The following is a 55,674-nucleotide window of genomic DNA, read 5'->3' on the forward strand; positions in this document are numbered from 1 at the left end:
TTCCTCGAGAATTGCCTTCGTCGCTTCATCGTTGCGAGCCCGGCGTTCAGGCGACATTCTGTTGCGCAAGTCGTTAAAGGAGCGATGTCCCGTCATATCAACCCTTCCTTCCCGATCTCGATCAGGTAATTGTCATATAGTCGATCAGCGACCGGAATCATGATTTCGTAAAAGCGGTCGTCGCCGGTTTTATTTCCACCAATCAGCAAAATAGCAGTGCGACGCGGATCGAAAGCGTAGAATACCCGGTAGGGTTCGCCGCCGCTCTGAATCCGCAGCTCCCGCATATGTTCGTGCTTTGAACCTTCGATGCCGGATGAGTAAGGGAAGGGAAGTTGCGGTCCTTTGGCTTCGAGAAGCCCCACAACCCTTACAACATCGTCTTGAACGGCCTCGATCAGCGTCGTGTACCACTCACCAAACTCATCGGTATATTCAACGCTCCAACTCATCGCTGCTCCGAATGTATTCCATCTATGGAATATTTCAAGCGATATTCCGCAGATGGAATAACTTGGCCCCTCAGAGTTGACAAGGGTAGATGGCGCTGACCTGTTGGCGCCCGCGACGATCATTCCAGCAAACTTGTGATCTGGAGCCTGCTTGAGAACGACGTCAGACCTCGATGCAGCTTCCGCAACCGTTCGAAATGATCAGCTTCGAGCTGCATGCGAGGCGTCTCCAGCAGTTGTATGCGTCGACGCCGACCCGACGTCGGAGTGAGGAAACAACCGGCAACGCGATCGGGGAAGGCAAGGATCCGCATCATCACGATTATTGTGGATCCAAGGCAAAGTCTATGAGGCGTCCCAATCCCGCTCTTGATGGATGGCTTCCTGGTCCAGCCCCGGATCTCCGTCGATCAACCCGCTGACGGGGTCCGCTAGCAAGCTGCGGCCGCTTCGGCTCACGCCTTTGCGGTGATCGCGACCGGTTCCGGACACTGATGGGAGCCATCGAGCGGGGAATGGCCCGCTCCAAAGATGGAGCCTCAGATGAACACCGATCTTTCCCTCGCGCAGAACCACGCATTCCAGCTCGCCCGCACCCTGATGGTTCCGGTCACGCTGTTCAGGTCCGGCAACGAGTTCGGCGTTCTGCCGAGCGACGACCCTGACGACGAAGACGATCTGGAGATCGTGCATGAATATGAGCCGTGGTGACTTATCGTCACCTCGGGCTCGATCGCCTTGCTTTGCAAGGGCATCCTCGACTTTCAGCTGCACATAATCCGCCCCGGCTTGGAAGCGGTTGACTTCTCCGATATATCCATTATTCTGGATATATGGAAAGTAACAACGCAATAGCGGCCCTTGCGGCCTTGGCCCAGAACACCCGGCTTGAGACGTTCCGTCTGCTCGTGAGGCACGAACCGGATGGAATTCCGGCAGGCGAGCTCGCCCGGCTGCTTGATGTCCCGCAGAACACGATGTCGGCGCATCTTGCGACGCTGTCTCGTGCAGGGTTGGTGAAGAGCGAGCGCCAGAGCCGATCAATCATCTACCGGGCCGACCTGGACGGCCTGCGCGACCTGACACTATTCCTGCTGAAGGACTGCTGCGGCGGATCGACGGAGCTTTGCGCTCCCCTGATCGCAGAACTGACGCCATGCTGCGCGCCGGGGGCGAAGCCATGTTGAGCGCGATCGCATTGCACGAAGTGGCCGGTAGCGACGCTCGTCTCCGCGAAGCGCTCCGTGCGGCGGATCTCCCGACCGATGACATTGAAGACGAAGGCCGCGCCTTCCTCGAAGCCGTCTTCGGCGACGGCCAAACGATCGGATATGCCGGCCTCGAACGCTGCGGCGGCGATTATCTGCTGCGGTCTGTTGTCGTTCTGCCGGAACATCGGGGGCATGGGTTCGGCCGGGCAATCGTCGAGGCAACGCTTCGAGGCGTAGGTGGCGATATCTTCCTCGCGACGACGAGTGCCGCGCCGTTTTTCTCGAGCATCGGGTCTTCAGAGGTGCCGCGGGCCGAAGTGCCGGCCGCGGTGCTTGCGACCCGCCAACTGTCCTCAATTTGCCCTCGTCGGCGACCATCATGAAGCTCAACAGGCCTCCGACCTAACCACGGACCACGACCATGACTGACAAGACCTACAACGTGCTGTTCCTCTGCACGGGCAATTCCGCTCGCTCTATTCTCGCCGAGTCCATCCTCAACAAAGAGGGCGGCGGCCGGTTCAAGGCCTATTCCGCCGGCAGCCAGCCGAAGGGCGAAGTCAATCCGCACGCGCTGAAGGAACTGGATGCGCTCGGCTACCCATCGACGGGTTTCTCATCGAAGAGTTGGGACGTGTTCGCCGATGCAGGGAGCCCAGAGATGGATTTCATCTTCACCGTCTGCGACAGCGCAGCCGGTGAAGCCTGCCCTGTATGGATTGGCCATCCGATGACCGCCCATTGGGGCGTCGAGGATCCCGCGGCCGTCGTCGGAACTGAAGTTGAGATCCAGCGTGCTTTCGCCCAAGCTGCACGGTTTCTGAAGAACCGGATCACCGCCTTCATCAACCTGCCCATAGCTTCGATCGATCGCCTGGCCCTCGAACAGCACGTTCGCCAGATCGGTTCGCTGGAAGGCGCATCGGTCAAATCAGCGAAGGCCGAGTAAGATGTCGGCATTCGAGCGATACCTGACTGTTTGGGTCTTCCTCTGCATCGCCGTCGGCGTTGCCCTCGGTCACCTGATGCCCGGCGTCTTCCATATCATCGGCGGCGCTGAGATCGCCGAGGTCAACATCCCCGTCGCGATCCTGATCTGGCTGATGATCATTCCGATGCTGCTGAAGATCGATTTCCGGTCGCTGACGGAGGTCGGATCCTACTGGCGCGGGATCGGCGTGACGCTGATCATCAACTGGGCGATCAAACCATTCTCCATGGCTTTGCTGGGATGGCTGTTCGTCGGCTGGCTGTTCCGACCCTATCTGCCGGCCGACCAGATCGACTCTTATATCGCAGGCCTGATCATCCTTGCCGCAGCACCTTGCACGGCCATGGTCTTCGTCTGGTCCAACCTTACGCGGGGCGAACCGCTGTTCACCCTATCGCAGGTTGCCTTGAACGACGCGATCATGGTCGTTGCATTCGCACCGATCGTCGGCCTACTGCTCGGCCTCTCGGCTATCACCGTGCCCTGGGCGACACTTGCCCTGTCGGTCGCGCTCTACATCTTCGTTCCCGTCATCATCGCCCAGATGCTGCGGAGTTACCTGATGGCCGACGGCACGACGGGCGCGCTCGATCGCTTGCTTGCGAAGCTTCAACCGATGTCGCTTGTCGCGCTGCTCGCCACGCTCGTACTTCTCTTCGCTTTCCAGGGCGAGCAGATCATCGCCCAGCCGACCATCATCGCACTGCTCGCGGTTCCGATCCTGATCCAGGTCTATTTCAACTCGGGTCTCGCCTACCTCCTGAACCGCATGTCGGGCGAGCGCCATTGCGTCGCCGGGCCGTCAGCGCTCATCGGTGCCAGCAATTTCTTCGAGCTCGCGGTTGCCGCTGCCGTCAGCCTGTTCGGGTTTCAGTCGGGCGCGGCACTCGCCACCGTCGTCGGTGTCCTGATTGAGGTGCCTGTGATGCTCTCGGTCGTCTGGATCGTGAACCGCTCGAAGGGCTGGTACGAGGCATCACCGGCCGTCTCCCGCAACACTATCACCGAAATGACCTGACCATGGACGCCACCATCTATCACAATCCGGCCTGCGGCACGTCTCGCAACACGTTGGCGCTGATCCGCGCCACCGGGATCGAACCCACCGTCATCGAATACCTGCAGAACCCGCCATCGCGCGAGCAGCTCTCCAGGATGATCGCAGATGCCGGCCTGACGGTCCGCGAAGCAATTCGTGAGAAGGGCACGCCTTATGCGGAACTCGGCCTCGACAATCCTGATCTGACGGATGAACAGTTGCTGGACGCGATGATCGCCACCCCGATCCTGATCAACCGGCCACTCGTCGTCACGCCGCTGGGTACAAGACTTGCTCGCCCCTCGGAGGTCGTGATCGACATCCTCCCGGCCGACGCCTTCAAGGGACCACTCACCAAGGAAGACGGCGAACAGGTCCTCGATCAGGAAGGAAAGCGCAGTGTCTGAGACATTTCCCGCACTGCACGACGACCATCTTCAGCCGATCTCGCCAGAATCCCTTCGCCCGGCGTCTTCCACCCACAAGCCGCGGATCCTGATCCTCTATGGTTCGCTCCGGGAAGTGTCGTATAGCCGTCTGCTTGCCTTCGAAGTCCGTCGGTTGCTCGAGCGACTCGGATGCGAGGTGCGCATATTCGATCCGGCCGGATTGCCGCTCCCGGACGAGGCGCCTGTCTCCCATCCCAAGGTTCAGGAACTCCGCAACCTCTCTCAATGGTCGGAAGGCCATGTCTGGATCAGCCCAGAACGCCACGGCGCCATGACCGGGATTATGAAGGCGCAGATCGACTGGATCCCGCTGTCGCTCGGCTCAGTCCGTCCGACGCAGGGCAAGACGCTGGCGGTGATGGAGGTCTCCGGCGGCAGTCAGTCCTTCAACGCCCTCAATCAATTGCGTATTCTCGGCCGCTGGATGCGGATGATCACCATCCCCAACCAGTCGTCCATTGCTAAGGCGTTTCAGCAATTCGATGCCGACGGCCGGATGAAGCCGTCTTCCTACTATGACCGCGTCGTCGACGTCTGCGAGGAACTGGTGAAGTTCACCATCATGACCCGCGATGCCGCGACCTACCTGACCGACCGCTACAGTGAGCGGAAGGAAGAAGCGGCCGAGCTGGAGAAGCGGGTTTCGCTGCAGTCCATCTGACAACCTAGATCGTCGCGATGGCTGGCCGCCGACAGGATGCCGCCACCGCAACGAATGCCGCGATGCTGATCGCCCCAAGGCATGCGTTTGCGAGCAGGGCGAAGCTCAGCCCGATATTCTCCATGGGCGCCGCGAACACGAAGGGCGCGCCGGCGCCGACCGCCAGACGGGCGGCCGCCATCTTGCCGGTGATCGCTCCATATCCGTCCGAGCCGAACAGATAGAGCGGCAGGCTGCCCTGCGCGATGCTGTTGATGCCGGAACCGAGCCCGAGGCAGATGGCGAAGGCGACCGCACCCGGAAGCCAGTTGCCTGTCATCAGCAGGATCAGGACGCCGAAGACGATGAGCACGGCCGACAGGACCGCAAGCCCAGGCGGCGACAGGTTCTTGCCGAAGATCATATTGATCAGACGGCTCAGAACCTGCGCTGGGCCTAACAGCGAGCCGATCACGACGGCTGCGGCGCCCAACCCGATCGATCCCAGCATCGGCACCATATGTGCAAGGATCGCGGCGAGCGTGAAGCCAAGAAGCGCGAAAGCAAAGGAGACGATCACGATCGCGCGGCGCCGGGCAAGGTAGCAGACCATGTGCAGCTCGAGCCAACGGCAAAGCTGACGTTCGAGGTCAGTGACGGAGAGCGGCCGATGGCCCTCTACTGCGCGGCCGCGCCACGGCTCGTAGCCGGCTCCTTCGAGGTTTCCCTTCCTGCTCGGCCAGCGAGTTGCAAGCCGCGGGACCGGTGGCTGGCGGAGGAACAGGCCAAATCATCTTGCTGCGGGCCGCCGCCCGTCGATGAGTCAGCTTGGTGCACGTAACTTTGCTCGTTGAGTGATGACGTGATCTTCTTGTTGATCCGCAGCGGATTAAGCTGCTGTGTTTTATCAGATTTCACTCTTCACAATAACGGGTCGACGGTTCGATACCGCTCAAGAGCTTAGATGAGCTGATGTCGCGAACAACGAACGTGATCACAGCGTAACGACAATGTCTTTACGGCGATCTTATCGTCGTTACGCTGGGGCTTATTTTTGGCGTCTGGAAGGCTCACCGAAGTTTCGTCCTTCGTCCAGCAGGATTGCCGGCCTATCCCACCCGATCGATATAATCGGGAGCAAAGCCCGGCCAATAATAGGCGTTGCCAGTCGAGCGTGCGCCAAAAATGGCCTGTCCGACACGCACGACGGTCGCGCCTTCCTCAATGGCGATTTCAAAATCTCCCGACATGCCCATGGAAAGCTGCTTCAGGTCGGAGCGGATGGTGGCGGCGCGATCCCGCAGCTCACGTAGTGAACGAAAGCAGGCGCGCACACGCTCCATATCTGAGCTAAAGACTGCCAGCGTCATGAGGCCGACCGGCCTGAGCCGGGGAAAGTTCGGGAGGCGCTCGATGAACGGCATCAGATCGTTAGGATGCAGTCCGTATTTGCTCTCCTCTCCCGACGTATTAACCTGCACGAATACATCTAGGTCGCGGTCTATGGCATCGAGGCGACGGTTCAATTCCTCCGCCAGCCGAACGCTGTCGAGCGCGTGGAACTCCGACGCCAGCCGGACCAGATACTTAACCTTGTTGGTCTGGAGGTGGCCGACGATACTCCAGCGGATCGTCAGATCGCTGAGGAGAGCCTGCTTGTCTCGGGCCTCCTGGAGCTTGTTTTCTCCGAAGTCGGCAATCCCGGCGGCGTAGGCGAGCCGCAGGATATCCGCCGGGACCGTTTTGGTTATGGGCAGCAGACGCACGTTGTCAGGGTTACGCCCACAGCGTTGGCATGCCGCTTTGATGCGCGCCTGCACGGTTATCAGGTTCGCCGCGAACATGGCGGTGGGATCGTTGCCAAATCGGATGATGTCCTCGGGCGATAGCTCGATTGTTGAAGGCGTGCTCATGTCGCCCCCGATTAGTAAGGCAACGGGAAGCGCGAGACGAGCTGACGCACGTGGGCATTGATCTCCTTCCGGTGGGAATCGAGTGTGCCGCGACGGACCGCCTCAAGCGTGTCGAGCATGAGCGCGGCTATTTCGCGATAGTCGTCGGCGCCGAAGCCACGCGATGTTCCGGCGGCACTCCCGACACGGATGCCCGATGTGATCATCGGCTTTTCCGGGTCGTTTGGGATGGCATTCTTATTGAGCGTGATGCCGACCGACTCCAACGCCTTCTCGGCGATATTGCCGGTCACGCCGAAGGGACGCAGATCGACGACGGCAAGATGGCAATCCGTGCCGCCACTGGTGATCGTAAGGCCGCCATCGGTGAGGGCCTGTGCCAACGCCCGGCAATTCTCGACGACTGAGCGCGCGTAGGTCGTAAAGGACGGTTGCAGCGCTTCGCCGAAGGCCACGGCCTTTGCCGCAATGACGTGCATCAGCGGGCCGCCCTGAAGGCCGGGGAACGTCGCCGAATTGATCTTCGTCGCGATCTCCGCATGATTGGTCAGCACGAAGCCACCGCGCGGCCCGCGCAGGGTTTTGTGCGTGGTCGAGGTAACGACGTCGGCAAAAGGAACCGGCGATGGATAGACCCCACCAGCCACCAGCCCGGCGAAATGCGCCATATCCACCAGCAGGATTGCGCCCACCTCATCGGCGATTTCACGAAAGCGCGCGAAATTCATTATGCGCGGATAGGCTGAGCCACCGGCAATCAGCAATTTTGGGCGGTGGTGCCGCGCAAGTTCAGCGACCTGATCCATGTCGATCAGATGGTTGTCCGGGTCGACGCCGTAGCTGGCAACGTTGAACCAGCGGCCGGACATATTCACCGGCGCGCCATGGGTGAGATGCCCACCCGCCCTGAGATCAAGCCCGAGGATCGTATCGCCGGGGTTGAGCAGGGCCAGGAACACCGACTGGTTGGCCTGACTGCCTGAATGCGATTGCACATTTGCGTATGTGCTGCCGAAGAGCCGGTTCACGCGTTCAATCGCGAGATCCTCGACCACATCGACATTCGCGCATCCGCCATAGTAGCGACGATGCGAATAACCCTCGGCATATTTATTGGTGAGCACTGATCCCTGCGTGTCGAGCACGGCCTGGCTCACGAAATTCTCCGACGCGATCAGCTCAATAGAGTCGCGTTGGCGCACAGCTTCGTTGTCGATCGCATCGGCAACGGCTGTATCGGCAATGGACAACCTGGCAGCACTCACACCTGAAGATCGATCGTTTTGACGTGTGTGCGGGGCGTCCAAAGTGTGCATTGTTATCTCCATCAAGCTGCTGAGAAATTGGATCTCTGCCACGCTGGTTCATCGTTGCGATGTCCGTCTGCACCTAGCACTCATGCGGCCTGCTATGCCCCGCCACTTCTCGCATATCATTCAGACCATTTAACTCCCGGATGTCATCTACGGCTTCGACACCGCCCGAAACGCATTTGCCAGCTTTTTGACGGAATGTTCGATCTCGGCCGGCGTGTAAGCGGCAAAGCCCATCAGGAAACCGGCCCTAGTATCGCTGGTGGCGTGCAGCGCCGAAAATCCCAAAAGCTCGATTCCGACACGGCGCCCGGCATCGATCGCAGTGCGCTCCGACAGATTGCCGGTAAGCAGACACGGCATTTGCAGCCCGCCGATTGGAACGCGCGGTTCGGCGAAATCCGACAGATGCTTTTGAACGAGATCGACCAGCACATCGCGGCGTTCAGCATAGATGCTCCGCATGGTGCGCACATAGGCACCGAAATGACCGCCTTCCATGAACCGGGCGAGCGTCAGCTGCGGCATCGGAGCCGAATGTCCATCGAGTAGAGTGCGTGCCACTGTCATCGGCTTCACGAGCTGGGGCGGCAACACGACATAGCCGATCCGCAAACCTGGAAAGAGTGATTTGGTGAAGGTGCCGATATAGACTGTCCGGTCGTGGGGATCGAGACCCTGCATGCAGGCGGTCGGCTTGCCAGCATAGTGGAACTCGCTGTCGTAGTCGTCCTCGATGATCCACGCCTGATGCTTGGACGCCCAGTCGATAAGTGCGAGTCGGCGGTCCAGCGACAGTGTCGCGCCGGTCGGAAACTGATGCGACGGCGTCAGCGAAACGGCCTTTGCCTTGCGTTGCTCGGCGATGATCTGATCAACGACTATTCCCTGTCGGTCCACGCGAACGGGCAGACATTCGAGCCCCGCCGCATCGAACGCTTTCCGTGCCCCGTAATAGGCGGGGTCTTCGATGAAGATGCGGTCGCCAGGATCAAGCAGTATGTTGGCGCAAAGCGACATAGCCTGCTGCGAGCTGGTGAGGATGAGCACCCGGTCGGCTGTAGCGCGGGCTCCCCGTTCAAGGTTCACGTAGTCGGCGATAGCACGGCGCAGCGGTTCAGTCCCCTGCGGATCGCCATGAAAAAGAGTCGGCGCGCTGGCCTCCTTGCGTACCTGTCGCTCGAGCCTTTCCCAGAGCCGAAGCGGGAAAGTACGGATCTCCGGCACACCATGCGCGAACGGTTGCGGCACCATCATCTCGCGCACCCCGCCGCTGCGGAAGATCGCAGCCCCGCGTTTGCTGAGTTTTGGGGGCTGATTGCGTGCGACCGCGTCCCGTCGTGAAAGCCGTTGCCCCGGCGCGAATTCCATCATTTCGGCGATGAAGGTGCCGCTGCCAACTCGGCGATCAATGAAGCCTTCGGCATGAAGCTGGGCGTAGGCGGCTTCAACCGTGTCGCGCGAGACGCCAAGCGATTTGGCGAGCGTGCGTGAGGCTGGTAGCGGCTTCCCCGGCCCTAGCGCGCCATCGACGATCAACTGCCGTATTGCCCGCTGAATGCGCGCATGAAGCGGCATCGCGGCATGGGAGGGATGAGAAATCCAAGCCTTCACGGATTCCAATTGGGCGTGCTTGAACAATGGTCTGACTTTCTCGGGTAAACTGGACGGACCAATCGGGCCATTGTTCGCCTAGTTGTCAATGCAGTTTTTTGGCCGGTGCGCCCCGAACTTCAGGAGACCTTTCAGGATCATGTCCTCACTTGCTTCACCGTTGTCGATCCGCTTGAGCGACCTAACCCATCCTGTCGTGGCGGGGTTCATCTCCGTTATCGTCAACTATGGAGGCACATTCATCCTGGTGTTTCAGGCCGCCAAGGTTGCCGGGCTAAGCCCCGAACTCACGGCCTCCTGGGTCTGGTCGGTATCCATAGGCGTTGGGCTGACGGGACTGTTCCTGAGCTGGCGCTATCGCGAACCGATCATCACCGCCTGGTCTACGCCTGCGGCAGCCTTCCTCGTCACGGCTCTGGCAACGACGCCCTATGCGGACGCGGTCGGCGCTTACATGATCTCGGCGGCGGCCTTCGTCACGCTCGGTCTTTCGGGCTATTTCGAGAAGGTCATCCGGCTGATCCCGCCAGGTATCGCCTCCGGGCTGCTGGCCGGCATCCTGCTGCAGTTCGGTATCGGTGCATTCGGTTGCGCAAGCGTCGATCCGCTGCTCGTCGGACTGCTGACTGTCGCCTATGTCGTCCTAAAGCGCTTGTCCGCCCGCTACGCGGTGGTCGGCATACTCGTTCTCGGGTTGGGGTTCCTTCTGACGCAGGGTCGGATCGATCTGTCGGGGCTGAAGCTGGAGTTCGCCGCGCCCGTCCTCACAATGCCGGCGTTCTCCTCGAACGCGCTTCTGTCTGTTGCGCTGCCGCTATTTCTCATCACGCTGACCGGCCAATACATGCTGGGCATGCTGGTGCTGCGCAGTGACGGCTTCAAGACCAGCGCCAATCCCATCGTCACCATGACCGGTCTCGGCTCCTTCATCATGGCCCCATTCGGCTCGCACGCCTTCAACATCGCGGCTATTACGGCGGCGATCGCCACCGGCAAGGAAGCACATGAAGATATACGAAAGCGCTGGATCGCGGGGATTGCTGCAGGCTGCTTTTACGTGCTGGTCGGCGTATTCGGGGTGACGCTCGCCGCCGTCTTCATGGCTTTTCCAGCAACCTTCATCACCACACTTGCCGGTCTGGCGCTGCTCGGCACGATAGGTGGCAGCCTTGCCGGGGCAATGGCCGATCCGACATCGCGTGAGGCTGCGTTGATTACTTTTCTGGCATCCGCAGCGAACATCAAGCTGCTCGGTGTCGGTGGAGCCTTCTGGGGGCTGGTAATCGGTCTTGTCGCCTATCTCGTCCTGAACTGTCGCCTATGCCGTCGAGAACAGGCCAGCCCCACTACAATCGAAAGGATCGCGCAGTGACGACGATGACCACTTTCGTCACCGGGATGCGGCAGCCGTCCTGCGTATGCACGTCGTCGGCGTCGCTGTTCCGCCGCTGATCGACCACGAGATGGCTGAGAAATCCAATTGAGTGCGATAGGGTTGGGGATCAAAGTTCACCGGAAACTTCTCGTCGGCTCCGGTCGAGCTCTTCGCTGTAACGACGCAGGGTGTGGCTTTCCGTCAGGAGGCCGATAACCTTTTGGCTTATGAGGTCGCTCACGACCGCAAGAGCCTCACTTTCGCACTGGTCGAACAATGCCACCGCCTGCCGGGCGTTCATGGTTGGTAGGAGGACATCGTTCCCATGTTCCGCCAGGTGGCGCACAGGAACGGTTGCCTCTTTATTTTCGATGAGATTACCATGCACAGCGGGGACAAGAACGATACCGGCATATCTTCCGTTCGGTTCGGTGAGCACGACGCGCTGGGTTGACCCGATGGGAAACGCATTTCGGAAGTCCGCTACGGAGATATCGGCTGCCGCTGTGCGTACATCAGCGCGCATAAGCTTGTCGACCGTCAGGTTCCGGATCCAGCCCACATCGTGCGCGCTACGGATCGTTTCTCCACGCAAGTGGAAACGCCAGGTGGCGAAGGAATAGCCGAACAGCGTTCGCACGATGAAGGAGGAGGTGATCACCGACGCCAGCACAAGGGCCGTCATCGGGAAGTCACCGGTGATCTCGAGGGCAAGGAATGTCATCGTCAGTGGCCCGCCGATGACGGCGACCGCGAGTGAGCTCATGCCAACGACTGCGTAGCTAGCGGGCTCTAGGCTGGCGTGACCAAGATAAGGCGCAGCAAACGAAAATAGCTTCCCGATCAGAGCCCCCATCAAAAGTGAGGCGAAGAATAGACCGCCGCGGAAACCGGAACCGATCGAGATCGCAGATGCGGTCGCCTTTAGCACGAGCAAACTGAGAAGCGCAAAAACAGGTACATCGGTCTCCAAGTTCAAGTGCAGGGCACCGTGGCCGCCAGACAGAATCTGCGGGCTGATCATGGCAAGAAGGCCAACGACCGCGCCGCCGATGATAGGGCGCAAATAACCGGGAATCGCGCTTCGGCGCGCTGTCTCTTCGACAAGCGCGACACCCTGCATGAGCAGGATTCCCAAGCCCCCGCAGATTGCGCCGAGCATTAATGCCGGCACATAGTCTGCTGGTACGATGCTGCCTACGCTGCCGACGTCAATACCGGCGTCGCTTGCAGATAAAAATCGGGCAACAAGGTTCGCGATGAGAGCCGAGACGACGACGGGGGTAAGTGAGACGATCGTATAGGCACCGATAATGAGTTCGAAAGCGTAGAACGCGCCTGTCAACGGTGCATTGAAGGCTGCGGCAATTGCGCCAGCCGCTCCGCAACCGACGAGTATGCGCATGTCGGAGCGCCGGAGTTTCAGCTTGCTGCCGCATTTGGAGGCGAGGCCCGAAGCGACCTGCGTATAGCCGGCTTCCAACCCGACGGATGCGCCGAAGCCGTTCGACACGAGATTCTGGACCGCAACGATGAGGCTGTCGGTCAGCGACAGGCGGCCTCCATGCAGGGCATTTGCTTCTATGGGGTCAACCAGCGGCCTCTTGCGCCAGCGCGCTAGCACTAAAAGCAGGAGCCCGAGCAGCGCACCGCCAGTGATTGGAGCGGCAAGCATAAGCGTCTTGTCTTCGACTGTGGTCCCGCTCAGGCGAACGCCTGGCTCAAGTTGGAAGACAATCATATGCATTGTCCGCGCAATGAAGGTCATGACGGACACACAAAGCCCTGCGGCGATCCCCACAATGGCTCCAGCGAATGCCAGGCCGAATTCGCTGCGGCGCGGGAGCGTACGCATTAATTCGAGGCTCAGGAATCGGTAAAGGACCGATGGGCGCAATTTGCGCAGGCGCCTAAACGTTCCGGGAAAACGGGGAGTGTGATGTGTCATGTGCTTTGCCGACGGTCGAGCATAGCCCGCGAACCTCGATTCAAGTGCGTGTCATCGACGGATGTAGACCTCCGCCATTGCCTTTCAAAGTTTTTTTGGTCGCTTGTACGGAAAGTGCCCAGGCTAGATGACGAACTTCTGGTAGCCTTTCGAGAGCACGTATCCCAACGACGAAGATGAGCAGCGCAAAGATACTGTTGAGCGCGCCCTTTCTGGTTGCAAGTTTGCGCACGGAAAGGGCGCCCACTAGGCCGCTCACAACACCACCACCGATAATGACGATGGCCTAATGTACCATGAAGGGTGTCGCAGCTGTGAGCCGGCCATGTGCCGTTGGCGATATATTTCGACAGGGTCCACAATCTTGAGGCTCGCCATCCCGATCTACCTCATGGTAAATCCCTGCGTTCGAAGCATGCTGGTCTGGACCGGGGCGCAATTTGACGCAGTTGATGTTGCGCCCCATAATGGTTGCATCATGCCTATGCGCGATATCGCGGGCGCGAGGCGCCGTCGAAACACACGCTGACGCTTCGATTCTCATCAAGCGCGGCCAGGACCGCATGAACAAACACGCAACAACGCCAGTTGCCTTTTGGCCTTCTGGAAATCGATATTCTATCGTCGCGGTGGCGAATTTAATGTCCACGAGGATCAACGGTTTATCAGAGGTTCGACCCGTCGATGGCCGACAAGTAGTCCGCATTTGCCGAGCTAGCTGGCACGATCGAAACGGACGCGCATCAACGCCAAAGGCCTGGAATCTGGGCCATGCAGCAAGACATCGTGCCCCGAAGGCAGTTTTCGGAAGTTGATATCCAGCCATTCTCCTGGCTCTACATTTCCGAGATAAACGACATACCTGGAGGCAACCATATTTGTTTGCCTCTCCCCTGCTTGAAACAATGCCCGATCTGCCAAAGCGCTGTAGCTCGGAAAATAGAGGAGTCCGGCCGCATTGAATTCTGTCGCCGGGCACGGCAGGACCTTTTGAGTTTCCGACATTCCGGAGAGTTTAAGACGGTCGTCGCGAATGTCTTGCGCTGTGGCTGAGGCCTTCTCGGCAAAGCGACGAACCGCGAGGGGAGCCTCAGGGGGCATCGCCAACGCTCGCGGGCTCCGCCGAACGACCGATCGATTGCTTCCCGGTTCGGAGCGTCCGACGAAGGTCGAGACCAAGATCATGCCGCCTACAATATCGCAGCCTACCGTGATGCGGAGAAGCGACGCCAGACGCCCGTGGCCGACACGGTAGAGATCGGCGGCCAGTGTCATTTCCCCGCCTAGGCGGGGAAGATGGGGTCTTTTGAGTTGCAGACTAGTTGCGCAAAATGCCGCGTAGAGTGGCTCGCCCTCTGAGCAAGTGAAAACAGCATCCCGCTGCCCCATGGCGCGCGCGATTAGCCGCCAGTGCAAATCACCCGCACGTCGCTTGAGCCATTGCTCCGAAATGCCGTGGTAGCCCATTTCCGCCATTCCAAGCACGTGGCGTTCGATAAGCGCCGTCCCGTCGCACCTGGTGAGCTTGAGAGTGCTCATGCGGCCAGCCTGTCCTTTCTAAACGACACTATTCGTTCCGCGAGATATCGGCTGTCCTCATCGATCGCAAGAAACCGTCCCGATCCCCAAGTGTTCAGCCAGCCGAGCCCAATAAAATACAGACCAGGTACATTCGTGACGCCGCGGTTGAAGAGCGGCTTGCCGCGCTCATCGAGACAATCGACGTTGAGCCAGGAGTAATCCGGCCGGAAACCGATCGCCCAGATGATCGAAGTGATGCCTGCCTCGCGAAGGTCCACGCTGGTGATTTCCCGTTCCGGTCGCCAGACTTTCTCGAATTCCGCTTCTTCCGGCGCATCGATGTTCTGGGAAGAGATCCACGCGTCGATCTGCTTCCGGATGCCCAGGTAGCTTCGATCTGCGTCGTCCAGGTTCTTCTCCAGATCAGGAAGGAAGGTCATGCTCGTCCCGTCAGCACCAGCCACGGAACCGTAGAGGCGAACCCCTTCCAATGCATATTTGCGCAGATCGATCTCCTTGCCGCCGTCACGACCGGACATGTAATGGTTGGTCTGGGTCAGAGCCTTGACCGGATCGGGATGGCGATCGATGGTGACCGCATAGGTGCCGGCATCGTAAAGCCAGTCCGTGGCGTCCCTGCCGCGGTATTTGCGCGGGCTGCGCGGAGCCGGGCCGACAGCGAGGTGAACGGACCGGCCCTCAAGGTGGAAATCGTCCATGATCTGCACACCGGACTGGCCCGTCCCGACGATCAGCGTTCCGCCCGCAGGGAGCTGCGACGGGCGACGATAGTCCCGCGAATGCATCTGGACGATCGAAGCGTCGAGATTACTAGCATAGGGGGGAACGATCGGATTGTCGTATCCACCCGTGGCAATCACGACCTGATCGGCCGTCATCGTGCCCTCGTTAGTCTCGATCACGTATCCGCCGCCATCAAGGCGTGACACATGTGTCACGTCGACGCCTTCTTTCAGCGGGGCGTCGAAGCTCTCCGCAAAACCGTCGAGATATTCGACGATTTCATGCTTGAGCATGAAACCGTGCGGGTCCTCGCCGTTATAAGCCCATCCGGGCAGACGGCATTGCCAGTTCGGCGTAACCAGAGAGAACGTGTCCCAGCGGTTGTTTCTCCAGCTTTCGAACCGGCGGTGCCGCTCGAGCACGACATGTTCGATCCCCGCGCGCGTGAGATACCAACTGACCGAGAGGCCGGCCTGACCGCCTCCAATAACGAGAACAGGCACATGTGCGGTTGCTGTGTCACTCATGGGAAGACCTTTCATGTCATGGAGAGGCAGGTGACCTCTCCGTCCGCAGGTTGGAGCGAAGCGGTGCTTTCGATCTTGTTGAGCTGATCAAGTGCGGAGGAACAGGCGAAGCCGAACTTTTCGGCGACTCTGTCTGATGCCTCGTGTAGCCCGGTGCGGGCGCGTTCGACGAATTCGCCGAGTGGATAGGTCCGTCCGGCTTCGAGGTGCCGTTTTATCGCCGTGGAGGGAGAGTAGCAGCTTTCCTCCGCTCCATCAGGCCAGCGTATGCTGAAGCGCACCTCGGGCATGTGCGGTCTCCTTTGAAAGCGAGATGTAAGGGCTTTTCTCATAGTCCCAGAACGTGGCGCGAGCGCCATCGTAGGTCAGATCGATCCTGCTGTTGTCCGTCGCCCGGCCGATACGGGCTGCACTGATGTCGCGCACGCGAAAAAGCGAGCAGACATGCGCTGCCTGATCGGCGCGAACGGAGAGCAGGAAGCCGTAGCTAGGAAAGGTCCGCAGCCATCGGTCGATTGCCACGCCGGACGGAAGTGGCAGCGTGGACAGATCTATATCGTAACCACAGAGTGAGGACTCGGCCAGCATCACAGCTGTCCCCACGATGCCACCCTGGCTTATGTCCTTTCCGGCATCGACAAGCCCGGCTTCCGCGAGTTCCGGCAGAAGTTCGTAATCGCCGCGCAGCCGCTCGTGCGGGGCATCGAGAGCCGCGCACCAGTTGTCGAAACGCGGCCGATACTGACCCCGATGATCGATCGCGGCGATCAACACGTCGCCGGGCTTTGCCGCAAAGCTGGAGATAAGCCGTTCTGCCCGCCCCGTAACAGAGACGGCGAGATTGAGCTCGCGGCTGTTCAGATTTGTATGTCCACCGACGATCGGGATCCCATAGGCGCTTGCCGCATCCTTTAGCCCCGACAAGAGGGGCAGGGCCGATGCGGCATCCGGTGCCCAGACGGCATCGAGAAGTGCGGTGGCGCGTCCGCCCATCGCGGCTATGTCCGAGAGGTTTACCATCACGCCGCACCATCCTGCGAACCAAGGGTCATCCTGGACGAACTGGGGCATGAAACCCTCGCCCGCAAAGAGGTCCCATCCGCCTTGCCGGTTGGGGATCGCCGCGGCGTCGTCGCCGGGCATTCCCGTCGTGCTGGCGGACAGCGAAAGTACCTGCGTCGTGGCTGCTATGTGCAGCTTGCTGCGGATCGATGGATGGGCTGCGAGTGCAGCCGCCAGGGCATGTAAGTCCATCATGACCTCCGCGCTCTGGCCGACCAGCCGATGGTCGGGTCGCATATCGGGGGGTAGTGGTCGAGTGAAGCCAGCATGTGCATGTGGCGCACGCCATGCAGATCGACCTCTCCAGCAGGTTCCCAATGCAGGCGCCGAAACAAGGGTCCATTCTGAAGCTGGACATGCGCGTGAAACTCGCTGCACCCTATGCCATTCGCGGTACTCACCGCCAGCCGGATCAGCTCTGCTCCCAGCCGACCGACCCTGCGGTATGCGGGAGCGACCGCAAGGCGCGAGCCCCACCAGATACCGGGCGTGGGCTCGTGGATCCTGACAGTCCCCACAACTTCTGCAGGTTCGGCCGCTAACGTAGCGATCGCCGCAAGGGGGAGGGCGCTAGCGTCGATTTCGTCATGGTCACTGCCGACGAAGATGCGCTGTTCGTCTACAAACACCTGGTGTCGGAGACGAGATACGCCTTGAAGTTCCCAGGTTTCAGTTGCTGCCCGGATGATGAATTCAGGGCTGATGAAGGTGGAGTGATCCATGTGGCTCATGCCGGGATCCTCAGTTTCTCGTAAGTCGAGAGCGCCGAGCAGGCACCGCATTTTCCGCAACCGGCCTTGATATCCGAGGCCTTCAGTCCGCCGTCGATGACGATCTGCGACAGGGGAGCCAGGATGGAGGCCATGAAATCGGATTTCGGTGCGGGGTGACTTTCGAGCGGCGTTCCGGAGATCGGTATGAACGGTACGACGAATGGGTAGACGCCCATTGCAACCAGCCGCGTGGACATATCGAGGATGGCTTCACGCGTATCGCCCAGACCCGCGAGGATATAGGTCGAGACCTGCCCCCGCCCGAACACCTTCACTGCGGCTTCGAAGCTGGAGAAATACTTTTCGAGCGGAACGCTGGCCTTGCCGGGCATGATCCGTTGCCGGACTTCTGGTGTCACCGCTTCAAGATGCATTCCCAGCGCGTCCGCGCCCGCATCCTTCATCCGTTCATGCCAGATATCGTCCTCGGGCGGCTCGCATTGTACCTGGATGGGCAGGTCGACGACGGCCTTAACCGCGCGCGCGCTCTCTGCCAAGACGGCAGCACCACGGTCCTTACCCGCAGGCGTGCCGGTGGTCATCACCATGTGCTTCACGCCGTCGAGTTCGACGGCTGCCTTTGCGACCTCCGCCAGTTGCGCGGGAGTTTTGTGCGCGACAGTCCGGCCGGCTGCAAGGCTTTGGCCGATCGAACAGAACTGACAGGTCTTCTTGCGGCTTTCATAGCGGATGCAGGTCTGCAAAATGGTCGTGGCGAGCACATCGCGCGAATGAAGAACCGCGATCTTGTTGTACGGAATGCCGTCTGCAGTCGTCAGATCATAAAATCGCGGACGATTGGGAAATCGAATTCGAGCGACCTCGGATCCTTCCCTGGTGATGCGCGCACGGCCGTCGGCATCGGGCGCCTCCACCAGATAGGGACTGTCGAATGCAGGTGCGGTATGTACCGGCACCATGACGGTTGTGTCGCCGAAATTGACGGCCTTATGGTCCGAGGGGCCTGCGCCACCGCGCCTGCTCTCGTGGCCGGCCCGCGGATCGACGAGACGCATTCCTCGTGTCTGGAGATCGTTGATGAGTTTCGGATCTATCGATGGCAGGTCACGCATCCTGAGCCTCCTCAAATAGCTTGTCTTGCTCTGCATCGGAAAAATCGCCTGTAAGGCCGACCTGCTCGAGTGCGCGTGCGGGCCGCGTGTCGTGGACAAGGTGCAGCAGCTCAGGCCGTGCATAGTGTCCGACCGAATCCATCATCCGCTTGCGCTTGGTAATGAGCCGCATGTCCAGATCGCCGATCAGGATGCCTTCGCCCGAGGTCAGGGGCGGTACGACATGGCGGCCTTCCGGTGTGATAATGCAGGTCATGCAACCATCGCGCAGCCCCTTCTGCAAGGCGGGGTCGGGGTGAATGGAGGCGATCTGGTCATCGCTCAGCCAGCCGGTGGCATTGACCACGAAACAGCCCGATTCCAGCGCGTGGTGGCGCATCGTGACTTCGATCTGCTCGCCGAATATCGGGCCGACAAGTGAGCCCGGAAAATGAGAGGCGTGAATTTCCTCATGCTGGGCCATCAACGTATAGCGGGCCAGGGGATTGTAGTGCTCCCAGCACGCCAGGGCGCCCACGCGGCCGACGGCCGTGTCGACAACCTTCAGGCCGGCACCATCGCCTTGGCCCCATATCATACGTTCGTGATAGGTCGGCGTGATCTTGCGGCGCTTGAGTTTCACGCTGCCGTTCGCGTCGAAGATCAGTTGGGTGTTGTAAAGCGAGCCGCGGTCGCGTTCATTCACCCCAAGCACGACAACTGCATTGCGCTTGCGCGCGGCATCAGCAACGGCCCTTGTTTCCGCCGATGGCACCGTGACGGCTTCCTCATAAAGCCGCAGGTGCTCCGGGCCTTGTTGAACGGGCGGTAGAACGAAGCTGAAATAGGGATACCAGGGTACGAATGTTTCAGGAAATACGATCAGCTCCGCGCCTTTGTCTGCGGCTTCGGCGATCGCATTCAGGACCCGCTCGACAGTGCCGGCGCGCGAAGTTAGGTCGGGCGCGATCTGCACGGCGGCGGCACGTACTGTTTTGGGCATGACTGGCTCCTTCGCATTGCCTGGAACAGAGCACCCCGTCCGCTGCGGAACGGGGTGCCGAGGTCAAATCAGACGGTCCATGTGTCGATGATCAGCGCGTTGGCCTTTTTGTGCAGAAGCACGCAGTCCAGCACGTCCTGCGGCAGGATCGGGATGATGCCGGGGATCAGAGCCGGTTCGCCGTGCCCATAGAGGGCCTGCAATGCGAAGCGACATGCGTAGACCTTGCCGCCTTCCTTCATGAAGCGCTCGAGGTTCTTGTTGAAGTTCAGATGACCGGGAAAGGCCTCGTCGCCGAGCTTGGGGAAGCCGCGCTGGATCCCCAGTGTCACGCCCGGGCCGTACAGAAGAATCGAAGTCTCGTAGCCTTTCCGCTGCAGGCGAATGGCATTGAGAATGTTCACAAGGCCGATAGAACCTTCGAACGCCATCGTGTGGAAGGTTACGAGCGCCTTCTCGCCAGGGTCGGCCTTGACGTCCTCGAAAACCTTGGACTCGTAGTCGACAAAGAAGTCACCATCCTTGTGCGGCTGCTGCGTTACTTCAGGCATGTCTGCATCTCCTTGCGCGGGGTTGATGCAGAAACGATACGAATGAAATTGTATGAATCAATAAGCAGTTTAATATGCATACAATTATTTCTTGATAAAATGCAAAATCGCACACCGAGCGTGCGATCTGCCTAAGTTTCGGCGGGGATTTCCATAATACTGCCCAATTATTGATCCAATTCCTCGCGCCATATTACCGCTTGAAACTGCCCTTTAGCATCCATACAATACGGAGCAATTGTTGTTTTGGATTTGTTTGAAATGTTGAAATGGCTCCCCGAACTCCGCCCTGACGGCAAGCCTCGTTATCTCCAGATTGCCGATGCGATCGAAATGGCGATCAAGCGAGGAGATATCGCCGCGGGTGATCGACTGCCACCGCAGCGCAGGCTCGCCGAACGTCTCGGGATCGACTTCACGACAGTCAGTCGCGCCTACACCGAAGCGCATTCCCGTCGCCTCGTGGAGAGCCATGTCGGAAGAGGTACCTTCGCGCTTGGTCGCCCGAAGGAGGAACATCGTATCGATCCACGTCGCGCCGGGGACGAGGACCTATCGATGAACATGCCTCCCGAGCCGCAGGATCCCGATCTCGTGGCGAGGATGCAGGAGGGCCTGCAGACAGTTTCGGCCAACCTCATTTCCCTTCTCCGCTACCAGTCGACGACCGGTGGAGAGCAGGATAAGGCTGCCGCGTCTTCATGGCTTTCGAAAAGAGGCATGGTGCCAAGTCTCGAGCGGATCGCGATCACGCCGGGGGCACATGCGACGATGACGGCGCTTCTTTCGACGATGACCCGACCCGGCGATGTTATCCTGTGTGAAGCCGTGACATATCCAGGACTGCGAGCGATTGCAGCGCGCATGGGGCTGCAGCTCGTAGGAATTCCGATGGACGCTTCCGGCATCCTCCCGGATGCGCTTGATGCAGCTATCCATTTGCACCAGCCCAAAGCGCTGTATCTTAACCCGACGGTCCAAAATCCGACGACGCTGACCATTCCGCGCGAGCGGCGAATGGAGATCGCCGAAGTTCTCTTGCGGCACAGGCTGCCGTTGATCGAGGATGACGCGTATGGCTTCATTCCCGCAGCCGCGCCCGTTCCTTTCGCGACGCTTGCTCCGGACCTCACCTGGCACATTGGAGGCTTGGCCAAATGCCTCGGTGCAGGCTTGCGCCTTGCCTACACTGTCTCCCCCAACGCCAGAGCTGCATATTCTCTGGCCCAGGCAATGCGCGCCAGCGCCGTCATGCCGTCGCCGATCTGCATGGCGCTCGCCACGAGATGGATCGAAGATGGCACCGCCGACGCCATCCGCCACTTCGTGCGGTTGGAAAGTGCTTCGCGTCACCAGATTGCCGTGGATACTCTTTCAGGCCTGGATATCAAGGGCGAGCCGGAAGCCTTTAACATATGGCTGAAGCTGCCGAAGGGCGCGAGCAGGGCAGAACTGATGGGACGAATGGCCGGGCGTCATGTGGGCTTGATGCCCTCCGATGCCTTCACGGTTTTGGGAAAACCCGATGAGCACATGAGGATATGCCTTGGCGGCATGATTCAACGCGAACAACTGCAAGCCGGGCTTCTTTTTATGGCCCAATCGTTGTCTGAGGCCGGCTGGATGGGCTGACTGTGTAGGGCGAACATTCTCGAGCGTATCGATACACGTATAGTGCTGATGACGCCGATCCTTGGCATATATCGGCTAATGTGGCGTTGAAAGCGTGGCTCACGACGACTTCGGCTCGTGGCATATTGCTTTTATACCGCACCCTTCGATGCGTAGCCGAAGCACAGCAATACAAATAGATAGAGAGCCTGGCGGCAGGGTTTTGGTCCAGAAGCTTTTGAGCAGACCGACCGAATGTGCCCGATCCTGCGACGATTGCGAAGCGGCGGTTTTGCCGTTGCAGCAACAGCATAGACACCCCTAAGACTCGATAACCTGTTGGAATAGATCGCGCCAATCTTATTATTGGACGTTCTGTTCTACCCGCCTCATAGTTTCTGCGTCGGACGAGAAGGACGCCGGTCCTCCCAGGCCTCGCTGTGTCCGTCGCAAAACAATATGGGGAACAATAATGTTCAAGACACGTACGTACCTGCCGATGTTTGTCGCGATTGCCGTGACAGGCATGAGTAGCCCGAGCTTCGCACAGAATTTCGACACATCCTCGATCAAGGTCGACCACGCTTTGGCGGCCCGGCTGCCCGAAAAAATCAAGGCAGCCGGTGTGCTGACGATCGGGTCTGATACCGCCTATGCGCCTTGGGAATTTTTGAGTGAAAAGGACGGGCAGACGCCCGAGGGCATTGATGTCGATATTGCCAATGCGATCGGTAAGAAACTCGGCGTCAAGATCGATTTCCAGACATCTGCCTTCGAAGCGATCCTGCCAGCTCTGGGCACAAAATTTGACCTCGGCGTTTCGGCGTTCTCCGTCACCAACGAACGAATGAAGGCCGTCAATTTCATAAGCTACGCGGACACGGGCAACATGTGGGCGGTGAAGGCCGGGAACCCGACGCAATTCGACTCGAAGGATTTCTGCGGCCGCAAGATCGCAATCCAGTCGGGCAGCTATCATGAAAAGGCGGTGATTGCCGAAAACGATCTCTGCAAGTCTGCCGGCAAGGCCGAAATTGAAATCCTGCCTTTCTCCAAGCAGCCGGAAGCGCTTACCCGTGTCGCTGCCGGCGGCGCTGATGCGACGGTTTCGGGCGAGGCGGGCATCGGCTATGCGGTAAAGCAGTCGAAAGGCGCCTTCGAAATAATGAAGCCGGCCGGCGGCGCATTGAGCAAACACGGCCCGAACGGCATAGCCGTAGCCAAGTCGGACATGGCATTGACCGAACTGATCGCCGACACGATCAACTCCCTGATCGCCGACGGTACCTACAAGGCGCTGCTCGATACCTGGGGGGTCGGTTCCGTGATCGTCGACAAGGCTCTGGTCAACCCCGAAGTCACGATCTGAGCCGATGGCTACCAACGTTGAAAACAACGGAACCGGCTTCCAGCCGGCTCCTTCCGGAAATGCGGCAGTCGCGCGCAACGTTGTCGTCACGCGCCGTCACCCTGGCCGCTGGCTCGCCATCGCCATCCTGGCAATCCTGGCGCTGCAGATCGTTCAGGCCGTTTCAGCCAATCCCAATTTTCATTGGGATGTCTACCTGACCTATCTGTTTTCAGCACAGGTCATCCGTGGGGTTGGGTGGACGCTGATCTTGACCGTCGTCGCAATGACGGTCGCGATCGTGGTGGCCGCCCTGCTGGTCATTATGCGCGACAGCGACAATCCCGTTTTGCGCGGTATCGCCTATGCCTGGGTGTGGTTCTTCCGGGGAACCCCGATCTATACGCAGCTGCTGTTCTGGGGTCTGTTCGCGGTTCTGTTCCCCAATCTTAGCCTTGCTATTCCTTTCGGGCCCGAGGTCATCAGCGTTGAAACCAAATACATCGTCACGCCGGCGGTCGCGGCCATCCTTGGCCTTGGCTTCAACGAGTCCGCCTATCTGACCGAAATCTTCCGGGCGGGATTCAATTCGCTTGATCGCGGGCAGGCCGAGGCGGCGCAGGCGCTCGGCATGAAACCGACGAAGATCTGGTGGCGGATCCTCATGCCCCAGGCAATGCGGGTGATCATACCCCCGACAGGAAACGAAACCATCGGCATGCTGAAGATGACGTCTCTGGTGCTCGCCGTGCCGTTCACCCTGGACCTGACCTTCGCGACCAATGCCATCTCGAACCGTCTCTACCTGCCGATCCCGCTGCTTCTGGTGGCCGGCACCTGGTATCTCGCCATCACCAGCGTACTGATGGTCGGCCAGCATTTCCTCGAACGCCATTTCGGTAAAGGCGTTTCCGTTCATCCGACGATGGCGGAGTAGGCCATGAATGCGCATATTTCCGAGTTCTGTGTCGAGATGCAGAACATCCACAAGTTCTATGGCCCCGTTCATGCGCTGAAGGGCGTGGATCTCAGTGTACGACGTGGCGAAGTCTGCGTGGCCATCGGCCCGTCCGGTTCCGGGAAATCGACGCTGCTTCGATGCATCAATCAGCTGGAGAGCATTTCGGCCGGCCGGGTGCTCCTTAAAGGCAAATTGCAGGGGTTCATCGAGAGGGGCGGCCGTTTTCATCCTCTCGCGCCGAGCCAGATCGCGGCACAGCGCCGGCTGACGGGAATGGTGTTCCAGCGGTTCCACCTGTTTCCGCATATGACTGCCCGCGAAAACGTCATGGAGGGGCCTCTTCATGTCAAGGGCTGGTCAAGGGAGCAATCTGGAAGGAAGGCCGATGACCTGCTTGGGCGTGTCGGTCTGGCCGGTTTTGGAGGCCGCTATCCCGCACAGCTTTCCGGCGGCCAGCAGCAGCGCGTCGCCATCGCCCGTGCGCTTGCGATGGAGCCCGAGGTGATGCTGTTCGATGAGCCGACCTCGGCGCTCGATCCCGAACTGGTCGGCGAGGTCCTCGACGTCATCAAGGATCTCGCCCGCAGCGGCATCACCATGGTCGTCGTGACGCATGAAATCGGCTTTGCCCGGGAGGTGGGAAACCATCTCGTTTTCATGGATCAGGGCCAGATCGTCGAGGAAGGCCACCCCCGCACCATGCTCGCCGATCCGCAAAATCCGCGCACTGCCGCCTTTCTATCCAAAGTCCTTTGAGGCAGCCATGCTCGTGATCAGGAGAAAGCGCTTAGATCGCTGCGCGCAGCACCCGGATGAAATCCTTGAGAACTTTGGACGGGAGACGATTGGGCGGCGTGATGAGAAGCGTCCGGAAGTGAAGCGCCGGCTCGAAGGGCCGAAGCGTCAAGCCGTGGCCTTCATAAGGTTCGGCCGTCAGCGGGTTGACCAAGCCGATCCCGATGCCGGCAGCCACCATGGCACAGATCGTCGTCGAGTACGGCGTTTCCATCACAGTACGTACGGTGATGCCTTCCTTTGCGAAGGCGGTCTCCGCTTCGCGACGGGTGGTGTCTTCGGGAGCAAGCGCCACAAAGGCCTGTCCCGCAAGGTCGGCCGGGCAAATGACCTGAAGGGCTTCGAGAGGATGTCCTTTGGGCAATGCGACGGCCACGCGGAACTGGGCGAACTCCTCAACCTCAACGCCAGTGCGGTCGATCTCGTCGGCAACGATACCGAGGTCGAACTGCCCTGTTGCCACCAGGTCGCGCACGTTGGAAGACATGCGTGCCTGGAATGTCACGGCGACATTCGGATTGGCCTGCATGAAGGCGTGAAGAGCACGGGGCAGGACATTGGTCGACAGGGCGGAAAGACAGGCGATCCTGATTTCTCCGGAGCCATAATCGCGGATGCGGGCCGCCGCGCCGCGAAGATGGGTCAAGCCCAGAAAAGCCTGCTCGACCTCACGGAAGAACAACTGACCCTCCTGGGTCGGTTGCAGCCGCCCCTTGATCCGCTTGAAAAGATCGAAGCCAAGCGAGCGTTCCAACTCCTGGACCATCTTGCTGATGGCAGGCTGGGAGACGTGCAGCACCTCGGCGGCGCGCGCCGTCGTGCCGTTCGTCATCACCACCCTGAAGACTTCCACCTGCCTCAGGTTCACCGGCGGCTCCCTGTATCATCAATAACTTCAACGAATAGCAATAGCGCAGAATTGCCCGTTTCGGAATTGGTTTCCGCGAGCGTGCCGCGTTTCTTCCGAAAGGCTTTTCCATGAGCGATCTCACCAAATGTGTCCTCACGCCCGACGTGCCAACAGACGGTTTCACGCCGCTCGCCGTCGGCGTTCATCGTGCTTCGACGATCGTCTTCAAGGATGCCGCGGCCTATACCTCTCGGGGCGAACGCGGTCATGAAGGCTACCCCTACGGCCTCTATGGCACGCCGACCACGCGCACGCTTGAAGCCAAACTGACGAGCCTTGAAGGCGGCGCCTGGACATTTCTAACGCCTTCAGGGCAGGCAGCCAACGCATTGGCGGTGCTTCCATTCCTGGGAGGGGGTGATCACATCCTGATCGCAGATACGGCCTATCCGCCGATGCGCGATCTGGCTGAGAGCGATTTGCGTCGCCTCGGTGTCGACGTCGAATTCTTCGATCCCCGCTCGCCGGAAGATGTCGCCGCCAGGATGCGGAAATCGACCCGGCTTGTCTGGTGCGAAAGCCCTGGATCGACGACGATGGAGATACTCGACTTGCCGCGGATTGCCGCGATCGCTCATGAACACGGCGCACTGGTCGGGGTCGACAACACCTGGGCAACGCCGCTGAATTTCAAACCGCTTGAGCATGGTGCCGATATCGTCACCGAGGCGCTGACCAAATTTGTATCGGGCCACTCCGACGTGCTTATGGGCTCGATCACGGTGCGGGATGCCGCCCTGATCAAGCCGATCCGTGCGTTGATCGGCCGAATGGGCATCGGTGTTTCGCCGGACGATGCCTCGCTTGTCCTGCGCGGTTTCGAGACGCTCGGCGTGCGCCTACGGCATTCCGAGCGGGTAGCGCTCGATTTCGCACGTAGGATCGAGGGGCATCCTCTCGTGGCGCGGGTTCTTCATCCTGCCTTGGACTCCTTTCCTGATCACGGACTCTGGAAACGCGATTTTCTTGGCTCCAGCGGTGTTTTCAGCATCGTTTTCACCAGAGCGGCGTCCAGCCATGTTGCCGCTTCCCTCGACGCGTTGAAGGTTTTTGCCATCGGTGCCTCCTGGGGCGGCACGCGCAGCCTTGCTGCTCCCATGTCCATTGCCGGCTTTCGCAGCGCCACTGCCTGGAGCGGCCCCGACGTCATTTTGCGCATTAGCATCGGGCTGGAGGATGAAAGGGAGCTCTGGGATGACGTGGAGCGCGTGCTGGCCGCTGTCGAAGCCAAGTCGAGTGCCGCCGCAAGCGAGGCGTCGCTGAAGCCAGCCCGTCTCGGCTGACAGCCGCAAGCGAGAGAATCCGGGAAGGACGAGATGTGCCAAAGACAGAAGACGTATTGCGGGATATCGACGACAAGTTTGACATCGCTCTGGGCAAACTTCTCGAGCTGGTTTCGATACCGTCGATCTCGAGCGAGTCCTCTGGCAAAGAAGGGATCGCACGGGCGGCGGAATGGTTGAAACGTGAACTGTCCTCCATCGGGCTTGGGGCGGATGTCATAGGAACAAACGGGCACCCCGTCGTTCTTGCTCGCTCCTCTCCCAGAGCAACCGGCAACGAGCCACGTCTGCTGTTCTACGGGCATTACGACGTTCAGCCTGTGGGCGATATCGGCCAGTGGAAACACCCGCCCTTTGCGCCGACTGTCATCGAGGAGGATGGCCTGCACCGATTCTACGGGCGCGGCACCTCCGACAGCAAGAGCCAGCTCTGGACCTTCATCGACGCATTGCGGGCTTGGAAAAGCGTGCATGGTGAATTTCCCGCGGATGTCGTCGTCGTGCTTGAAGGCGAAGAGGAGTGCGGATCGCCGAGTTTGGCGGATTTCATCGAGGCCCACCGGGATGACCTCGCCTGCGATGTCGCCTTCATTTGTGACGCCGAGATGTGGTCTGCGACACAGCCGGCGATTACCACCCAGCTCAAGGGGCTGGTCCACGAACGCGTGACGATTTCAGCCCCCAATCCGGATTTGCATTCGGGACATTACGGCGCGGTTGCCGCCAACCCGATCCGGATCCTGAGCACCATTCTGGCAAGCCTGCATGACGGCAAGGGGCGGGTTGCCATCGATGGCTTCTATGATGAGGTGCGCGACATTCCTGATGCCGTGCGCCGTCAGTGGCAGAAGCTTTCGCGAGAACCCGAATTGTTTGCCGATGTCGATCTTGCTGGCGGCATTGCCGAAGAGGGATACGCTCCGATCGAAGCGATGTGGGGTCGTCCGACCGTCGACATAAACGGTATTACCGGGGGCAATCAGGGGCCAGGCGAACGCTCTGTCCTGCCGGGGTCGGCAACCGCGCGGCTGTCCTTCCGGCTGGTGGCCGGACAATCGCCAGAATCGATCCGCCGACGCTTCCGTAGCCATGTCGAACGGATGGTCCCGGAAGGTTGCCGCGTTGAGTTCGAGGGGCAGGGCGGTAGTCCCGCGGTCGTGCTGTCGCAAGAAAGCGCCTACCTGAAGGCGGCCGCCCGAGGGCTGGAGAAAGAATGGGAAACGCCCGTCATTCTGCGCGGGACGGGTGGGGCCATACCCCTGGTCGAACAACTCAGCGACGCCCTGCAAACGGAATGTGTGGTCATCGGTTTCATTTTGCCAAGCGATGCCATCCACGCTCCCGACGAGCGCTATGACAGCGCGCGGCTTCGCCAGGGTGCGAGGAGTTGGATCCGGATCTTCGAGGAGATCCGGGCACAGAGGCCAAGCCAGGCCTAGGCGGATCGACATTCGCGACATCCATATCACGGCTGCGATGAGATGAATGAAGCCCTCAGACGTAAGTGATCCAAGGCATATAGGGCGGCCAGCAGCAACGCGTGGCGATCGCCCGCGTACTGTGCATGGAGGCGGCAGTCATCCTGTTCGATGAAGCCACAGGCATGGTCTTCCGGCCCCTGAGCTCGATGTCGTACGGAGCGTCGGCACTGTCGAGGCCAAAGGGGCGGCAACGCGCCGGGAGATAAATCCAGGCGCAGCGAGGATTGACCACCTTGGCCCGCGCGACTGTGGGTCCTCCGGCTGATCCTGCCTGGCGTTCCCAGGCGGCTGGCGGTTTCGGCAGCGCCTAGCGGCGCCGGGTCATTTGGGTCAACGTCAGCGGGTAGCGGAGAGGGTGATAGGCCGCCGCGCTTATGTTGACGGTGCGATTGCTCGCGTCATAGGCGACCTGGTCGAGCGTCAGGACCGCGGCCGGCATTTCCATTTGTAGAAACGCGCCCTCTGTCGGCGTGGCGAGCCTTGCGCTCACGGTGGACTGGCCCCGCGCCGGGAAGACGCCATAGGTCTGCTCGAACTCCAAATACAGGGAGCGATTTCCTGTTGTCCAGTCGAGAGCGAGGATGCCCGGCGTCATGGCGGCGGAGAACCAGTCGCGCTGGATGACGACCGGAAGATCGTTCAGGAGGCGCAGCCGTTCCAGATAAACCACCTCGGCGCCGATCGGCAGGTTGAGAGCGCGTGCGATTTCTTCGTCCGCCTTTATGAGTTCGCCCTTCAGAAGGCGCATGCCGGGCAGCAGACGGTTTTCCGTCGCCGTTTGGGTGAAGCTTCTGACGATTTCCAATTCATAGCTGGGCTTGGGCTCCGCGACGTAGATACCTTTGCCGGGGCGGCTCTGTAGATGGCCGAGATGCTCCAGGTCCTTGAGCGCCTGGCGCACGGTTATTCGGCTGACCCCGTATATCTCGACGAGTTCGCGTTCTGAGGGAAGTTTTTCGTTGAGGACCCATTCCCGACGGTCGATCTTCGCCTTCAGAAGATTGCGCAGCTGGACATAGAGCGGATCGGGATGATTGCGCTCTATCAGGCGTTGGCTCCGCTGGTTGGCTTGTCCCGACATCGAGGTTCCTGCCTTGCGATTGTTGGCGCTTCCTGAGTGCCAATACACGGAAACGCCACGCGTTGAAACAGTGCAAGACCGTGGTTCAGCGGACGCGATATCGGCGCCACTATTATAATTGACATAACTGGTAATGACCAGTACTGCTAGGCCCTCTTATTGGTGGAGCATGGCATGAAACTTACCCTGATCGGCGGCGGCGGTGTCCGAGCCCCCCTCTTTGTCGGTTCCGCGCTGAGGCGCGCGGAAAAGAGCGGGCTCACGGAGATTTGCCTTCAGGACACCAATGAGCGGAAGCTCGCCCTGTTCGGCGGGATCAGCCAGGAAGTCGCCCGCCGGATGCAGTCGCCGGTGCGCATCAGCATGACGCCGAACGCCGAGCGTGCGCTCGACGGCGCGAAATATGTCGTCACTACGGTTCGGCCGGGCGACGAGGACGGCCGTATCAAGGATGAGCGGATAGCGCTTGCCCACGGGGTGCTTGGTCAGGAAACGACCGGTCCGGGCGGCTTCGCCATGGCACTGCGCAGTATTCCGGTTATCCTGCGCTATGCGGAAATCCTCAAGCGCGTCAGCCCGGACGCCTGGCTTTTCAATTTCACCAACCCGGCAGGTCTCGTCGCCCAGGCGCTGCAGGATTGCGGCTATCGCCGCACGATCGGTATCTGCGACGGTGCGAACGGCGCGCAGGAAGCGCTCGCGCGCTGGTTCAAGGTTCCCCAGAACGACGTTCATGCCGAGGTCTACGGCCTGAACCACCTGTCCTTCACCCGTGCTGCGATGCTGAACGGGAAGGAGGTCCTCCAGCCGCTGCTCGACGACCTCGCCTTCCTGAAGGCGACGTCGCAGCGGATGTTCGATCCTGATCTGATCCGCCGCCAGCGCAACTGGATCAACGAATATCTCTATTACTACTACTATGCGGAGCGCGCCGTGGCGGCGCTGAAGTCGGACGCGCGCACGCGCGGCGAAGAGGTCAAGGATCTGAATGCCGCGCTGATGACACGTCTGGGCACGATGGATCTGGACAGGGATGCGGACGCTGCCCTTTCCGCCTACTACGCCTACGAGCGGCGGCGCAACGCGACCTACATGCATTACGCATTCGAGGATGCGCCGAGCATGGAAGATGCGGACCAGGCGTCCGATCATGCCGCCCATGGCAATACCGGCGAGGAGGGTGAAGGCTATGCGGGCGTCGCGCTCAACCTGATCGACGCTCTGGAAACCGGGGTGCCCTGCTACAGCGGCCTCAACGTGCGCAACGAAGGCGCGATCGAGGGGCTGGCCGACGACGACGTCGTTGAGGTCAGCTGCGTCGTCGACAGAACGGGCATTAAGCCGCTGCCGATCGGCAAGATGCCGGAATCGCAGGCCCAGCTCGTGCTGAACGTGAAACGCTATGAGCGGCTGGCCATCCGCGCCATTCTGCAACGCGACCGCCAGACGGCCATCGAGGCGCTGATGGCGCATCCGCTGGTTCTGTCCTATTCCCGCGCCAGGCCCCTCGTCGAGGAGTATCTTTCGGCACATGCGGACCATACGGGAGAATGGCATTGAGCGAAGCGCGTGACCATTCGGCTTTCGACGTGGTGGTGATCGGAGAATATTACTTCGACCTGATCTTCCGCGGCCTGCCGGGCGTACCGACGATCGGGACGGATATCTGGGCGGAGGAATTCGACTGGCTCGCCGGCGCGTCCTTCTCGACCGCGCTCGCCCTTGCCCGCCTCGGCACGCAGGCCGGCTGGTGGTGTACCTTCGGTAACGACATCTTCAGCCGCATGATCATCGAGGAAGCCCGGCGCGAGGGCATGCCGACCGAGCTCTTCCAGATGGTCGACCGGCCGGTGCGACGCGTAAGCGCGGCTTTCTCGCTGTCGCACGATCGTGGCTTCGTGAGCTATTCGGAAGAACCGGAGCGGCTGATGCCGCGCGAGGCGCTTCGGCAGCTGAAGCCGCGTGTCCTCCTGTTGCAGGGCTTCTCGCTCGATGCCGAGCGCCAGGCGTTGATCGAGGAGGCGCGCTCACTCGGGATCCTGGTCTGCTCGGATTGCCAGCATATCGACATGACGCTGGATACGCCATCCATGAGGGAGGCGCTCTTGCGCATCGACGTCTTCCTGCCGAACGCGAAAGAGGCGATGGACCTGACGGGCGCCGCCGATGTGGACGGGGCCCTGGCAGCCCTTTCCCCATTTTGCCCGACCGTCGTCATCAAGTGCGGCGGAGACGGTGCGGTCGCAATGCACGAGGGCAGGCGTTACGCGGTTCCCGCCCTGCCGGTCGAGGTTTTCGATACGACGGGCGCTGGCGATTGTTTCAATGCGGGTTTCGTGCATGGCCGCCTCAACGAGCCGGACTTCGAAGCCGCGTTGGAGATCGGCGTCATCTGCGGCTCCCTGGCCGTGACCGGCTATGGCGGGCGCAACCTGCCGTATCTCGATGATATCAAGAAATACAGGCGAGCGAACGCTCCCGTATAGCAGAGTCCAGTGCAAACAAAGGTGGGAACAATGGCAAGATACAGACTGGGACTACTGGCCGGCGCCGCCGCCCTGGTGGCATCGATCTCCGCCGTTTCGGCACAAGCCGAGACCGTTTCGATGTTTTGCTCGGCGACGGACTATGAACTTTGCGAAAAGGGAGCCGCGGAATGGTCGAAGACCTCGGGACACGAGGTGAAGATCAACCGCATGCCCCAGAACCTCGATGATGCGATCCCGATCTATCAGCAGCTCTTCGCAGCCAATTCCGCCGACGTAGACGTGCTCTATATCGACGTGATCTGGCTCGGCATGTTCAAGGATCATCTCGCGGATCTTACGCCGCTGGTGCCGGAAGACGAGGTCAAGGCGCATTTCGCCTCGGCGACCGAAGCCGCACGGCTGGAAGGCAAGCTGACGGCGATGCCCTTCTACATCGATACGGGGCTTATGTTCTACCGCAAGGATCTGCTGGAAAAATACGGCAAGCAGCCGCCGAAGACCTGGGACGAGCTGACAACGACGGCCAAGGAGATCCAGGATGCCGAGCGTGCCGCAGGCAGCCCGGATATCTGGGGCTATGTATGGCAGGGCCGCAGCTATGAGGGCCTGACCTGCGACGCGCTCGAATGGATCGCGTCCAGCGGCGGCGGGACGATCGTCGCTGACACAGGCGAGGTCACCATCAACAATCCCAAGGCCGTGGAAGCGCTGACCCGGGCACGCGACTGGGTGGGCTCCATCTCGCCGCATGGCGTGCTGAACTACGACGAGGAAGCCTCGCGCGCCGTCTTCGAAAGCGGCAATGCGGTCTTCCATCGCAACTGGCCCTATGTCTGGGGTACGTCCCAAGCGCAGGGTGCCGGCCTTGCCGGCAAGGTCGGCGTCACGGCGCTGCCCGTCGGCGCCGAAGGCGAACGCTCCAGCGGTTCGCTCGGCACGGCCTATCTTGGCATCTCGAAATACTCGAAGAAGCAGGAGATCTCCGCCGAGCTACTGCGCTACATGGTCGGCCTAGAAGACCAGACGATGCGGGCGATCGAGGGCGGCTACAATCCGACCGTCGCGGCGCTCTACGAGGACACGGATGTTCTTGCAAAGATTCCCTTCCTCGAAATGGCCAAGTCCGCATTCGAGGAATCCGTCGCACGACCCTCGGCGGTGACGGGCAAGAACTACAATCGCATGTCCCGGACCTTCTATCGCGCCGTTCACGAGATCATTTCGGGCGCCGATGACGTCGCCGGCACGGTGGAGCAGATGGCGCGCCGGATCGAACGCGACGTGAAGGCTGCCGAGTGATACCAAAAAGACCCGCCGGCATGACCGCGGGCGGGTCATCGTCTCGATCAAGCAGGAATACCGAGTGACCGTTCGCCTCTTCGACACACCCGACGAGATCGGCCGTCATGCCGCGGGCTATCTGCTGGCCCGGCTGCGCGCGGCGCATGCACCGCAGCGGGATTGCCTCGTCGGGTGCCCGACAGTCCGCACGCCCCGTCCTGTCCATGCGGCGCTGGTCACCGGTTGGGCCGGTTTCGACGCGGAATGGCCAGCCAGCATCGCGCGGGCTGTGGGAAGCCACGAGATTTTCGCGGATCATGCCGCGTGCGACGGTCGGGGGTAAGGTCATGGCGTCCGTCACACTGAAGAACGTGAGCAAGAGCTTCGGCACCTTCGACATCATCCGGAACGTGGACCTGGAAATCGCCGATGGCGAGTTCGTGGTTTTCGTCGGGCCGTCGGGCTGCGGCAAATCAACCCTGCTCCGGCTGATCGCGGGCCTTATGCCGGTGTCCGAGGGCGCCGTGCTGATCGGCGGCGACGAGGTGACCGATGTGCCGGCCTCCAAGCGCGGCATTTCCTTCGTCTTCCAGTCCTACGCGCTCTATCCCCACATGAACGTTTCGCGCAACATCAGTTTCGCGCTCGAGACGGCCCGCATCGGCAAGGCCGAGATCGCCCGCAAGGTCGAGGCCGTCGCCAGGATGCTGAAGATCGACCATCTCATGGAGCGAAAGCCGCGCCAGCTCTCCGGCGGCCAGCGCCAGCGCGTTGCCATCGGCCGCGCGCTGGTGGCTGATCCCGACGTCTTTCTCTTCGACGAGCCGCTCTCCAACCTCGATGCGGACCTGCGAACCGAGATGCGCTTCGAGATCGCCAGGCTGCATGAAGACGTAAAGGCGACGATGATCTATGTCACCCACGACCAGACGGAAGCGATGACGCTGGCCGACAGGATCGTGGTGCTGAATCACGGACGCGTTGAGCAGACCGGAACGCCACGCGACCTCTACGATCGTCCGGCCACCCGTTTCGTCGCCGGTTTTCTCGGCAGCCCGAAGATGAATTTCGCCCCGGCCTCGACGGCGGGTGGCGTGCTTGCAGGGCCGGGCGGTTTCTCCTATGCGCCGACGCACCTGAACGGCGCCGCGGTGAGCGAAATCGGGTTGCGCCCGGAAGCGCTTGCGCTGTCCGCCGGCGGTGCCCCCGGTGTGATCGAGGGCGTGTTCGAGCGGATGGAGGATCTCGGTCACGAATACCTCTGCTATGTCCGCGTTGGCGGCGGTCCGATCTGGACCATCCGCGGCACGGGCACGCCGCCGGCGCTGTCGCCCGGGCAGGCCGTCCGCGTCGCGTGGAAGCCGGAGAACCTTCATCTGTTCGACGCGGAAGGCCGGAGCCTGGAGCATGGACGGACGGGGGAGGGGAGCGCATGACGCCGACCGATCGCGCCCGGCGGGTCGAAACGCGGATCGCCTTGATGTTCGTGGCGCCGCTTGTCATCGTCCTCCTGGCCGTGGCGATCTGGCCATTGGCGCGCACGATCTTCTTTTCCTTTACCGACGCCTATCTCGACGATCCCACCAACTACAGGTTCGTCGGCTTTGCGAATTTCGTGACGGTCTGGGAAGACACTACGTTCTGGCTGGCGGTGCGCAACACGCTGGTCTTCACCGTCGTTTCGGTGGCGATCGAGACCGTGCTCGGGCTTGCCATCGCGCTTCTTCTTCACCGCGCCTTTCTGGGGCGCGGGCTGGTGCGCGCGGCGATACTCATTCCCTGGGCCATGCCGATGGTCGTCTCGACGCGCATTTGGGACTGGATGCTGAACGACCAGTTCGGCCTCGTCAACAAGGCGCTGATCAATCTCGGCGTCATCTCCAAGGGCATTGCCTGGACGGCGGACCCGTCGCTGCTTCTCGCCGTGGTCATCTGCATCGACGTGTGGGTGACGACGCCGTTCATGGTTCTCCTCATCCTCGCCGGCCTGCAGCTCATTCCGGAGGACCTCTACGAGGCGGCAGAAGTCTCCGGTGTTCCGCACTGGAAGCGCTTCTGGTCGATCACCCTGCCGCTCGTGGCACCCGCGATCGGCGTCGCGATGCTGTTCCGCACGCTGGACGCGTTGCGCATGTTCGATCTCAGCTACGTGCTGGCGGCCAACAATGCCAACACGATGACCATGTCCATCTATGCCCGCGACCAGCTGATCGGCTTCCAGGACCTGGGCGTCGGTTCGGCCGCCTCGACCTGGGTCTTCCTGATCATCGGCCTCATCGCCATCGTCATCGTCGGGCTGCTCCGGCTCGACCGTTCGCATCACTAGGAGGGACGGATGAGGACGAAGCGCCACTCCAACGCGACCTATCGGTTCATGCGCCATTTGAAGGCGGCGGGCCTCTATGCCGCCGTCGCGCTGGTGATGATCTATGTCCTCTTTCCCTACTACTGGGCCATCGTGACCTCGACGAAATCGGCGCAGGCGATCTACGGGACAAACCTCCTGCCGTCTCTCGATTTCACCAACTACATCCAACTCTTCGCCAATTCCGTCTTCATCGGCGCGCTGGTGAACTCCATCCTCGTGGCGGTCACAAGCACGCTGATCGCGCTCGCGATCGGCATCCTGGCGGCTTACGGCTTCGGCCGGCTGCATTTCGCGGCGGGGCGCTATCTTCTTATCGCGGTGCTGATGATCTCCGTCTTCCCGCAGGTCGTCGTGCTATCGGGCATGTTCGAGGTGATCGGCTTGTTGAGGCTCTACAACAACCCGGGCGCGCTCGTCGTCTCCTATCTGATCCTGACGCTGCCGTTCACGACATGGGTCCTGACGAGCTTCATCCGCGATCTGCCGGTGGAGCTGGAGGAAGCGGCCCTGATCGACGGTTGCTCGCGGCTGCGGATCCTGACCCATGTGCTGCTGCCGCTGATGTGGCCCGCGATCGCGAGCACCGGGCTCCTGGCCTTCATTCTGTCCTGGAACGAATTCCTCTTTGCGCTGACCTTCATCCTGACCGACGAGAACCGAACCGTGCCTGTCGCGATCGGCCTCCTGACCGGCAGTAGCCGATACGAGGTGCCTTACGGGCTGCTAATGGCCGCGTCCGTGACGGTCACGCTTCCCCTTCTCGTCCTTGTCCTGATCTTCCAGCGAAAGATCGTCGCTGGGCTCACCACGGGCAGCGTCAAGGGCTAGGACGCCTCGCATGCCGCAGCGCGCTGTTTCCTCGCTCTGTTTTTGGCCGCAGTATTGTCTCCATTAAGAACGCAGATCGGCGCGGCCGCCAGTCGAACGCGCTCCAAGATGGTAAGTCATGGACCTGACAAGTGATCGCTGGTCGGCTTTTCCTGACAATCTTTAGCCCCGAGTTGGAGATAGCATCTAAATGCACCTCCTGCGGGACAGGGCGCCCCGTGAGCCCTTGTCAGACCACCGCCATTCGTCGGACGCGCTGGCGATGGTGCCGTTGGCAATGTTTGCCGCGAGCCGCGACCACAGACAATCTTCCGTGAAACACGTGAGGTCACCACTTGCGTCCGAAAGCGAAAGCTTGCCATAGGCCTGTAATAGTGGCGCGATGCCACCGGCAATGTTCACCTCATGAAACGGGTCGGACTCCGCGCGGCGTAGCACGCGATGTCCCCATACACCGGGCTGGTTGTCGTTCACCATGTCGGCCAGGAGATCGGCATTGCCAGCCTGCTGGATGCCGGCCGAGGTCAGATATCGCATCAGTGGATAATAGACGACTTGCCTGAAGCCGCCCAAAACCCTCACGCCTGGTAAGATGGAGATGGCGAGAAACGCTAGTAGTAAGTTGGGAAGTATAAGTCTGTTGCGGAGCGCCGCTGCAATGGCATCGGGTCGAAACCTCACAGAAAACGTTGGGGCGTTGTCGCTAATGAGTGCATCGCCCTTAAGGTGCAAAGGAGTGACCCGGTTCTCCGAAATGCGCCAGAAGAAGTCAGTCGTTCGACGAATCCAACCCGCCCATGGACCGGCCTGCAAGTCGTCCAGCGCGGTCAGAATTGAATTGGCGATAGTCCTGTTGCCTATGAACTGCGACGATATCCAGGACGTTGGGTCTTCGAGATGATCGGCGATCAGGTCGGCCACATCAAAATCATCCAGTTGAAGCAGTCTGATTGACTGGGAAAACGTTCGGCGCCAGAGATCCCGGTTGCCCGCTTTGATCGCCTCCGCCGCCGAGGCGAATTCGGCACTGGGAAGATTGGCGAGGAGACAAGCCGCGTCAGCATTGGGCGCGCTTTCGCCTTTCGCGTTCGTTAGGGCATAGCGGTAGGGTCCATTCAAGCAGCCTATGCTCGAACTATCCATTCGATTCCGAGGCACGCCGAAGAGATTGAGTGGCTCGCCGCCCACTCTAAGCCAGCCAGGTCCTTTCTTCGCGCGCTCCGAAAAGCCCGACGTCGAAGCGAAGTAGCTGATGTACCAATTGCGATTATGAGCCATCAGGCCCATCATACTGAACAGGTGCGTATAAAAGGCATCCGGCTCGAACAGCAGCAGACAATGCGGGCCAGTCTGAAGGACCGGCGACGCAACCAATTCGCGCCCTGCGCTCCGCGCTTCTTCTTCCGTGTAGCTCGACCGGCGCGCCGCGCGCTCGATGCATGTGCGAAAGAGATCTTTCGCATGATTGCGGGCAGCGCTCTCAGCGGAGACGTGCTCGACCCGATAGAGCTTCGACGCGTACGCAGTGAGTGGCCTCTCCCAATAGGGGGCGAGCTGAGGCATGAGGTAGGAGAGCGATCGCCGCACGTCGGCGGGGCTGCAGTACGACGTCGAATTCGAAACCGACGGTTTGTCCATTTCACGGTTCCTCGGCGCGCCCTGCAGCCATTGCCGCCCTGCCGTTGGCGCGCCGCCACGAGAGGGCAGGGCCGAGTGGTTCAGATGGCGTGTCGATGATCACCGCTGGCAGTGTCTCGTAGCAGAAAGCGGGCGGGATCGCCGGTTTGACCATCAGCGATACGAACTCTAGGATCGACGCCCTCGAATTTGACGAGACGATGGTATAGAAGTTTCCGCTGTTCCACGTCAGCACAGAATAGCGAAAGAACAGCCGCAAGGCCGCGACCGTCGTCTGCAGGTCGACTTGGCAATTCGCCATTGTTTCGAGGATTTCCGCTTTTTTTTCAGATATTTGTCCGTCCGAGAAGAAGCGGCTCTTGAACAAGCCGTCTTTCTGATTCTCGCGCTCGGCATAAACGTCGTGGTCCTCGTGCGCAAGCTTCTGGACCTGCACTAAAATTCCCCCGTGCCGCAGGCGCGGCGTGATGAAGGAAAGCTGCGCGGCACGGTCCCGATCGTACATTTGGAATGTCGTGTCTTCGACAAGCACATCGAATCCGTTGCGAAAGTGAGCGAGGTCGGGATCGGCGGCGTATCGAGCCGCATCCAACTCGAAAAACGGCCCGAGGAAAAAATGCGCGTGTTCGCTTCCCCGCTTAGCGAAGAATGCTGCCCGGTTCGCGGGCGTTGGGCTGCAGGCGAGTGTCTTGACGCGTCCGTCACCCAGCACGGCGACCGACCGCGCCATGCAGCCCGTACCAGCGCCCAAGGTGTAAAGGGTCGAGGCCTGGGCGGTTTTCGCCCAGCGGCGAAGACAGACTGACAGTATCGCCGGACCGAGACGGCAGGTCTCTTCGAGCCGGTAGGGAATGCTCGCGTGATAATGGCTGTCGAACGGGCCGAAAAGTCGAAAATGCGTATCGGCGTAAACGGCGCAGTCGAGATCGAAATCATGAAGGCTGATATCCGGCGCGGGCTTGCCGATGTCTGGAGCTCCCCCTTGCCCGCTCGCAGTCTGTTCGAAGAACGGGGCGAAGGACGTGAGCCGGGGCGCAGTGCGCCAACGTTCGATGATCTGTGGATCCACCATGGTCATCTCCTTGATAGACGAACGGCCGCGATCTCCATTGGTCGGTCAGAAGCGGCGATGTTTTGGGGCCGCTACCGTGGCGCACCTCCGAACCGGCCGCCCTGATCGTCCACGGGTTTGAGGGGCAGGCCAATCTGTCGAAATCGTTAGCTAGACGGATCGTGAAATGACGCGTTGGATGCGAATTGCTGCGGGAGCTTTAGGTCTGATCTCGGTCGTGCCGCTCAATTGAAGCGGCTCTCGCCTTGAACAAGCGATACGAAGACGAGGTAACATGCTGTCCGACATTAGGGCTCCATATGCTGTTCTGTTTCTTGTCGCAGGAGCTTGCGCGGTAACGATCGCGCGTGCGATGACATTGTCTTTCCTGGCGATAAAGCTCCAACAGGATTTTGACCTCGGCCCCGCAATGATCGGCTTTCTCTTGGGGGCGGGTTCGTTGCTAGGGGCTTTCGTCGCGCCTGTGGTAGGTGCGCTGTCGGACGGCCTTGGGCGCAAGAAAATTCTCGCGCTGGTTCTTTTAACGCTCGCCACGGGTATGATTGCGTTGGCCCTAGCAGAAACCGTAATTGTCTTCTGTGCAGCCCAGGTGACGACCGCGACCGCAATCTCTCTTTATGGCCCGATGTCGCGTGCCCTTATGAGCGATATTTGCACCGAGACTGTGCGTCTGAAGTACATTTCATGGCGTTACACTGCTTCAAACGTTGGTTGGGCTGTTGGGCCCGTCATAGGTCTGGCCGCGGGGGTCGCGTCGACAACCTTGTTTCTCGCCGCATCCGCCATCTACCTTCTGCTCGCCCTAGTTCTGGAACTGATCCATTTTCCAGCACCAAGTTCCGCGGACGAGCAGCTTCCCGCCGTAGGCCTAGCGTTCCTCTCAAACATTCGGACCGCAGTTCGGGATCGTCGTCTACAGAGCTTTATCGCGGGCAGCACTTTTCTAATCGCAGTGTACGGCCAGTGGACCGTAACGCTGGCTCCGTATCTTACAAACAGCCTCTCCGATGGCGTTGAAATATACGCGTACGCCGTATCGACGAACGGCTTCGTCGTCCTTATTGGAAATCCGCTGGCCCGACGTATTGTCGAGCGCCTCGGTGCCTACAAAGCCGTCGCGGTCGGGTGCGTGTTCTTCGTGATAAGCCAGATAGGGTTGATGATATCCGTCGGATTATCCGGGGTCCTCGTGTCAATGATCCTGTTCACGGTCGGAGAGATCCTTGTCATTCCATCGGAGTACGTTTTGATAGACAATGCTTCAACGGAGCGAAATAGAGGGAGTTACTTCGGTGCCCAATCGTTCTCGATGATTGGAAGTTTCATCGGTCCTGCGATTGGCGGTGCCGTTCTCGAGGCGTTTGGGGGCGTCGCAATGTTTAGCGTGTTCGCGGGCTTTGCAGTCATCGGCCTGATGTTCTTCGCTGTCAGCATGCGAATGTCGCCTCCAAGCTCTTGATGACTACCATACAGAGCGCAATTATCGATCGGCATGACGAAAGAATTGTTGACTCCTGGTGCTGCCGCGTAGGACTTGAGTCGCCAGCATACTGGCCATTGCAGGCCCTTTGACCAGAGCGGGTGGCCCTCATGCCTCAAGACATGATTTCTCCATGTCGTCGCCCTCCGCCCGCACAGTTCCATTGCGCCTTGAGACCTCGCCGCTGGTCAACCGGCCCATCGGATTTTCAGTTTGTCGCCGCTTCACCAATCTCCCGGTCAGTAGCCACCGCGTAATATACGAGACGGAGGTGCTTTTCCTCGTCCACGATGAAGGACGAATGATCGAACGCCACCGTTCCTTGGCCTTCTACAATGAAGCTCCGCCGGCCATCACAGCGACCATGCACGTCGTACTGGTTCCACAGCGTCCTGAACGATGAAGATACCTGCTCTAAGGTCCTGACGAGTCCTATCATGCTTTCGTCTTCCGGAGCCCGGGCAAAATCACGTCGGAAGCTCGCCAGAACCTGCGGAGCCTGAAGATGCCATCCCACGATCCTTCGATTGAGACGATCATCGGCGAACAACATCCAGAGCATATTCCGGTCACCGGGGTCGCGCTGCTCGAACTTGAAGAGCTGTTCGGCGGCGGCGTTCCATCCAATCACATCCCATCGAAGGTTCAAAACGTACGATGGACGCTCCGTAAGGTCATCCAGAAGCCGGCGCACCAATGTCGGGACCTCGCACCATGCCCGGCCCGAAATGGCGGGTGGCCTTTGGTGTGCAAGGAGAAACAAATGGCGTCGTTCCGTTTCATCCAGTTTGAGGACACGCGAGACATTATCTAGAAAGGCGGTGGAGACCTTGATGTCTCGGCCCTGTTCGAGCCACGTGTACCAAGTTATGCCGACGCCCGCGAGCGCTGCGACTTCCTCACGTCGTAGCCCTGGAGTGCGTCGCCTTTTCCCGGCTGGGAGACCGACATCCAGCGGTGACAAACTCTCTCGGCGTCGCCGCAAAAAATCGGCCAGTTCGCCGTGCTTACGATCCAGGCGGTTGTCAAACACGTTGTTCATAGTAATAGGATAATTTGTTCCATAGTAACAGTTTAAAGCGTGTGCGAAGCGACTTCAAGAACGAAGGAGTTGCTCATGAACCTCGATAAAGTCCCTGCTGGAACCCGTACCGGCCAGAGCCGTGCTATAGCACGGCCCTCGGCTTTTGCGCTGGCCATCCTATTGCTCGGCGGTTTCATCACCGTGTTTGACCTGTTCGTGGTCAATGTCGCTATTCCCGCAATACAGTCTGACTTTAGTGCCAGCTTTGCCGAGGTTGGGTTTGTAATCGCTGGATATGAACTTGCCTTTGGGGTCTTGCTAATCGCGGGCGGAAGGCTTGGCGACCGCTACGGCCGTCGCCGCTTGTTCTCACTCGGGATGGCGGGTTTTGCGATCACCTCATTCCTGTGTGGCATCGCGCCCGATGCAACTAGCCTTATCGGTGCACGTTTTCTCCAAGGTGCGACCGGCGCGATCATGTTCCCACAGGTGTACGCTCTGCTACGGGTAATGTATGACGAAGCGAGCAGGGGCTGGGCTTTCGGCATCCTTGGAATGACACTGGGGCTAGCAGCCATCGCTGGACAGGTCCTCGGCGGGCTTCTCGTGGAAAGCGATCTGTTTAGCTCCGGTTGGCGGATCATATTCCTCATAAATCTTCCGATTGGCGTGATCGCGGTTCCGTTGACACGCTTGATCCCCGAGTCGCGCTCGTCTGATACGGTCGGCATTGATTGGCTGGGTATTGCGCTGGCAACAGCGGCATTGTTGCTGCTGCTTTTACCGTTGCTGGAAGGGCCGAATGCTGGCTGGCCTTTGTGGACATGGGCCAGCATGGCGGCCTCACTAGCGATGTTCACGGCATTTCTCGTCTGGCAGCGCCATGTAACGAAGAGCGGCGGTTCTCCTGCGATTGACGTTAGCCTGTTTCGACGTACCCAGTTTTCCGCAGGGTCCCTGGTTGTGCTTCTGACCTATTCAACGTCAACCTCGCTCTTTCTTTGCTTCGCCTTGCTGGTACAGTCGGGTCTCGGCATGACACCTTTTGAAGCCGGTACGCTGTTTGCACCGGCAAGCGTAGGGTTCGTCGCCGCATCGGTGATCGCCCCGAAGCTCGTGGATCGTTGTGGAAAAATAGCAGTCGCTGGCGGGATGATGGTCTATGCGGCAGGCATCGGCTGGCTCATGATGAGCGTCGGTAATCTTGGAGATGAACCTGTTCAAAGGGCGCTTCTGCCAGCGCTCGTTGTGTTCGGATTTGGACAAGGCCTCTCGATGACGCCGCTCCTAAATATGGTGATCGGCGTCATCGAGGACAGAAAGGCCGGTATGGCGGCTGGCGTCATTTCCACCATGCAGCAGGTTGGAGGCGCCTTCGGGGTCTCTGTTGTCGGCATCTTCTTCGTTGGCATTCTTGGTGAAAAACCCGTCGAAGGGCTATCGCAGGCGCAGCGATATGCCGACGCGTTCTCAGGCGCGATGACCTACAACCTCCTCGCGGTCCTGTCGGCTGCCGTGATAGTCATTATGATCACACGAAGAATACGCGGCGTTTCGTAGCGAAGCGACCCAAGAAGGGTCAATGCGCCAGGAAAGCAGATAGGGGTTTTGGCTCGCTTGATTAACTTAAGTCGGGCCGTAGCCTCACTCCCCGATTCGCAACCACCTACATTTCATACGGGCACTCTTTTGCAAGGAGAGTCCGAGCCCACGACGCGACAGGTAGATCACTTTCTTTATCACTGAAATGGTGTCTGCCGTATCAAGTGAGAATGAAAACTATCGATAGGTAAAATCAGTCTGCTTCATTCGTGGCGTTACCGCGAAGCGCCCTAAAAACCTGCGGATCGAATGTGAACTGTCTAGCCGTTCCCCTGCCCATGGAGTTCTTCCCGAGCGTCTCGATCAGGACTCCTCGCCGGACCAAGAGTTCGATCGTCTCAAGAACTCCACTCCGCGTCATCCCGGTAAATTCTATTAAATTTGAGAGCGTTAGCTTCTCATGCGCCTGATGCATCATGTACAGGATATTCATCATGCCGATCTGTTTGATGCGGGATTGCGGCGTCTCATCCTCCAGGGGTTTGTCAAGAATCTCTCGCACGGCAAAGAGAGGCAAGGCCTGGGTTTGCCATCGGTCGCTTAATTTGCTTGCCATTGGTTTAACTATCTATTATTTGCATAGTAAGAATGTGGTGACGAGACGAATCTCTCGTCCGGTCCGGACGGAACTCTAATCGGAGGCTCTAGGGCATGAAACGCCTTTTCTTTCTAACGGTTACAGCAGCTTTAGGCTTCGGCTCAGTATATCTTACTTCCGGACAAAGCGCTCGCGCCGATGAGTGGGGCTGCCAAGTTATCTTATGCCTTTCCAATCCCGGAGGCCCGACGCAGTTTGCGGCACGCAGGCCGCCGATACACAAACTCTGGAGGTGGCTGGCAAAAGGTCGATCATTCCCTACATGCAGTGGCGTGGGGTTCCAAAGTTCGCGTCCACAATACGAGCCTTTCCATTGTGGCGAGGGTTATCGCCTGATCGCAGGACAAGGTCAGTTCGGGCGTCATGCGACCTGCGTATCTATTTCAAAGCAGGTCGTGGATGATCGCCAATGCGGACGCGACCACACCTCTGAGAGAGGAGGCTACCCCTCATCATTCTCCGCCCGTTGGGAATGGAAGGACGGGCGCCAATACTGCACCGCCTATTCGACTTCCAGCCCACTCGTACGTGAGAAACCGCGCTACATCGAAGTCATCATTGAGGGTGCCGGCAAGCAGAGGATATGGTTCTAGTCATGCCCGTTTCCTTTGCTGATCTTGCGCAGGCCTGCGCACCCTTTATTGCGACCGAAACACTAGCAGGCGTCATCAGTCTCGAAAGCCGATTCGCGCCCCTCAACATCCGCATTAACAGTGGGCTCCCTTTAGCGAAACAACCGGGCGCGTTGGCTGAGGCGATCGAAACCGCCACGACACTCGCTGCCGACCGCCAAGATATTCAGCTTGGTCTGGGCGGGATCGGACTGGACGACCTCGATAAATTAAACCTTTCAATTTCCGACGCATTTGACCCGTGCCTCAACCTGAAAGCAACGGCAACGCTGCTCGACGGGTATTATCGCGTCGCCATCAACTCGGGTGCCGATAAGAACCGGGCCGAACAGATCATGCTGCAATCGTTCTATGGACGGGGTGATCCATCAATCGGCGCCTTGGTTAACTACGACGATCAGGTTAGGCGCGCGATTGAACGGTCAAAGCCAGCGATTGCGACTCTGACATTCGGTCACTTCGTGGAGATCAAGAGCAATGAGGCGGATCGCCGATCAGAAGGCCGCTTGCTCGAAGTGCCGGCTGAGAATTCCCCTCAAGCGACCTTACCCGATGCGAAAGTGCCTTCATGGGACGTCTTTAACGCCCGGCAACGCTCGTCGATCCTCGTTTTTGAGAATAAGAATGGAGAAGACTGACATGACCCTCGATTATCGCACACGCTCGATCGCGACCACCGCCGTGATGGCGACCGCCCTTCTCTTGACATTGACCGAACCAGCTTTCGCCCAGGCTGCCGGGATCGAGACGATCTTGCAGAATGTCGTGGATATTCTGCAGGGCAACATATTCCGCCTGTTCGCGACCATCGCTGTGATCTTGATCGCGCTCGCATGGATGTTTGGATACATGGACCTCAGACGTGCTGGCTATTGGATCGTCGGTATCGGTGTCATCGCGGGCTCTTCCGAGCTTGTCAGTACGATCATCGGCAGCTGAACTATGGTGACGGCGCGCTCGACACTTGAGGAAGACACGCTTTTCATCGCATGCACGCGGCCGGCGATGTTCGCAGGGGTGACCGTAGAGGCGATGGGTGTCAATGTCATCGTCACCACGATCTTCTATCTTGCCGCCGGCTCGGTTGCGTACGCACTGATAGGCGTGGTCTTTCACATTCTCTTCCGGGCGCTCGTCAAGCACGACCATAACATGTTCCGCATCGCGGTTGCCTGGGTGGAAACGCGGGGACGATCACGTAACACATTCCATTGGGGCGGCACATCTATCTCGCCGCTGAGGCTTTCTCGCCGTTTCGATGAAAGGGATCTCTGCTTTGCCTAGTGCCGCAACGATCAGGTTGAGGGAGCTCGATCCCGAAACCTTCATTCCTTACGTACGCCATGTCGATGAAAGAACAATTGCTCTGGAGTCGCGGGCGCTAATGATGGTGATCGCACTCGAAGGCGTATCCTTCGAGACCGCGGATGTTCACGATCTTAATTCGCTACATCGCGACCTCAACACACTTTACAGGAACATTGCAGACGAGCGGCTTGCACTCTGGACGCACCTGATCCGCCGTCGCGATAACTCCTATCCAGAAGGGACATTCAACGCACCGTTTTCCTCGAGCCTCAACAGAAAATATCGTGACCGTATCGTTCGTGCGGATCTCTTTCGAAACGACCTCTACCTGTCCGTCGTCTGGTCGCCGCTGCGCGACCCGGCGGAGAGGGCTGCGAAACTGTTGTCGCGCCTGGTCAGGGCGAGCCGGTCGTGCGTAGAGCTCGACGAAGAGGCGCTGAAGCAACTTCGCGACAAGGTCATCGATATCACGGCTGGCTTGAAGCGCTTTAAGCCTCGCGTCTTGTCGCTTTATGACCATGAGGGGCTCGCGTTCTCCCGGCCGAGCGAGGTTCTCCACCAACTCGTCGGCGGAAGATCGGAACCAGTTCCCCTTACAGAAGGCCGCATTGCCTCGGCGATCTATTCGGACCGCGTCATCATTGGCCGCGAAACGATCGAGATTCGACACGAGGCCGAGAGCCGGTTTGCCGGCATGCTGAGCTTCAAGGAATATCCAGCCACCACCAGACCCGGGATGCTGGACGATGTCTTAAAAAGCCCGTTCGAACTAATCATGTCGCAATCCTTCTCCTTTATCTCGAAGGTGGATGCGCGGACCATAATGGGCCGCAAGCAGAATCAAATGCTGAGCAGTGGCGACAAGGCGGTATCGCAAATCGACGAACTCGACGACGCGATGGACGGACTTGAGTCGAACAGGTTCGTTTTGGGCGAGCATCATTTGTCACTCGCGGTGTTCGCGCCGTCGGTGAGGGAGCTGGGAGATCATCTTGCCACGGCCCGCGCGAGCTTGACAAACGGGGGCGCCGTTGTCGCGCGCGAGGACCTTGGCCTCGAAGCGGCATGGTGGGCGCAACTTCCCGGCAACTTCCGGTTCCGCGCGAGGTCCGGTGCCATCACATCACGGAATTTCGCAGCGCTGTCGCCATTCCATTCCTATCCAATCGGTCGAAGGGACGGGAACGAGTGGGGCCCAGCCGTCGCGCTTCTGAAGACCGCGTCCGGATCACCTTACTATTTTAACTTCCACTATGGCGATCTTGGCAACACGTTCATTTGTGGCCCGTCAGGCGCTGGAAAGACGGTGTTGCTCAATTTCATGCTGTCGCAGCTTGAGAAGCACGATCCGTATGTCGTTTTCTTCGACAAGGACCGTGGGGGCGATCTCTATGTTCGGGCTGCGGGCGGAGCCTATTTCCCCCTCAAGAACGGAACTCCGACCGGTTGCGCTCCCCTAAAGGCCCTCGAGCTCACGCCGGAAAACAAGGTGTTCCTTGCGCACTGGGTCGGAAAGCTGGTCGGATCCAGTACGCGGGAATTGTCGGTAACTGAGCTGCGCGATATTGCCGCCGCGATTGATGGTCTGGCCGACCTGCCGATGGACCGCCGTACGATTGGCGCCCTCCGGACCTTCCTCGACAACACGAACCCGGAAGGCATCGCCGCGCGGCTGCGTCGGTGGGAACGGGGAGGTCCGCTTGGCTGGGTCTTCGACAACGCCATTGAGGATATCGGCGTCGGAAATCTCGGCTTCAGCGGAAAGATGGTCGGTTACGACATGACCGATTTCCTCGACAACGAGGAAATCCGCACGCCCCTGATGGCCTACCTCTTCCACCGCGTGGAACAACTGATCGACGGCCGTCGGATCATTATCGTTATCGACGAATTCTGGAAGGCGCTGCAGGACGAGGGATTCCGGGATCTCGCTCAGAACAAGTTGAAGACGATCCGCAAGCAAAACGGTCTCATGCTGTTTGCCACGCAAAGCCCACGCGACGCGATCAACTCATCGATCGCCCACACTATCATCGAACAATGCCCGACCCAGATTTTTCTTCCGAATGCTCGTGGCGATCACGCCGACTACGTGAGCGGCTTCAAACTGACCGAACGCGAATATGAAATTATCGCGCGCGAGCTCTCCATCGAAAGCCGACGGTTCGTGCTGAAGCAAGGGCACAACAGCGTCGTCGCTGAGTTAGATCTCGACGGCTTCGACGACGAACTCGCAATACTCTCCGGACGAACCGGCAATGTTGAACTCGCGGATGCGATCCGCGCACAAGTCGGTGGCGATCAAGCGGACTGGCTTCCTATTTTCCACGAGCGAAGGAGTGTGCGTTGATGGTTATGAACAGGCGGCACGGCGCAGCGGCGGCGATTATAATGATCTTCTCTGCCGGAACGGCCGCAAGCCACGGGATTCCCGTGATCGACCAGACGGCGATCCTTAAGCACATCGAGAGCATTGCGCAGCTAAAATCCCAATTGACGGCGCTACACCAGCAGATTGAGCAGGCGCAGCAGCTCTATGGCTCGCTCAACAAGCTGACCGATATGGCCGATGTCGCCAATGTGTTGAACGACCCGGCCGTTCGGAAAGCCCTTCCGTCCGATTTCGCCACTATTGAGGATTTGCTGACAGGGACTGGGTCAGGGGTCTTCGGCCAGTCCGCTTCAAGATTCGTCGAGCTCAATTCGAACTACCGGACGGACGCTGACGATTTCTACGCAAAAGAACTATCGCGGATCCAGACTCAGTATGCTGGGCAGATGAGCCTCGGCCAGCAAATTTACAATGCGGCGGCGAAACGCATGGAAGGCGTCGACGAACTGCGTGAAAAAATTTCGTCGGCACGCGACGCCAAAGAAATCGCGGATCTGCAGACTCGCCTTCAGGCAGAGCAGGTGTTTATGCAATTGGACGTTATGCGAATGGAGGGTTTGCAAATGGTTCAGCGCGCTCAAGCCCAGGTCGATATCCAGCGCAACGCCGAGGAATGGCGCCAGCGCATGGATTCCATGAAGGCGGCGCTGCGGTAGGCAGCTTGCCGCCGTGACACGCCTCCTCGTACTCACTCGGTGCTCCGCAGAGAAACGACCGCCCATTCCATCAGCGATCTGACGGCGGATGAGACACTGCTCGACCGCATCCGGTCCGACTGCCGCATCAACTCGTAAGCGGTGCGGACACGAATAACTGCGCAAACGCTGAAGCTACCGACCGCAGACGGCACCTTCAGAAGAAGCGTAACTCTTGAGGAATGACAAGATGTATCAAGTGTTCGAGTTCATCGACGGACAGTTTAAACAACCAATAGAGACGTTCGTTTCCGACGGGACGTCGAATATCGCAGAATGGATCACCGGCCCGCTGACTGCCGCGGTCACCCTCTATATCGTTCTGTATGGCTATCTCGTTCTGCGCGGATCGGTCTCGGAACCGGTCCTTGAGTTTGTCTCCCGGGCAATCAAGCTCGCCATTATCGTCCTGCTCGTCAAAAACGCTGGCGAATACCAAAAGTATGTCACCGATGTTTTCTTCGATTTCCTGCCACGCGAGGTCTCGCAGGCTCTGAATTCCGGCACCACACCAAGCGCTAGCACGTTCGACGGCCTCTTGGACAAGGGGCAGGCGTCGGCGACAGATATCTGGTCGCGCGCCTCATGGCCCGTGGATATCGTCACCGGCGTCGGCGGAATGATGGTGATCGTGGTGAGCTTCCTCGTCGCCGGTTTGGGCTACGTCGTCTCGCTCTATGCGCGGCTGGCGCTCGCCATCGTGTTGGCGATCGGCCCCATTTTCGTGGCATTCGCGATGTTCAAGTCCACACGCCGCTTCACCGAGGCCTGGATTGGCCAACTGGCCAATTTCGTCGTACTCCAGGTTCTCGTGGTGGCCGTTGGATCATTGCTGATCTCGTGCATTGATTCCACCTTCACGGCGATCGACGGTTACAGCGATGTTCTCATGCGACCGACCGCGCTTTGCGCCATTGGCATCGCGGCCCTCTATGTCTTCTATCAGCTTCCCGGCATCGCATCAGCGCTCGCCTCCGGTGGCGCGTCGCTGGCTTATGGCTACAGCGCTGCTCGCGACGCGCATGAGGGGATGCTTGCTCGTGGAACCAGAAGGACTGGGCATGCCATCGCCCAGACTGCTCGGTTTGTTGGCCGAACAGCCGGCAGGAGGGGATCGAGACGATGATTTCTCTCAACAGCAGTATGATGCCCTCTCAGATGATCAGGCTCTCCCTCCTGCTCGCAATGGCCACCGTATTTGGCAGTTGCGCATCGCTCACCGATCCGCTGCCGAGATGTGACGGCTATTCGCGCCGTCCGCTCAATCGCTCGATGTGGGAATGGGAAGGCTACCGAAGTTTGCAATCCAGCCACTCGGAGACGAGATCATCAACGTCTATTATGCCGTATACCGCGGAGCGCCAAGGGCTGGAGCCTTTTGCCCACCTCGATGTCGATGGCTCGCACGGTTCCTGCGTGGGGTGAGGACATGATTGGAACAGAAAACCTGAAGAATTATTTCGAGAAGGCTCGGCGTTTCGACCAGGATAGGATGATTCAGATCGAGCGCTCCAACCGTGTGGCGTGGTCGATTGCGATCGCGGCCGGTGTGCTCGCAGTCGTTTCCGTCCTTGCGGTGGCCGGTTTGACTCCCCTTAAGACGGTCGAACCGTTCGTCGTGCGTGTCGACAACTCAACTGGCATCGTCGATGTGGTCTCTGCCCTGACGTCGAATGACGCTACCTATGACGAAGCCGTGACGAAATATTTCGCAGCGAAATATGTCCGTGCCCGCGAGGGATATGTGTGGAGCGAGGCACAGGAAAATTTTCGGACGATAGCACTCCTGTCTACGCAGGCAGAGCAAGATCGGTTTGCAGCGACTTATCGCGGAAGTAATCCGGAGTCGCCGCAGGTCATCTACGGTCGCTCAGCAACGGTCAGGATAAACATCGCGTCGATTTCGCTGATCAATCAGAATGTCGTCTCGGTGCGCTACGTGCGTACGGTTACGCGGACCGATGAGGAGGGCACCACCCATTGGATCGCGACTCTGACCTACTCGTATGCCAACGCTCCAATGTCCGCAACGGACCGGCTTGTAAATCCCCTCGGCTTTGCGGTCAGCGAGTACCGCGCCGACCCGGAGGCGATCAATTGATACGAAAAATGTTCCTTGTTGCCGCTCTCTCTACAGGATCCCTCTCGATCGCTCATGCTTTGGAGATCCCGCGTGGCGCTTCCCAGGATAGCCGTGTCCGCTTCGTGGACTATCAGCCCTATAATATCACGAAGATAGTTGGCTCGCTCCGCTCTTCCGTGCAGGTCGAGTTCGCGGCGGACGAAGAGGTCGCCCATGTCGCGCTAGGCAACAGTGTGGCTTGGGAAGTAGCGCCGGCCGGCAACATCCTTTTCCTAAAGCCCCGCGAAAAGCAGCCTGTCACGAATATCTCTGTCGTAACAACACGGCGAGACGGTTCGACCCGCAGCTACCAGATGGAGCTGACGGTGCGCGAAGGCACGGTTGAAGTCGGCCAGAATACGTATTTCTATGTAAAGTTTCGATATCCCGCGGATGAGGCTGAACTGCGGCGGCAGCAGGCGGCGGCACGCGCACTTGCCGCCCAGGCAAAGGAGGCCGATACTGTGCTGGCACTCCATGAAGCATACGGGCCGCGCAATTGGCGCTACTCGGCGCAGGGGTCTCAGGCGCTGGAGCCGCAGAGCGTCTACGACAATGGCAAGATCACGACCTTCGCCTTTGTGGGCAACCAGGAGATGCCGGCGATCTATATCGAAAACTCTGACGGCTCAGAGAGTCTGGTACCCAAGTCGGTCGACGGGAACCTTGTGATGATCCATGCGATCAGCCGCAAATTCATCCTGCGCCGCGGCAAGGACGTCCTGTGCGTGTTTAACGAGGCCTATGAACGAGTTGGGATCAACCCCAAAACCTACACGACATCTCCTTCGGTTGAGCGCGTCGTGAAATCGCATTCAACGGCAAAATAGGGGAGGCGACGACAATGCTACATGAAGACGAGACCCGCATCCCCGGCGAACGTGCCGAGACAGTCACCGCCAGGCGAATAGACAGAAATCCCGTTCTCAAACGCGGTGCGGTGGCGTTCGCTGTCTTGTGCTTTGTCGGATTTGCGATCTGGTCAACCTCAGGAAACAAGAGGAAGGACGATCAAACACAGCCCCAACGGGTCGTCATACGCCAGACCAACACCTTCGAGCCCGCCCGGGAGAAAATCGAGCCGGTCCAGGCTGTCCCAGAGGTCACGCTGCCCACACCTGTTGTCGAGTCTGTTGTCGAGGAAAAGGACGAACTGCTCGATTCAGCCAGACGTGCGCCTGTCATGGCCTATAGCGGAAACCAGAGAAACGCCTCGTCTCGTGTCGAAATCAATGACCAGGCCGTCTCGATAGACAGCGATTGGGTTCCCCTGGAAAATAACATGACAAGCAAGATCCAGTCGGACGCCGATCAACAGAAGTTTGACGGTCGTTTGCAGCCCACGCGCCTTGAAGGCTCGCGCGCCGGAACGCTCGGTAATCGGGATTTCATCGTTGCGATGGGGACATCTATCCCCTGCGTGCTAGAGACCGCACTGGCTTCGGATCAACCGGGCTTTACCAGTTGCATTATCAACCGCGACGTTCTTTCCGACAATGGCAGGGTCGTCCTGATGGAGAAGGGCACCCATGTCGTCGGAGAGTACCGGGGTGCCCTGCAGCGGGGGCAAAAAAGACTCTTCGTTCTGTGGACCAGAGCAAAAACGCCAAAGGGCGTGATCGTCACCCTTGCCTCACCGGCCACCGATGCTCTCGGCCGCGCGGGCATCGCGGGCCATCTCGATACCCATTGGTGGGAGCGGTTCGGAAGCGCGTTGCTGCTTTCGATTGTAGGCGATGCGACGAGCTATGCGAACAGTCGGCTGCAGAACAGCGATGTTGATGCGCAGAACACCGCGAGCGCCGGTCAGCAGGCCGCAGCCATTGCTGTCGAGCAGTCGATCAACATTCCGCCGACCTTGACCATGCATCAAGGCGGGGTCTTGTCGATCTTCGTAGCTCGCGATCTCGACTTCTCGGACGTATATCACCTGCGGGTTACCGAGCCCGAGCGCCGCATCCTACATAGGTCTGTAACGGGTGACTTTGCTCCAGACTCAAAGCTTGTGACAAAATAGGGAAAGCTAGATGACGGAGGAAACCGACGCCACGGTGGTCCGTGAGCTACTGTCACCGATAGCGATCTTCCTTGAAGACACATCACTGTATGAGGTGATCATCAATCGGCCTGGTCAAGTGCTGACGGAGGGTATGGATGGGTGGAAGGCCTTTGACGTTCCGACCCTCACATTCGATAAGCTCATGCGGCTTGCTCGGGCCGTAGCCAGCTTCTCACATCAATCCATCGATCAGCGAAGGCCGATCCTCTCAGCAATCCTTCCCGGAAACGAGCGCATTCAGATCGTCATCCCACCGGCAACGCTAGAAAACACGGTGAGCATCACGATACGGAAACCATCGTCAGCCGACTTCACGCTCGATGATCTGGAACACCGTCAGTTTTTCGCGAACACGCGCACCGTTTCGAACGACTTACCCACTGGGCGTGATGACTTGGCTAGGCTCTACAACGACGGCCGGATCAAGGATTTCCTACGACAGGCCGTTATTTCTCGGATGAACATTGTGGTTTCGGGCGCGACCGGCTCCGCGAAGACCACGTTGTGCAAAGCTCTCATCAAACAAATACCCGGCGAGGAGCGAATTATATCAATCGAGGACACCGCAGAGCTCGTTATTCCACAGCAGAACAACGTCCGATTGTTCTATTCGAAAGATAGGCAGGGATTGTCCAGTGCAGGCCCGAAGGAATTGCTGGAGGCGAGTTTGCGCATGCGCCCGGATCGCATTATGCTGCACGAACTCCGCGACGGAACTGCCTTCTACTATATTCGCAACGTCAATTCTGGACATCCCGGCTCTATCACCACCGTTCATGCCGGCTCGGTGGTTCTGGCATTTGAGCAACTGGCTCTCCTGGTAAAGGAATCGGACGCCGGTCGAGACATGGAACGCGCCGAAGTCCTGACCCTACTTCGGGCTTCGGTTGATGTTGTCGTTCAGTGTAAGCGTGTCGGCGGCGCGTTCCGGGCATCTGAAGTGTATTTTCGTGCGCGCGATGGGTAGCGCATTGCCAATCCTGAAATCGGGCGTCCTAAAGGCCGGCGCCGGGCGTGCTTTACCAATTCGGCACTGATCACGCTGTTCTTCATTGGATTTGACGCATAGAAAGCTCGCTCTGTCATCAGTCACCACAAATTGTTGTTGCCATAATGTCATTCCGAACGGCGACAGCTTCCCGACACGATGCGTCGCGTTGACCTCGTAGGTCGGTAAAAGAGAGTTGATACCCGTTGGTCTCAAGTCAAGGGTGTTTCTGACCGGTGCCGGAGGCGGAGCCTCTCGTAAAACGCCGACCTCACGCGGATTGTGCGGGCGCATAAAATCGTGGAACTCGTGGTATTCCTGAAACTATGGGGCGCCATCTTCCGTAACTCCAAATGTGGCATTACTGCCATCGGCCAGGCCGTCAGGAGTTATGAGATCAATCATTAGGAAAAGAGAATATGGGCATGGGCTACGGCAAATCCGACTCTTCCGGTCGAGTAACGGTCACGAGGTTGCTCTTCAGCCGACGGGGTTCATTATGTAAAACGCAGCTCAGTGTGTGGATCGGTCATTTCTCAAACTTTTGGTGGCATAAACACTCACGTGCTACGCAGATAGCCACCCGGAGGCCCGAATAATTGCGAATTCCGGCTTCTTGCACCTCTTTGTGTCAAAGCTGCGCTTGTCTTCGACGAGGATCGCTTTCTATATGAAGCAGGTGGCAGGATCATTCTCAATGCAGAGCAACGATATCGAAGGCCTAATCAATCGTGTTGCGATAGGTGACCGGGCGGCGTTCATCTCGCTTTATAAAATGACTAGCCCAAAGTTGATGGGCATATGCCTACGCATTCTGAATAATCGCGGCGACGCTGAAGATGCGATCCAGGAGATCTACGTCAAAGTCTGGCAGCGTTCGCGAACCTTTGTAGCTGGCAGCAGTAACCCGAGTGCGTGGCTCGCCACTATCGCCCGCAACCACGCAATAGACCTTATTCGTGCCCGCAAGCCGGTGCCCGACGATCTCGAGGCCGCCTACGACGTTGCGGACGAGACAATGCCCAGCCCCGAAGCACAGGTTGGCATTAAGGATGAGGGTCGCCGGATCGATAAATGCCTGGCTGAGCTGGATCCGATTCATGCTGGTGCGGTTCGCCGCGCCTATGTCGAGGGACTGAGCTACCTTGAACTCTCAGAGCAGATGAAAGTCCCGTTGAACACGGTGCGCACCTGGTTGCGCCGCAGCCTCTTGAAACTTAGGGAGTGCATGCAGCGATGAGCCGAGATAACGCCACCCCAAAGGACGAGATTCTCGCTGGCGAATATGTGCTAGGGCTTCTCTCGCTCGAGGCCCGGCGAGCTGTCGAACGTCGAATGGCCGAGGATCATTCGTTTGCCACGCTCATCCAGCACTGGGAAAGTGACCTGTCAACATTCAATGACGCCTATGATGAGATCTCGCCGAGCGACGCCGTTCTAGGCCAAATCA

The 55,674-nt window shown here is 59.3% G+C and carries 57 protein-coding genes and 3 pseudogenes (2 of these 60 only partly in view); 39 read left to right on the forward strand and 21 right to left on the reverse strand.

Annotation, left to right across the window (positions count from 1 at the left end):
- Together K6301_RS24415 and K6301_RS24420 are read right to left on the reverse strand one after the other, a co-directional pair.
- Positions 1-96: the beginning of an XRE family transcriptional regulator gene (locus K6301_RS24415; RefSeq protein ID WP_247221419.1), read on the reverse strand. It extends 231 nt beyond the left edge of the window; the window shows 96 of its 327 coding nt (coding positions 1-96); it begins with the start codon at positions 94-96; the stop codon falls past the left edge of the window.
- Positions 93-452, reverse strand: a complete 360-nt coding sequence (locus tag K6301_RS24420) for a type II toxin-antitoxin system RelE/ParE family toxin (RefSeq protein WP_048903050.1) — start codon at positions 450-452, stop codon at positions 93-95. Before K6301_RS24420 ends, K6301_RS24415 begins: the two co-directional genes overlap by 4 nt.
- Before the next feature lie 543 nt (positions 453-995).
- Between K6301_RS24420 and K6301_RS24425 the strand changes: the two genes are divergently transcribed.
- The 7 genes from K6301_RS24425 to arsH all read left to right on the forward strand — a co-directional run bounded on the left by K6301_RS24425 (position 996) and on the right by arsH (position 4,803).
- Positions 996-1,163: a hypothetical protein gene (locus K6301_RS24425; protein WP_247221420.1), complete on the forward strand. Its 168-nt coding sequence runs from the start codon at positions 996-998 to the stop codon at positions 1,161-1,163.
- 122 nt (positions 1,164-1,285) lie between these two features.
- A complete protein-coding gene (locus K6301_RS24430) occupies positions 1,286-1,639 on the forward strand; it encodes an ArsR/SmtB family transcription factor (protein WP_247221421.1) in 354 nt (117 codons plus the stop codon).
- Complete coding sequence (locus K6301_RS24435; protein ID WP_247221422.1) at positions 1,633-2,046, forward strand: GNAT family N-acetyltransferase; 414 nt, start codon at positions 1,633-1,635, stop codon at positions 2,044-2,046. Before K6301_RS24430 ends, K6301_RS24435 begins: the two co-directional genes overlap by 7 nt.
- 38 nt (positions 2,047-2,084) lie before the next feature.
- Entirely contained in the window at positions 2,085-2,612 is a 528-nt protein-coding gene (locus tag K6301_RS24440; protein ID WP_247221423.1) for an arsenate reductase ArsC, read from the forward strand.
- A gap of 1 nt (position 2,613) precedes the next feature.
- Positions 2,614-3,672 (forward strand): ACR3 family arsenite efflux transporter, encoded by a 1,059-nt coding sequence (arsB, locus tag K6301_RS24445; protein ID WP_247221424.1) that lies wholly within the window; start codon positions 2,614-2,616, stop codon positions 3,670-3,672.
- Positions 3,673-3,674: 2 nt separating this feature from the next.
- Positions 3,675-4,100, forward strand: coding sequence for an arsenate reductase (glutaredoxin) (arsC, locus tag K6301_RS24450; RefSeq protein ID WP_247221425.1), 426 nt, complete (start codon positions 3,675-3,677; stop codon positions 4,098-4,100).
- Complete coding sequence (gene arsH, locus K6301_RS24455; protein WP_425475420.1) at positions 4,093-4,803, forward strand: arsenical resistance protein ArsH; 711 nt, start codon at positions 4,093-4,095, stop codon at positions 4,801-4,803. Before arsC ends, arsH begins: the two co-directional genes overlap by 8 nt.
- Positions 4,804-4,807: 4 nt before the next feature.
- Here the strand turns inward: arsH and K6301_RS24460 are convergent.
- Positions 4,808-5,380, reverse strand: a pseudogene (locus K6301_RS24460) (MFS transporter); the annotation flags it as partial.
- Here K6301_RS24460 and K6301_RS24465 point away from each other — a divergent pair.
- A pseudogene (locus tag K6301_RS24465) lies at positions 5,381-5,623 on the forward strand (DUF6428 family protein); the annotation flags it as partial. It abuts the pseudogene before it with no gap.
- 268 nt (positions 5,624-5,891) lie between these two features.
- Here K6301_RS24465 and K6301_RS24470 read toward each other — a convergent pair.
- The 3 genes from K6301_RS24470 to pdxR all read right to left on the reverse strand — a co-directional run bounded on the left by K6301_RS24470 (position 5,892) and on the right by pdxR (position 9,649).
- Positions 5,892-6,695, reverse strand: a complete 804-nt coding sequence (locus K6301_RS24470) for a YggS family pyridoxal phosphate-dependent enzyme (protein WP_247221427.1) — start codon at positions 6,693-6,695, stop codon at positions 5,892-5,894.
- Positions 6,696-6,706: 11 nt separating this feature from the next.
- A complete protein-coding gene (locus K6301_RS24475) occupies positions 6,707-8,011 on the reverse strand; it encodes a serine hydroxymethyltransferase (protein WP_247221429.1) in 1,305 nt (434 codons plus the stop codon).
- Positions 8,012-8,158: 147 nt separating this feature from the next.
- The gene (gene pdxR, locus K6301_RS24480; RefSeq protein ID WP_247221430.1) at positions 8,159-9,649 is read right to left on the reverse strand and encodes a MocR-like pyridoxine biosynthesis transcription factor PdxR; all 1,491 of its coding nucleotides are present in this window, start codon (positions 9,647-9,649) and stop codon (positions 8,159-8,161) included.
- Between the two features lie 112 nt (positions 9,650-9,761).
- On the opposite strand from pdxR, the gene K6301_RS24485 reads away from it, so the two are divergent.
- A complete protein-coding gene (locus K6301_RS24485) occupies positions 9,762-10,994 on the forward strand; it encodes a benzoate/H(+) symporter BenE family transporter (RefSeq protein WP_247221431.1) in 1,233 nt (410 codons plus the stop codon).
- 130 nt (positions 10,995-11,124) lie between these two features.
- Here the strand turns inward: K6301_RS24485 and K6301_RS24490 are convergent, their stop codons facing one another.
- The 9 genes from K6301_RS24490 to K6301_RS24530 form a co-directional block, all read right to left on the reverse strand.
- Positions 11,125-12,852: a chloride channel protein gene (locus K6301_RS24490; protein ID WP_247222515.1), complete on the reverse strand. Its 1,728-nt coding sequence runs from the start codon at positions 12,850-12,852 to the stop codon at positions 11,125-11,127.
- Between the two features lie 807 nt (positions 12,853-13,659).
- Positions 13,660-14,484 carry a Pnap_2097 family protein gene (locus K6301_RS24495; protein ID WP_247221432.1) on the reverse strand — a complete coding sequence of 275 codons (825 nt, stop codon included), beginning with the start codon at positions 14,482-14,484 and terminating at the stop codon, positions 13,660-13,662.
- Complete coding sequence (locus K6301_RS24500) at positions 14,481-15,737, reverse strand: MSMEG_0569 family flavin-dependent oxidoreductase (protein WP_425475440.1); 1,257 nt, start codon at positions 15,735-15,737, stop codon at positions 14,481-14,483. The genes K6301_RS24495 and K6301_RS24500 overlap by 4 nt, the downstream gene beginning before the upstream one ends.
- 11 nt (positions 15,738-15,748) lie before the next feature.
- Positions 15,749-16,027 carry an MSMEG_0570 family nitrogen starvation response protein gene (locus tag K6301_RS24505; protein WP_247221434.1) on the reverse strand — a complete coding sequence of 93 codons (279 nt, stop codon included), beginning with the start codon at positions 16,025-16,027 and terminating at the stop codon, positions 15,749-15,751.
- Complete coding sequence (locus tag K6301_RS24510) at positions 15,993-16,991, reverse strand: sll0787 family AIR synthase-like protein (protein WP_247221435.1); 999 nt, start codon at positions 16,989-16,991, stop codon at positions 15,993-15,995. The genes K6301_RS24505 and K6301_RS24510 overlap by 35 nt, the downstream gene beginning before the upstream one ends.
- Complete coding sequence (locus K6301_RS24515; RefSeq protein ID WP_247221436.1) at positions 16,991-17,530, reverse strand: MSMEG_0567/Sll0786 family nitrogen starvation N-acetyltransferase; 540 nt, start codon at positions 17,528-17,530, stop codon at positions 16,991-16,993. The genes K6301_RS24510 and K6301_RS24515 overlap by 1 nt, the downstream gene beginning before the upstream one ends.
- Complete coding sequence (locus K6301_RS24520; protein WP_247221437.1) at positions 17,527-18,645, reverse strand: MSMEG_0568 family radical SAM protein; 1,119 nt, start codon at positions 18,643-18,645, stop codon at positions 17,527-17,529. The genes K6301_RS24515 and K6301_RS24520 overlap by 4 nt, the downstream gene beginning before the upstream one ends.
- Positions 18,638-19,627 (reverse strand): Nit6803 family nitrilase, encoded by a 990-nt coding sequence (locus K6301_RS24525; RefSeq protein ID WP_247221438.1) that lies wholly within the window; start codon positions 19,625-19,627, stop codon positions 18,638-18,640. The genes K6301_RS24520 and K6301_RS24525 overlap by 8 nt, the downstream gene beginning before the upstream one ends.
- A gap of 68 nt (positions 19,628-19,695) precedes the next feature.
- The gene (locus K6301_RS24530) at positions 19,696-20,178 is read right to left on the reverse strand and encodes an MSMEG_0572/Sll0783 family nitrogen starvation response protein (RefSeq protein WP_148147409.1); all 483 of its coding nucleotides are present in this window, start codon (positions 20,176-20,178) and stop codon (positions 19,696-19,698) included.
- 261 nt (positions 20,179-20,439) lie between these two features.
- Between K6301_RS24530 and K6301_RS24535 the strand changes: the two genes are divergently transcribed.
- The 4 genes from K6301_RS24535 to K6301_RS24550 all read left to right on the forward strand — a co-directional run bounded on the left by K6301_RS24535 (position 20,440) and on the right by K6301_RS24550 (position 24,854).
- A complete protein-coding gene (locus K6301_RS24535; protein ID WP_247222516.1) occupies positions 20,440-21,810 on the forward strand; it encodes an aminotransferase-like domain-containing protein in 1,371 nt (456 codons plus the stop codon).
- A gap of 451 nt (positions 21,811-22,261) precedes the next feature.
- Complete coding sequence (locus K6301_RS24540; protein WP_247221439.1) at positions 22,262-23,158, forward strand: ABC transporter substrate-binding protein; 897 nt, start codon at positions 22,262-22,264, stop codon at positions 23,156-23,158.
- A gap of 4 nt (positions 23,159-23,162) precedes the next feature.
- A complete protein-coding gene (locus K6301_RS24545) occupies positions 23,163-24,074 on the forward strand; it encodes an amino acid ABC transporter permease (RefSeq protein ID WP_247221440.1) in 912 nt (303 codons plus the stop codon).
- Between the two features lie 3 nt (positions 24,075-24,077).
- Positions 24,078-24,854, forward strand: a complete 777-nt coding sequence (locus K6301_RS24550) for an amino acid ABC transporter ATP-binding protein (protein WP_247221441.1) — start codon at positions 24,078-24,080, stop codon at positions 24,852-24,854.
- 31 nt (positions 24,855-24,885) lie between these two features.
- On the opposite strand, the gene K6301_RS24555 is transcribed toward K6301_RS24550, so the two are convergent.
- Positions 24,886-25,761, reverse strand: coding sequence for a LysR substrate-binding domain-containing protein (locus K6301_RS24555; RefSeq protein ID WP_281505891.1), 876 nt, complete (start codon positions 25,759-25,761; stop codon positions 24,886-24,888).
- Between the two features lie 110 nt (positions 25,762-25,871).
- On the opposite strand from K6301_RS24555, the gene K6301_RS24560 reads away from it, so the two are divergent.
- From K6301_RS24560 to K6301_RS24570, 3 genes and pseudogenes are all read left to right on the forward strand, one after another.
- Complete coding sequence (locus K6301_RS24560) at positions 25,872-27,086, forward strand: trans-sulfuration enzyme family protein (RefSeq protein ID WP_247221445.1); 1,215 nt, start codon at positions 25,872-25,874, stop codon at positions 27,084-27,086.
- Positions 27,087-27,121: 35 nt separating this feature from the next.
- On the forward strand, positions 27,122-28,525 hold the full coding sequence (locus K6301_RS24565) for a M20/M25/M40 family metallo-hydrolase (protein WP_281505892.1): 1,404 nt from the start codon (positions 27,122-27,124) through the stop codon (positions 28,523-28,525).
- Positions 28,526-28,608: 83 nt separating this feature from the next.
- A pseudogene (locus tag K6301_RS24570) lies at positions 28,609-28,686 on the forward strand (ATP-binding cassette domain-containing protein); the annotation flags it as partial.
- Between the two features lie 188 nt (positions 28,687-28,874).
- Here the strand turns inward: K6301_RS24570 and K6301_RS24575 are convergent.
- Positions 28,875-29,648 (reverse strand): GntR family transcriptional regulator, encoded by a 774-nt coding sequence (locus tag K6301_RS24575; protein ID WP_247221447.1) that lies wholly within the window; start codon positions 29,646-29,648, stop codon positions 28,875-28,877.
- 174 nt (positions 29,649-29,822) lie between these two features.
- Between K6301_RS24575 and K6301_RS24580 the strand changes: the two genes are divergently transcribed.
- The 7 genes from K6301_RS24580 to K6301_RS24610 all read left to right on the forward strand — a co-directional run bounded on the left by K6301_RS24580 (position 29,823) and on the right by K6301_RS24610 (position 36,614).
- Positions 29,823-31,208 (forward strand): family 4 glycosyl hydrolase, encoded by a 1,386-nt coding sequence (locus tag K6301_RS24580; RefSeq protein WP_247221448.1) that lies wholly within the window; start codon positions 29,823-29,825, stop codon positions 31,206-31,208.
- On the forward strand, positions 31,199-32,134 hold the full coding sequence (locus tag K6301_RS24585; protein WP_425475421.1) for a carbohydrate kinase family protein: 936 nt from the start codon (positions 31,199-31,201) through the stop codon (positions 32,132-32,134). Before K6301_RS24580 ends, K6301_RS24585 begins: the two co-directional genes overlap by 10 nt.
- 30 nt (positions 32,135-32,164) lie before the next feature.
- On the forward strand, positions 32,165-33,436 hold the full coding sequence (locus tag K6301_RS24590) for an ABC transporter substrate-binding protein (RefSeq protein ID WP_247221450.1): 1,272 nt from the start codon (positions 32,165-32,167) through the stop codon (positions 33,434-33,436).
- A gap of 64 nt (positions 33,437-33,500) precedes the next feature.
- Positions 33,501-33,761: a hypothetical protein gene (locus K6301_RS24595; protein WP_247221451.1), complete on the forward strand. Its 261-nt coding sequence runs from the start codon at positions 33,501-33,503 to the stop codon at positions 33,759-33,761.
- Positions 33,762-33,765: 4 nt separating this feature from the next.
- Positions 33,766-34,854: an ABC transporter ATP-binding protein gene (locus K6301_RS24600; protein ID WP_247221453.1), complete on the forward strand. Its 1,089-nt coding sequence runs from the start codon at positions 33,766-33,768 to the stop codon at positions 34,852-34,854.
- Complete coding sequence (locus tag K6301_RS24605) at positions 34,851-35,744, forward strand: carbohydrate ABC transporter permease (protein WP_247221455.1); 894 nt, start codon at positions 34,851-34,853, stop codon at positions 35,742-35,744. The genes K6301_RS24600 and K6301_RS24605 overlap by 4 nt, the downstream gene beginning before the upstream one ends.
- A 9-nt stretch (positions 35,745-35,753) precedes the next feature.
- Positions 35,754-36,614, forward strand: coding sequence for a carbohydrate ABC transporter permease (locus tag K6301_RS24610; protein WP_247221456.1), 861 nt, complete (start codon positions 35,754-35,756; stop codon positions 36,612-36,614).
- A 186-nt stretch (positions 36,615-36,800) separates the two neighbouring features.
- On the opposite strand, the gene K6301_RS24615 is transcribed toward K6301_RS24610, so the two are convergent.
- Both K6301_RS24615 and K6301_RS24620 read right to left on the reverse strand, forming a co-directional pair.
- A complete protein-coding gene (locus tag K6301_RS24615; protein ID WP_247221458.1) occupies positions 36,801-38,252 on the reverse strand; it encodes a hypothetical protein in 1,452 nt (483 codons plus the stop codon).
- Between the two features lies 1 nt (position 38,253).
- Entirely contained in the window at positions 38,254-39,324 is a 1,071-nt protein-coding gene (locus K6301_RS24620; protein ID WP_247221460.1) for a class I SAM-dependent methyltransferase, read from the reverse strand.
- Between the two features lie 274 nt (positions 39,325-39,598).
- Here K6301_RS24620 and K6301_RS24625 point away from each other — a divergent pair, with 274 nt between their 5' ends.
- Complete coding sequence (locus K6301_RS24625) at positions 39,599-40,783, forward strand: MFS transporter (RefSeq protein WP_247221461.1); 1,185 nt, start codon at positions 39,599-39,601, stop codon at positions 40,781-40,783.
- A 229-nt stretch (positions 40,784-41,012) separates the two neighbouring features.
- On the opposite strand, the gene K6301_RS24630 is transcribed toward K6301_RS24625, so the two are convergent.
- Positions 41,013-41,846 carry a helix-turn-helix transcriptional regulator gene (locus K6301_RS24630; RefSeq protein WP_247221462.1) on the reverse strand — a complete coding sequence of 278 codons (834 nt, stop codon included), beginning with the start codon at positions 41,844-41,846 and terminating at the stop codon, positions 41,013-41,015.
- 75 nt (positions 41,847-41,921) lie between these two features.
- Here K6301_RS24630 and K6301_RS24635 point away from each other — a divergent pair, with 75 nt between their 5' ends.
- Positions 41,922-43,388: an MFS transporter gene (locus tag K6301_RS24635; RefSeq protein ID WP_247221463.1), complete on the forward strand. Its 1,467-nt coding sequence runs from the start codon at positions 41,922-41,924 to the stop codon at positions 43,386-43,388.
- Between the two features lie 235 nt (positions 43,389-43,623).
- On the opposite strand, the gene K6301_RS24640 is transcribed toward K6301_RS24635, so the two are convergent.
- Positions 43,624-43,986, reverse strand: a complete 363-nt coding sequence (locus tag K6301_RS24640; protein WP_247221464.1) for a transcriptional regulator — start codon at positions 43,984-43,986, stop codon at positions 43,624-43,626.
- A 95-nt stretch (positions 43,987-44,081) separates the two neighbouring features.
- On the opposite strand from K6301_RS24640, the gene K6301_RS24645 reads away from it, so the two are divergent.
- From K6301_RS24645 to K6301_RS24710, 14 genes are all read left to right on the forward strand, one after another.
- Entirely contained in the window at positions 44,082-44,621 is a 540-nt protein-coding gene (locus K6301_RS24645) for a hypothetical protein (RefSeq protein ID WP_247221465.1), read from the forward strand.
- Between the two features lie 2 nt (positions 44,622-44,623).
- Complete coding sequence (locus tag K6301_RS24650) at positions 44,624-45,298, forward strand: lysozyme family protein (RefSeq protein ID WP_247221466.1); 675 nt, start codon at positions 44,624-44,626, stop codon at positions 45,296-45,298.
- 1 nt (position 45,299) lies between these two features.
- Positions 45,300-45,599, forward strand: coding sequence for a TrbC/VirB2 family protein (locus K6301_RS24655; protein WP_247221468.1), 300 nt, complete (start codon positions 45,300-45,302; stop codon positions 45,597-45,599).
- Positions 45,600-45,602: 3 nt separating this feature from the next.
- The gene (locus K6301_RS24660; RefSeq protein ID WP_247221470.1) at positions 45,603-45,944 is read left to right on the forward strand and encodes a VirB3 family type IV secretion system protein; all 342 of its coding nucleotides are present in this window, start codon (positions 45,603-45,605) and stop codon (positions 45,942-45,944) included.
- Positions 45,937-48,318, forward strand: a complete 2,382-nt coding sequence (locus K6301_RS24665; RefSeq protein WP_484594002.1) for a VirB4 family type IV secretion/conjugal transfer ATPase — start codon at positions 45,937-45,939, stop codon at positions 48,316-48,318. The genes K6301_RS24660 and K6301_RS24665 overlap by 8 nt, the downstream gene beginning before the upstream one ends.
- Positions 48,318-49,016, forward strand: a complete 699-nt coding sequence (gene virB5 / locus K6301_RS24670; protein WP_247222517.1) for a P-type DNA transfer protein VirB5 — start codon at positions 48,318-48,320, stop codon at positions 49,014-49,016. The genes K6301_RS24665 and virB5 overlap by 1 nt, the downstream gene beginning before the upstream one ends.
- Positions 49,017-49,245: 229 nt before the next feature.
- The gene (locus K6301_RS24675) at positions 49,246-50,181 is read left to right on the forward strand and encodes a TrbL/VirB6 family protein (protein WP_247221473.1); all 936 of its coding nucleotides are present in this window, start codon (positions 49,246-49,248) and stop codon (positions 50,179-50,181) included.
- A gap of 32 nt (positions 50,182-50,213) precedes the next feature.
- Positions 50,214-50,480: a hypothetical protein gene (locus tag K6301_RS24680; RefSeq protein WP_247222518.1), complete on the forward strand. Its 267-nt coding sequence runs from the start codon at positions 50,214-50,216 to the stop codon at positions 50,478-50,480.
- A 4-nt stretch (positions 50,481-50,484) separates the two neighbouring features.
- Complete coding sequence (locus K6301_RS24685; protein ID WP_247221474.1) at positions 50,485-51,156, forward strand: VirB8 family type IV secretion system protein; 672 nt, start codon at positions 50,485-50,487, stop codon at positions 51,154-51,156.
- Positions 51,157-51,164: 8 nt separating this feature from the next.
- Complete coding sequence (virB9, locus tag K6301_RS24690; RefSeq protein WP_247221475.1) at positions 51,165-52,007, forward strand: P-type conjugative transfer protein VirB9; 843 nt, start codon at positions 51,165-51,167, stop codon at positions 52,005-52,007.
- Positions 52,008-52,021: 14 nt separating this feature from the next.
- Positions 52,022-53,194, forward strand: coding sequence for a type IV secretion system protein VirB10 (gene virB10, locus K6301_RS24695; RefSeq protein WP_247221476.1), 1,173 nt, complete (start codon positions 52,022-52,024; stop codon positions 53,192-53,194).
- A gap of 10 nt (positions 53,195-53,204) precedes the next feature.
- Positions 53,205-54,203: a P-type DNA transfer ATPase VirB11 gene (gene virB11 / locus K6301_RS24700; RefSeq protein ID WP_247221477.1), complete on the forward strand. Its 999-nt coding sequence runs from the start codon at positions 53,205-53,207 to the stop codon at positions 54,201-54,203.
- Positions 54,204-54,921: 718 nt separating this feature from the next.
- Positions 54,922-55,464, forward strand: a complete 543-nt coding sequence (locus K6301_RS24705) for a sigma-70 family RNA polymerase sigma factor (RefSeq protein ID WP_247222519.1) — start codon at positions 54,922-54,924, stop codon at positions 55,462-55,464.
- A protein-coding gene (locus K6301_RS24710; RefSeq protein ID WP_247221478.1) for an anti-sigma factor crosses the window boundary here: on the forward strand, positions 55,461-55,674 show its start. It continues 491 nt past the right edge of the window; the window shows 214 of its 705 coding nt (coding positions 1-214); it begins with the start codon at positions 55,461-55,463; its stop codon lies off the right edge, out of view. Before K6301_RS24705 ends, K6301_RS24710 begins: the two co-directional genes overlap by 4 nt.

The organism is Shinella oryzae (genome assembly GCF_023038235.1).
GTDB classification, from domain to species: Bacteria; Pseudomonadota; Alphaproteobacteria; order Rhizobiales; family Rhizobiaceae; genus Shinella; species Shinella sumterensis.

What these genes read in the sequence shown, in the direction of transcription:
- K6301_RS24420 (WP_048903050.1), bottom strand. Translation starts at nt 452, where the DNA reads ATGAGTTGGAGCGTTGAATATACCGATGAGTTTGGTGAGTGGTACACG.
- K6301_RS24425 (WP_247221420.1), top strand. Translation starts at nt 996, where the DNA reads ATGAACACCGATCTTTCCCTCGCGCAGAACCACGCATTCCAGCTCGCC.
- K6301_RS24430 (WP_247221421.1), top strand. Translation starts at nt 1,286, where the DNA reads ATGGAAAGTAACAACGCAATAGCGGCCCTTGCGGCCTTGGCCCAGAAC.
- K6301_RS24435 (WP_247221422.1), top strand. Translation starts at nt 1,633, where the DNA reads ATGTTGAGCGCGATCGCATTGCACGAAGTGGCCGGTAGCGACGCTCGT.
- K6301_RS24440 (WP_247221423.1), top strand. Translation starts at nt 2,085, where the DNA reads ATGACTGACAAGACCTACAACGTGCTGTTCCTCTGCACGGGCAATTCC.
- arsB (WP_247221424.1), top strand. Translation starts at nt 2,614, where the DNA reads ATGTCGGCATTCGAGCGATACCTGACTGTTTGGGTCTTCCTCTGCATC.
- arsC (WP_247221425.1), top strand. Translation starts at nt 3,675, where the DNA reads ATGGACGCCACCATCTATCACAATCCGGCCTGCGGCACGTCTCGCAAC.
- K6301_RS24470 (WP_247221427.1), bottom strand. Translation starts at nt 6,695, where the DNA reads ATGAGCACGCCTTCAACAATCGAGCTATCGCCCGAGGACATCATCCGA.
- K6301_RS24475 (WP_247221429.1), bottom strand. Translation starts at nt 8,011, where the DNA reads ATGCACACTTTGGACGCCCCGCACACACGTCAAAACGATCGATCTTCA.
- K6301_RS24485 (WP_247221431.1), top strand. Translation starts at nt 9,762, where the DNA reads ATGTCCTCACTTGCTTCACCGTTGTCGATCCGCTTGAGCGACCTAACC.
- K6301_RS24490 (WP_247222515.1), bottom strand. Translation starts at nt 12,852, where the DNA reads ATGCGTACGCTCCCGCGCCGCAGCGAATTCGGCCTGGCATTCGCTGGA.
- K6301_RS24495 (WP_247221432.1), bottom strand. Translation starts at nt 14,484, where the DNA reads ATGAGCACTCTCAAGCTCACCAGGTGCGACGGGACGGCGCTTATCGAA.
- K6301_RS24500 (WP_425475440.1), bottom strand. Translation starts at nt 15,737, where the DNA reads ATGAGTGACACAGCAACCGCACATGTGCCTGTTCTCGTTATTGGAGGC.
- K6301_RS24505 (WP_247221434.1), bottom strand. Translation starts at nt 16,027, where the DNA reads ATGCCCGAGGTGCGCTTCAGCATACGCTGGCCTGATGGAGCGGAGGAA.
- K6301_RS24510 (WP_247221435.1), bottom strand. Translation starts at nt 16,991, where the DNA reads ATGGACTTACATGCCCTGGCGGCTGCACTCGCAGCCCATCCATCGATC.
- K6301_RS24515 (WP_247221436.1), bottom strand. Translation starts at nt 17,530, where the DNA reads ATGAGCCACATGGATCACTCCACCTTCATCAGCCCTGAATTCATCATC.
- K6301_RS24520 (WP_247221437.1), bottom strand. Translation starts at nt 18,645, where the DNA reads ATGCGTGACCTGCCATCGATAGATCCGAAACTCATCAACGATCTCCAG.
- K6301_RS24525 (WP_247221438.1), bottom strand. Translation starts at nt 19,627, where the DNA reads ATGCCCAAAACAGTACGTGCCGCCGCCGTGCAGATCGCGCCCGACCTA.
- K6301_RS24530 (WP_148147409.1), bottom strand. Translation starts at nt 20,178, where the DNA reads ATGCCTGAAGTAACGCAGCAGCCGCACAAGGATGGTGACTTCTTTGTC.
- K6301_RS24535 (WP_247222516.1), top strand. Translation starts at nt 20,440, where the DNA reads ATGTTGAAATGGCTCCCCGAACTCCGCCCTGACGGCAAGCCTCGTTAT.
- K6301_RS24540 (WP_247221439.1), top strand. Translation starts at nt 22,262, where the DNA reads ATGTTCAAGACACGTACGTACCTGCCGATGTTTGTCGCGATTGCCGTG.
- K6301_RS24545 (WP_247221440.1), top strand. Translation starts at nt 23,163, where the DNA reads ATGGCTACCAACGTTGAAAACAACGGAACCGGCTTCCAGCCGGCTCCT.
- K6301_RS24550 (WP_247221441.1), top strand. Translation starts at nt 24,078, where the DNA reads ATGAATGCGCATATTTCCGAGTTCTGTGTCGAGATGCAGAACATCCAC.
- K6301_RS24560 (WP_247221445.1), top strand. Translation starts at nt 25,872, where the DNA reads ATGAGCGATCTCACCAAATGTGTCCTCACGCCCGACGTGCCAACAGAC.
- K6301_RS24575 (WP_247221447.1), bottom strand. Translation starts at nt 29,648, where the DNA reads ATGTCGGGACAAGCCAACCAGCGGAGCCAACGCCTGATAGAGCGCAAT.
- K6301_RS24580 (WP_247221448.1), top strand. Translation starts at nt 29,823, where the DNA reads ATGAAACTTACCCTGATCGGCGGCGGCGGTGTCCGAGCCCCCCTCTTT.
- K6301_RS24585 (WP_425475421.1), top strand. Translation starts at nt 31,199, where the DNA reads ATGGCATTGAGCGAAGCGCGTGACCATTCGGCTTTCGACGTGGTGGTG.
- K6301_RS24590 (WP_247221450.1), top strand. Translation starts at nt 32,165, where the DNA reads ATGGCAAGATACAGACTGGGACTACTGGCCGGCGCCGCCGCCCTGGTG.
- K6301_RS24600 (WP_247221453.1), top strand. Translation starts at nt 33,766, where the DNA reads ATGGCGTCCGTCACACTGAAGAACGTGAGCAAGAGCTTCGGCACCTTC.
- K6301_RS24605 (WP_247221455.1), top strand. Translation starts at nt 34,851, where the DNA reads ATGACGCCGACCGATCGCGCCCGGCGGGTCGAAACGCGGATCGCCTTG.
- K6301_RS24610 (WP_247221456.1), top strand. Translation starts at nt 35,754, where the DNA reads ATGAGGACGAAGCGCCACTCCAACGCGACCTATCGGTTCATGCGCCAT.
- K6301_RS24615 (WP_247221458.1), bottom strand. Translation starts at nt 38,252, where the DNA reads ATGGACAAACCGTCGGTTTCGAATTCGACGTCGTACTGCAGCCCCGCC.
- K6301_RS24620 (WP_247221460.1), bottom strand. Translation starts at nt 39,324, where the DNA reads ATGGTGGATCCACAGATCATCGAACGTTGGCGCACTGCGCCCCGGCTC.
- K6301_RS24625 (WP_247221461.1), top strand. Translation starts at nt 39,599, where the DNA reads ATGCTGTCCGACATTAGGGCTCCATATGCTGTTCTGTTTCTTGTCGCA.
- K6301_RS24630 (WP_247221462.1), bottom strand. Translation starts at nt 41,846, where the DNA reads ATGAACAACGTGTTTGACAACCGCCTGGATCGTAAGCACGGCGAACTG.
- K6301_RS24635 (WP_247221463.1), top strand. Translation starts at nt 41,922, where the DNA reads ATGAACCTCGATAAAGTCCCTGCTGGAACCCGTACCGGCCAGAGCCGT.
- K6301_RS24640 (WP_247221464.1), bottom strand. Translation starts at nt 43,986, where the DNA reads ATGGCAAGCAAATTAAGCGACCGATGGCAAACCCAGGCCTTGCCTCTC.
- K6301_RS24645 (WP_247221465.1), top strand. Translation starts at nt 44,082, where the DNA reads ATGAAACGCCTTTTCTTTCTAACGGTTACAGCAGCTTTAGGCTTCGGC.
- K6301_RS24650 (WP_247221466.1), top strand. Translation starts at nt 44,624, where the DNA reads ATGCCCGTTTCCTTTGCTGATCTTGCGCAGGCCTGCGCACCCTTTATT.
- K6301_RS24655 (WP_247221468.1), top strand. Translation starts at nt 45,300, where the DNA reads ATGACCCTCGATTATCGCACACGCTCGATCGCGACCACCGCCGTGATG.
- K6301_RS24660 (WP_247221470.1), top strand. Translation starts at nt 45,603, where the DNA reads ATGGTGACGGCGCGCTCGACACTTGAGGAAGACACGCTTTTCATCGCA.
- virB5 (WP_247222517.1), top strand. Translation starts at nt 48,318, where the DNA reads ATGGTTATGAACAGGCGGCACGGCGCAGCGGCGGCGATTATAATGATC.
- K6301_RS24675 (WP_247221473.1), top strand. Translation starts at nt 49,246, where the DNA reads ATGTATCAAGTGTTCGAGTTCATCGACGGACAGTTTAAACAACCAATA.
- K6301_RS24680 (WP_247222518.1), top strand. Translation starts at nt 50,214, where the DNA reads ATGATCAGGCTCTCCCTCCTGCTCGCAATGGCCACCGTATTTGGCAGT.
- K6301_RS24685 (WP_247221474.1), top strand. Translation starts at nt 50,485, where the DNA reads ATGATTGGAACAGAAAACCTGAAGAATTATTTCGAGAAGGCTCGGCGT.
- virB9 (WP_247221475.1), top strand. Translation starts at nt 51,165, where the DNA reads ATGTTCCTTGTTGCCGCTCTCTCTACAGGATCCCTCTCGATCGCTCAT.
- virB10 (WP_247221476.1), top strand. Translation starts at nt 52,022, where the DNA reads ATGCTACATGAAGACGAGACCCGCATCCCCGGCGAACGTGCCGAGACA.
- virB11 (WP_247221477.1), top strand. Translation starts at nt 53,205, where the DNA reads ATGACGGAGGAAACCGACGCCACGGTGGTCCGTGAGCTACTGTCACCG.
- K6301_RS24705 (WP_247222519.1), top strand. Translation starts at nt 54,922, where the DNA reads ATGCAGAGCAACGATATCGAAGGCCTAATCAATCGTGTTGCGATAGGT.